The organism is Pantoea sp. SGAir0184 (genome assembly GCF_043544755.1).
In genome coordinates, this window is record NZ_CP028050.1 from 1205290 (window position 1) to 1262552 (window position 57263).

Annotated in this window: 55 protein-coding genes (2 of these 55 only partly in view); 30 read left to right on the forward strand and 25 right to left on the reverse strand. The window is 59.5% G+C overall.

Annotated features, from left to right (window positions below):
* From mgtE to ppk1, 5 genes are all read right to left on the reverse strand, one after another.
* Positions 1 to 232, reverse strand: the beginning of a protein-coding gene (gene mgtE / locus C1N60_RS05455) for a magnesium transporter (RefSeq protein ID WP_021506579.1). It extends 1205 nt beyond the left edge of the window; 232 of the gene's 1437 nt are visible here — the first part of the coding sequence; the start codon lies at positions 230 to 232; its stop codon lies beyond the left edge, outside the window.
* 124 nt (positions 233 to 356) lie between these two features.
* On the reverse strand, positions 357 to 542 hold the full coding sequence (locus C1N60_RS05460; RefSeq protein ID WP_021506580.1) for a YfgG family protein: 186 nt from the start codon (positions 540 to 542) through the stop codon (positions 357 to 359).
* Between the two features lie 259 nt (positions 543 to 801).
* Positions 802 to 1401, reverse strand: coding sequence for a tellurite resistance methyltransferase TehB (tehB, locus tag C1N60_RS05465; RefSeq protein ID WP_021506581.1), 600 nt, complete (start codon positions 1399 to 1401; stop codon positions 802 to 804).
* Positions 1402 to 1428: 27 nt separating this feature from the next.
* Positions 1429 to 2952: an exopolyphosphatase gene (gene ppx, locus C1N60_RS05470; RefSeq protein ID WP_021506582.1), complete on the reverse strand. Its 1524-nt coding sequence runs from the start codon at positions 2950 to 2952 to the stop codon at positions 1429 to 1431.
* Between the two features lie 5 nt (positions 2953 to 2957).
* On the reverse strand, positions 2958 to 5018 hold the full coding sequence (gene ppk1, locus C1N60_RS05475; protein WP_021506583.1) for a polyphosphate kinase 1: 2061 nt from the start codon (positions 5016 to 5018) through the stop codon (positions 2958 to 2960).
* Between the two features lie 183 nt (positions 5019 to 5201).
* On the opposite strand from ppk1, the gene C1N60_RS05480 reads away from it, so the two are divergent.
* The 3 genes from C1N60_RS05480 to pstB are packed head-to-tail and all read left to right on the forward strand — an operon-like array spanning position 5202 to position 9670.
* Positions 5202 to 7295: an ABC transporter permease subunit gene (locus C1N60_RS05480; RefSeq protein ID WP_394521484.1), complete on the forward strand. Its 2094-nt coding sequence runs from the start codon at positions 5202 to 5204 to the stop codon at positions 7293 to 7295.
* The gene (gene pstA, locus C1N60_RS05485) at positions 7292 to 8890 is read left to right on the forward strand and encodes a phosphate ABC transporter permease PstA (RefSeq protein ID WP_058758318.1); all 1599 of its coding nucleotides are present in this window, start codon (positions 7292 to 7294) and stop codon (positions 8888 to 8890) included. The genes C1N60_RS05480 and pstA overlap by 4 nt, the downstream gene beginning before the upstream one ends.
* A 12-nt stretch (positions 8891 to 8902) precedes the next feature.
* A complete protein-coding gene (gene pstB, locus C1N60_RS05490; protein ID WP_021506586.1) occupies positions 8903 to 9670 on the forward strand; it encodes a phosphate ABC transporter ATP-binding protein PstB in 768 nt (255 codons plus the stop codon).
* Between the two features lie 135 nt (positions 9671 to 9805).
* Here the strand turns inward: pstB and purN are convergent, their stop codons facing one another.
* Positions 9806 to 10444: a phosphoribosylglycinamide formyltransferase gene (gene purN / locus C1N60_RS05495; protein WP_394521485.1), complete on the reverse strand. Its 639-nt coding sequence runs from the start codon at positions 10442 to 10444 to the stop codon at positions 9806 to 9808.
* The gene (gene purM, locus C1N60_RS05500; RefSeq protein WP_021506588.1) at positions 10441 to 11481 is read right to left on the reverse strand and encodes a phosphoribosylformylglycinamidine cyclo-ligase; all 1041 of its coding nucleotides are present in this window, start codon (positions 11479 to 11481) and stop codon (positions 10441 to 10443) included. Before purM ends, purN begins: the two co-directional genes overlap by 4 nt.
* Positions 11482 to 11721: 240 nt before the next feature.
* On the opposite strand from purM, the gene upp reads away from it, so the two are divergent.
* The 3 genes from upp (at position 11722) to hda (ending at position 14644) form a co-directional block, all read left to right on the forward strand.
* Positions 11722 to 12348: a uracil phosphoribosyltransferase gene (gene upp, locus C1N60_RS05505; protein ID WP_010617600.1), complete on the forward strand. Its 627-nt coding sequence runs from the start codon at positions 11722 to 11724 to the stop codon at positions 12346 to 12348.
* 218 nt (positions 12349 to 12566) lie between these two features.
* Positions 12567 to 13850: a uracil permease gene (uraA, locus tag C1N60_RS05510; protein WP_058781750.1), complete on the forward strand. Its 1284-nt coding sequence runs from the start codon at positions 12567 to 12569 to the stop codon at positions 13848 to 13850.
* 92 nt (positions 13851 to 13942) lie between these two features.
* On the forward strand, positions 13943 to 14644 hold the full coding sequence (hda, locus tag C1N60_RS05515) for a DnaA inactivator Hda (RefSeq protein WP_031279417.1): 702 nt from the start codon (positions 13943 to 13945) through the stop codon (positions 14642 to 14644).
* Here the strand turns inward: hda and arsC are convergent.
* Together arsC and C1N60_RS05525 are read right to left on the reverse strand one after the other, a co-directional pair.
* The gene (gene arsC, locus C1N60_RS05520) at positions 14641 to 14988 is read right to left on the reverse strand and encodes an arsenate reductase (glutaredoxin) (RefSeq protein ID WP_278708716.1); all 348 of its coding nucleotides are present in this window, start codon (positions 14986 to 14988) and stop codon (positions 14641 to 14643) included. The two genes, hda and arsC, sit on opposite strands and share 4 nt — an antisense overlap.
* A gap of 148 nt (positions 14989 to 15136) precedes the next feature.
* The gene (locus C1N60_RS05525) at positions 15137 to 16600 is read right to left on the reverse strand and encodes a beta-barrel assembly-enhancing protease (RefSeq protein ID WP_394521486.1); all 1464 of its coding nucleotides are present in this window, start codon (positions 16598 to 16600) and stop codon (positions 15137 to 15139) included.
* A gap of 697 nt (positions 16601 to 17297) precedes the next feature.
* On the opposite strand from C1N60_RS05525, the gene C1N60_RS05530 reads away from it, so the two are divergent.
* The 9 genes from C1N60_RS05530 to C1N60_RS05570 all read left to right on the forward strand — a co-directional run bounded on the left by C1N60_RS05530 (position 17298) and on the right by C1N60_RS05570 (position 25949).
* A complete protein-coding gene (locus C1N60_RS05530; protein ID WP_021506593.1) occupies positions 17298 to 17903 on the forward strand; it encodes a DsrE family protein in 606 nt (201 codons plus the stop codon).
* A gap of 27 nt (positions 17904 to 17930) precedes the next feature.
* Entirely contained in the window at positions 17931 to 18539 is a 609-nt protein-coding gene (locus C1N60_RS05535; RefSeq protein ID WP_021506594.1) for a DsrE family protein, read from the forward strand.
* A gap of 124 nt (positions 18540 to 18663) precedes the next feature.
* Positions 18664 to 19686, forward strand: coding sequence for a substrate-binding domain-containing protein (locus tag C1N60_RS05540; protein WP_394521487.1), 1023 nt, complete (start codon positions 18664 to 18666; stop codon positions 19684 to 19686).
* Positions 19673 to 20695: an ABC transporter substrate-binding protein gene (locus C1N60_RS05545; RefSeq protein ID WP_058758325.1), complete on the forward strand. Its 1023-nt coding sequence runs from the start codon at positions 19673 to 19675 to the stop codon at positions 20693 to 20695. The genes C1N60_RS05540 and C1N60_RS05545 overlap by 14 nt, the downstream gene beginning before the upstream one ends.
* Positions 20695 to 21552: an ABC transporter permease gene (locus C1N60_RS05550; protein WP_021506597.1), complete on the forward strand. Its 858-nt coding sequence runs from the start codon at positions 20695 to 20697 to the stop codon at positions 21550 to 21552. Before C1N60_RS05545 ends, C1N60_RS05550 begins: the two co-directional genes overlap by 1 nt.
* Positions 21549 to 22361, forward strand: coding sequence for an ABC transporter permease (locus C1N60_RS05555; protein WP_132464777.1), 813 nt, complete (start codon positions 21549 to 21551; stop codon positions 22359 to 22361). Before C1N60_RS05550 ends, C1N60_RS05555 begins: the two co-directional genes overlap by 4 nt.
* The gene (locus tag C1N60_RS05560; RefSeq protein ID WP_394521488.1) at positions 22358 to 23344 is read left to right on the forward strand and encodes an ABC transporter ATP-binding protein; all 987 of its coding nucleotides are present in this window, start codon (positions 22358 to 22360) and stop codon (positions 23342 to 23344) included. The genes C1N60_RS05555 and C1N60_RS05560 overlap by 4 nt, the downstream gene beginning before the upstream one ends.
* A 24-nt stretch (positions 23345 to 23368) precedes the next feature.
* A complete protein-coding gene (locus C1N60_RS05565) occupies positions 23369 to 24187 on the forward strand; it encodes a phosphodiesterase (protein WP_372773982.1) in 819 nt (272 codons plus the stop codon).
* Positions 24188 to 24353: 166 nt separating this feature from the next.
* A complete protein-coding gene (locus tag C1N60_RS05570; RefSeq protein WP_021506601.1) occupies positions 24354 to 25949 on the forward strand; it encodes a sensor domain-containing diguanylate cyclase in 1596 nt (531 codons plus the stop codon).
* A 57-nt stretch (positions 25950 to 26006) separates the two neighbouring features.
* Here C1N60_RS05570 and bcp read toward each other — a convergent pair whose 3' ends face one another.
* Both bcp and C1N60_RS05580 read right to left on the reverse strand, forming a co-directional pair.
* The gene (gene bcp, locus C1N60_RS05575; RefSeq protein ID WP_021506602.1) at positions 26007 to 26474 is read right to left on the reverse strand and encodes a thioredoxin-dependent thiol peroxidase; all 468 of its coding nucleotides are present in this window, start codon (positions 26472 to 26474) and stop codon (positions 26007 to 26009) included.
* 142 nt (positions 26475 to 26616) lie between these two features.
* Positions 26617 to 27183 (reverse strand): glycine cleavage system transcriptional repressor, encoded by a 567-nt coding sequence (locus tag C1N60_RS05580; RefSeq protein WP_081049393.1) that lies wholly within the window; start codon positions 27181 to 27183, stop codon positions 26617 to 26619.
* A 143-nt stretch (positions 27184 to 27326) separates the two neighbouring features.
* On the opposite strand from C1N60_RS05580, the gene dapA reads away from it, so the two are divergent.
* From dapA to ypfH, 6 genes are all read left to right on the forward strand, one after another.
* A complete protein-coding gene (gene dapA / locus C1N60_RS05585; protein WP_021506604.1) occupies positions 27327 to 28205 on the forward strand; it encodes a 4-hydroxy-tetrahydrodipicolinate synthase in 879 nt (292 codons plus the stop codon).
* Positions 28206 to 28219: 14 nt separating this feature from the next.
* Positions 28220 to 29251: an outer membrane protein assembly factor BamC gene (gene bamC, locus C1N60_RS05590; protein ID WP_394521489.1), complete on the forward strand. Its 1032-nt coding sequence runs from the start codon at positions 28220 to 28222 to the stop codon at positions 29249 to 29251.
* A 144-nt stretch (positions 29252 to 29395) separates the two neighbouring features.
* On the forward strand, positions 29396 to 30109 hold the full coding sequence (purC, locus tag C1N60_RS05595) for a phosphoribosylaminoimidazolesuccinocarboxamide synthase (protein ID WP_031279423.1): 714 nt from the start codon (positions 29396 to 29398) through the stop codon (positions 30107 to 30109).
* A 186-nt stretch (positions 30110 to 30295) separates the two neighbouring features.
* Complete coding sequence (locus C1N60_RS05600; protein WP_021506607.1) at positions 30296 to 31159, forward strand: KPN_02809 family neutral zinc metallopeptidase; 864 nt, start codon at positions 30296 to 30298, stop codon at positions 31157 to 31159.
* Positions 31159 to 33135: a tRNA(Met) cytidine acetyltransferase TmcA gene (locus C1N60_RS05605; RefSeq protein WP_394521490.1), complete on the forward strand. Its 1977-nt coding sequence runs from the start codon at positions 31159 to 31161 to the stop codon at positions 33133 to 33135. Before C1N60_RS05600 ends, C1N60_RS05605 begins: the two co-directional genes overlap by 1 nt.
* Before the next feature lie 73 nt (positions 33136 to 33208).
* A complete protein-coding gene (gene ypfH, locus C1N60_RS05610; protein ID WP_021508041.1) occupies positions 33209 to 33904 on the forward strand; it encodes an esterase in 696 nt (231 codons plus the stop codon).
* A 67-nt stretch (positions 33905 to 33971) separates the two neighbouring features.
* Here the strand turns inward: ypfH and C1N60_RS05615 are convergent, their stop codons facing one another.
* The 3 genes from C1N60_RS05615 to C1N60_RS05625 are packed head-to-tail and all read right to left on the reverse strand — an operon-like array spanning position 33972 to position 35681.
* Entirely contained in the window at positions 33972 to 34160 is a 189-nt protein-coding gene (locus C1N60_RS05615) for a YpfN family protein (protein ID WP_021508042.1), read from the reverse strand.
* Between the two features lie 23 nt (positions 34161 to 34183).
* Entirely contained in the window at positions 34184 to 35311 is a 1128-nt protein-coding gene (dapE, locus tag C1N60_RS05620; RefSeq protein ID WP_125309151.1) for a succinyl-diaminopimelate desuccinylase, read from the reverse strand.
* Between the two features lies 1 nt (position 35312).
* A complete protein-coding gene (locus C1N60_RS05625) occupies positions 35313 to 35681 on the reverse strand; it encodes an ArsC family reductase (RefSeq protein ID WP_394521491.1) in 369 nt (122 codons plus the stop codon).
* Between the two features lie 394 nt (positions 35682 to 36075).
* Here C1N60_RS05625 and ypfM point away from each other — a divergent pair, with 394 nt between their 5' ends.
* Positions 36076 to 36135, forward strand: a complete 60-nt coding sequence (ypfM, locus tag C1N60_RS05630; protein WP_104085366.1) for a protein YpfM — start codon at positions 36076 to 36078, stop codon at positions 36133 to 36135.
* Positions 36136 to 36243: 108 nt separating this feature from the next.
* Here the strand turns inward: ypfM and acrD are convergent, their stop codons facing one another.
* The 3 genes from acrD to narQ form a co-directional block, all read right to left on the reverse strand.
* Positions 36244 to 39360 (reverse strand): multidrug efflux RND transporter permease AcrD, encoded by a 3117-nt coding sequence (acrD, locus tag C1N60_RS05635; protein ID WP_021508044.1) that lies wholly within the window; start codon positions 39358 to 39360, stop codon positions 36244 to 36246.
* Between the two features lie 195 nt (positions 39361 to 39555).
* On the reverse strand, positions 39556 to 40188 hold the full coding sequence (locus tag C1N60_RS05640) for a response regulator (protein WP_058758331.1): 633 nt from the start codon (positions 40186 to 40188) through the stop codon (positions 39556 to 39558).
* Between the two features lie 41 nt (positions 40189 to 40229).
* The gene (narQ, locus tag C1N60_RS05645) at positions 40230 to 41918 is read right to left on the reverse strand and encodes a nitrate/nitrite two-component system sensor histidine kinase NarQ (RefSeq protein ID WP_211725277.1); all 1689 of its coding nucleotides are present in this window, start codon (positions 41916 to 41918) and stop codon (positions 40230 to 40232) included.
* Positions 41919 to 42156: 238 nt separating this feature from the next.
* On the opposite strand from narQ, the gene C1N60_RS05650 reads away from it, so the two are divergent.
* The 8 genes from C1N60_RS05650 (at position 42157) to nudK (ending at position 50035) form a co-directional block, all read left to right on the forward strand.
* Positions 42157 to 42429 (forward strand): YdgH/BhsA/McbA family protein, encoded by a 273-nt coding sequence (locus tag C1N60_RS05650; RefSeq protein ID WP_275028249.1) that lies wholly within the window; start codon positions 42157 to 42159, stop codon positions 42427 to 42429.
* Between the two features lie 290 nt (positions 42430 to 42719).
* On the forward strand, positions 42720 to 44222 hold the full coding sequence (gene ansP, locus C1N60_RS05655) for an L-asparagine permease (RefSeq protein WP_031279802.1): 1503 nt from the start codon (positions 42720 to 42722) through the stop codon (positions 44220 to 44222).
* A 163-nt stretch (positions 44223 to 44385) separates the two neighbouring features.
* Positions 44386 to 44856 carry a ferredoxin-type protein NapF gene (gene napF / locus C1N60_RS05660; protein ID WP_021508050.1) on the forward strand — a complete coding sequence of 157 codons (471 nt, stop codon included), beginning with the start codon at positions 44386 to 44388 and terminating at the stop codon, positions 44854 to 44856.
* The gene (locus C1N60_RS05665) at positions 44846 to 45124 is read left to right on the forward strand and encodes a chaperone NapD (RefSeq protein WP_021508051.1); all 279 of its coding nucleotides are present in this window, start codon (positions 44846 to 44848) and stop codon (positions 45122 to 45124) included. The genes napF and C1N60_RS05665 overlap by 11 nt, the downstream gene beginning before the upstream one ends.
* Entirely contained in the window at positions 45121 to 47607 is a 2487-nt protein-coding gene (gene napA / locus C1N60_RS05670; protein ID WP_394521492.1) for a nitrate reductase catalytic subunit NapA, read from the forward strand. Before C1N60_RS05665 ends, napA begins: the two co-directional genes overlap by 4 nt.
* 11 nt (positions 47608 to 47618) lie before the next feature.
* Positions 47619 to 48050, forward strand: coding sequence for a nitrate reductase cytochrome c-type subunit (gene napB, locus C1N60_RS05675; RefSeq protein ID WP_058758336.1), 432 nt, complete (start codon positions 47619 to 47621; stop codon positions 48048 to 48050).
* A 7-nt stretch (positions 48051 to 48057) separates the two neighbouring features.
* The gene (gene napC, locus C1N60_RS05680) at positions 48058 to 48642 is read left to right on the forward strand and encodes a cytochrome c-type protein NapC (protein ID WP_058758337.1); all 585 of its coding nucleotides are present in this window, start codon (positions 48058 to 48060) and stop codon (positions 48640 to 48642) included.
* 814 nt (positions 48643 to 49456) lie between these two features.
* Positions 49457 to 50035 (forward strand): GDP-mannose pyrophosphatase NudK, encoded by a 579-nt coding sequence (gene nudK / locus C1N60_RS05685; protein WP_058781763.1) that lies wholly within the window; start codon positions 49457 to 49459, stop codon positions 50033 to 50035.
* A 70-nt stretch (positions 50036 to 50105) separates the two neighbouring features.
* On the opposite strand, the gene rbsK is transcribed toward nudK, so the two are convergent.
* The 8 genes in view from rbsK to C1N60_RS05725 are tightly spaced (at most 17 nt apart) and all read right to left on the reverse strand, a layout consistent with a single transcriptional unit that may run on beyond the window.
* A complete protein-coding gene (gene rbsK, locus C1N60_RS05690) occupies positions 50106 to 51080 on the reverse strand; it encodes a ribokinase (RefSeq protein WP_059011563.1) in 975 nt (324 codons plus the stop codon).
* Positions 51077 to 51973, reverse strand: a complete 897-nt coding sequence (gene alsK, locus C1N60_RS05695) for an allose kinase (protein ID WP_021508057.1) — start codon at positions 51971 to 51973, stop codon at positions 51077 to 51079. Before alsK ends, rbsK begins: the two co-directional genes overlap by 4 nt.
* Entirely contained in the window at positions 51970 to 52662 is a 693-nt protein-coding gene (gene alsE / locus C1N60_RS05700; protein WP_058758340.1) for a D-allulose 6-phosphate 3-epimerase, read from the reverse strand. Before alsE ends, alsK begins: the two co-directional genes overlap by 4 nt.
* Positions 52662 to 53711, reverse strand: a complete 1050-nt coding sequence (locus tag C1N60_RS05705; RefSeq protein WP_394521493.1) for an ABC transporter permease — start codon at positions 53709 to 53711, stop codon at positions 52662 to 52664. Before C1N60_RS05705 ends, alsE begins: the two co-directional genes overlap by 1 nt.
* Before the next feature lie 17 nt (positions 53712 to 53728).
* Entirely contained in the window at positions 53729 to 54718 is a 990-nt protein-coding gene (locus tag C1N60_RS05710) for an ABC transporter permease (protein WP_021508060.1), read from the reverse strand.
* A complete protein-coding gene (locus C1N60_RS05715) occupies positions 54711 to 56216 on the reverse strand; it encodes a sugar ABC transporter ATP-binding protein (RefSeq protein WP_021508061.1) in 1506 nt (501 codons plus the stop codon). The genes C1N60_RS05710 and C1N60_RS05715 overlap by 8 nt, the downstream gene beginning before the upstream one ends.
* 1 nt (position 56217) lies before the next feature.
* The gene (locus C1N60_RS05720; RefSeq protein WP_058758342.1) at positions 56218 to 57201 is read right to left on the reverse strand and encodes a substrate-binding domain-containing protein; all 984 of its coding nucleotides are present in this window, start codon (positions 57199 to 57201) and stop codon (positions 56218 to 56220) included.
* Between the two features lie 12 nt (positions 57202 to 57213).
* Positions 57214 to 57263, reverse strand: the final stretch of a protein-coding gene (locus C1N60_RS05725) for a DeoR/GlpR family DNA-binding transcription regulator (RefSeq protein ID WP_021508063.1). Its footprint extends 781 nt past the window's final position; only the last 50 of its 831 coding nucleotides appear in the window; the start codon falls outside the window, past its right edge; its stop codon occupies positions 57214 to 57216.

Below are 57263 nucleotides of genomic sequence, written 5' to 3' on the forward strand. Positions count from 1 at the left end.
CCAGACGCTCCTCTTCCGGCAGCGCTTCGAGAATGTCCGCGAGGTCGGCGGCGTGCAGCTGCGGCAGTTCATGCTCCAGCTGCTGACGCCAGCCGGTGATTTTGCGCAGTTCGGCGGCATTGAGGTCGACGGATTTATCCAGCAGCACATCGACTAAATCGTGCTCGCTGAGCAGAAGGTGCAGAATTCGCTGGCGGGTTTCTGATAGTTGTTGTGCGTGCGAAGCAGACATAACGCGTCCTTTGTGTCTGTAAAGTCAGGTCAAAGTGTAGCGCGTTGCGGGTAAAGTGGACGTAACAAGCAGCATTGCCGCGGCGGACAATGTGATGGCAGAGCGACGATGACCCGCAAATTCCTTAGCGCGTCTCGCTGGTGCTCAGTGTGACCGGTTCAGGTGCGGCTTTCTTTTGCTGATGATGCTCGATGGCACCGGGAATAATGAAAATCAGACGGCCAACCAAAATAAAGAAACTGATCAGCAAAACGATGCGGGTCATGGTACCGGTTTTGGGACGTCTTCGTGCAGAGATGGCGTTATTCACGCGGGGTGGTTCCTGTCAAAGCCCGGCTGGGCGGTGGCAACATTTAGTCACAACCCGACCGGGAGGTCAACCGCTGCGTGAAAAATGAGCAGAAAAGGTTAAGATTGCCTTGATCGATATCAGCCGCCGGGCGAAGCGTGCGTCATCGACTCTGCAGGGGCGTCATTGATGGCGACCGAAAGCCGCATACTTTCACCAACCGCACTAATCCGTTGTAGGGTCGCCATTGATGGCGACCGGACCATCTTGTTGCCAGACATCAGTAGCTGGCTTTCTGCGCCAGCAGGGTAGCGAAGCGATACTTAATGCGCTGACCGTGTTCATCGCGGCGATGCAGTTCACCGACCTCTTCGTTGTACTTCACGATGTGCCAGTTACGGTAATAATGGCTCAGCTCGCCCGATTTAAAGGTAAACGGGAAGTTTTGCGTGTTGGGATAATCGTCGGTGCTCATCGCCGCCACAATCAGGTTGTAACCGTACTTGCGCGTGCTGGCCTGCATATCGGCGATCAGCTGCGGAATGGTCGCCGGCTGCAGGAACATCATCACCACGGTGGAAAACACAAACTGATAATCACCGTTGAAACGCACCTGATTCAGGTCGCACTGTTCGGTATGTATCTGCTGTAGCTGCTCTTCCGCGATGATGCTGTTAAGGCGCTCCAGGCTCTGCGGATTGTTGTCCCAGGCGGTCACCGTAAAACCGTGCTGATTAAGCAGCAGGCTGTTGCGGCCCTGGCCGCAGCCGAGGTCCAGCGCGTTACCCACTGCCAGTTTTGGCAGCGCGGCCAGCACTTCGGAGTGGGGTGGCGTCAGGCCGTATTTCTCCGCAAAATAGTTATCGGGGCGTGTTGTCATAGTGCTATTGCGGGCCTGAAGCCCGCGTTACTCCTCTTCCAGCATCAGTTTCCAGCCGGTGACGTCATTCCAGTAAGCCTGCTCCCGCTCCAGATCCAGCTGAACCAGCGTGTTCTGGCTGAGGAAACCGGCCGGGAAGGTCAGCGTCCAGTGACCATCGTCGGTGCTCAGCTTCAGCGTGTCGGGGCGCGTGGTGGCCTGACGCTGATTGTTCAGCAGGGTGCCGAGCCGCAGCAGGAAGATCATCGGCAGGAACTGTTTCTTTTTAAATAAGGTGAAACGCGGCATCTCATCCTGCTTCACCGCTTTACGGTGGAAGCGTACCAGCGTGGCCAGCAGCATCTGTTGATCCTGATTAAAGCCCGGCATATTGGAGTTCTGCAGGATGTAGGCCGAATGGCGCTGCATACCGCTGTGGTTGATGGTCAGCCCGACTTCATGCAGCAGCGCTGCCCACTTCATCAGCGCCGTCAGCTGGGGATTGGCCAGCTTCGGGTTCTGCTCCAGCCACTGGCTGTACAGCTGTTCGGTGGTTTCCAGCACGCGGCGTGCCTGGTCGCTGTCGATGGCGTAATGATTTGCCAGGCTCTGCGCGGTGCGGCTGCGGATATCCTGATGGCGGAAGCGGCCCTCCATCTCATACAGCACGCCCTCACGCAGCGCGCCATCCGACAGGCGCAGCTCGCGAATGGCCAGCGCGTCAAACACGCCACACAGAATCGCCAGCCCCGGCACAAACACCGCCTTGCGCTCATCCGACAGGCCCGGCAGGCTCAGGGCAGCAAAGGATTTGTGCTTCAGCACTTCGCTAACCAGCATGTCGAGGTTTTCCGGCGTCACGCGCTTCTCTTTCTCGCCCATCGCCAGCAGCACTTCACAGGCCGCTTTGATACTGCCGGACGCGCCCAGCGCATACTGCCAGCCCTGCAGACGGTACTGCCACGCCAGCGTTTCCAGCTTTTGCGCGGCGGCCAGCCGGGCGCGGCGGAAATTCTCCTGGCTGATTTCGCCTTTCGGGAAGTAGAGGTTGGCGAAGCTGACGCAACCCATGCGGCGACTCTCCACCAGCTGCGGCTCAAAATCTTCGCCGATCACCAACTCGGTTGAACCGCCGCCGATATCAATCACCAGCTTGCGGCCTTTCTCCGGCTGCGTGTGCTCAACGCCCATAAAGATCAGGCGCGCCTCTTCATTGCCGGAGATCACCTCGATCGGATACGGGATGACTTCCGCGGCGCGCTGCAGAAACTCTTCCGCGTTGGACGCGATGCGCAGCGTGTGCGTACCGACGATGGTGACGTTAGCGGCACTGAACCCCTGCAGGCGCTCGGCAAATAGCGCCAGGCAGCTCAGCCCGCGCTCCATCGCCTCTTCGCTCAGGCGATTTTGCGCATCCAGCCCGTCGGCGAGGTGCACGCGCTGTTTCAGGCGTCCCAGCACCTGCATGGCGCCATCCACCACACGGGCAATCACCATGTGGAAGCTGTTCGAGCCGAGATCGATGGCGGCGAATTCCTGCGGTTTCGGCGTACTTTTATGGGAGATTGGCATAGGCGTTATTCGGGTTGTTCCAGTTTCTTGATGTAATCGTAAATCGCCAGCTGCGAGCGCACCTTCTTGCGATTGCCGCGCGGAACATAACGGTTACTCAATTCTTTGTCTACGATGCGGGCTTTTACCGTATCACTTAACAGAATGGCAATGATATCCAGTATGCGCTGTTTCAGGCGCGGATCGAGCACCGACACCGCCACTTCGATACGATAATCGATGTTGCGCGTCATCCAGTCCGCCGACGACAGGAATACTTTTTTATCGCCGCCGCTTTCAAAAATATAGACGCGGTCGTGCTCAAGGTAGCGGTCAACGATACTGGTGATGCGAATATTTTCACTGATGCCCGGCAAATCGGGGATCAGCGAGCACATGCCGCGCACCAGCAGGTTGATCTTCACGCCGGCCGATGAGGCGGCATACAGCCGATCCACCAGACCATTGTCCACCAGGTTGTTGATTTTCAGCGTAATGCCGGAAGGATTGCCCTGCTGCGCGTTGGCAATCTCGTTATCAATCAGCTGATACAGCATGGCGCGCGAGTTTTGCGGCGACACCATCAGGTGTTCGAACGTTACCGGGCGATACGGGTTTTCGATAAAGTTAAATACGCGCCGGACTTCGTTGGTGATGCGCGCATCGGCGGTCAGCAGCGAATAGTCGGTGTAAATACGCGCGGTTTTTTCGTTGAAGTTGCCGGTACCGATGTGGGCGTAACGCACCACTTCTTCGCCCTCGCGGCGGGAGATCAGGAACAGCTTGGCGTGAATCTTCAGGCCGGGCGCCGAGAAGATCACGTGCACGCCCGCTTCGGTCAGCCGCTTCGCCCAGCGAATGTTGGCTTCTTCATCAAAGCGCGCCTGCAGCTCGACCACCACCGTGACCTTTTTACCGTTGTAGGCGGCGTGGATCATCGCATCCATAATGCGCGAATTCTTGGCCACGCGGTAAATGTTGATCTTGATGGCCAGTACGTTCGGGTCAAACGACGCCTGACGCAGCAGCTCCAGCACGTGTTCAAAGGTGTGGTACGGATAATAAAGCAGCACATCGCGATTGCGGATGGCATCAAAGCCGTTGCGGAAGCCATCAAAACCGATATGACGAATCTGCGGCAGCGGACGATTTTCCAGATTGGCTTTGCCCACGTTCGGGAAGCCGATGAAATCTTTGAAGTTATGATAACGGCCGCCCGGCACAATCGAGTCGTAGCTGGAGATCGATAGCTTATGGCGCAGCATTTCCACCATCGCATCGGGCATATCGCGCTGATAGACAAAGCGCACCGGTTCGGCGGTCAGGCGCTGTTTCAGGCTGGAGGACATCAGCTCCAGCAGGCTGGATTCCATCTCCGTGACCAGGTCGTACTCGGCGTCGCGCGTCATTTTCATTGAGTAGGCGTTCAGCGCGTCGTAATCAAAGAAGCCTTTAAAAATCTCATCAAGGCAGTAGCGCAGAATGTTATCGAGCAGAATCATTGGCTTGCGACGGCGCGGCGATTCTGCCGGCAGATTCACAAAGCGCGGCACTTTATCGGACGGGATCTCCAGCAGGGCGTAACGGATTTCTTCGCCGCGGATAATCTCTACCGCCAGATAGGTGTAGTCGTCTTTCAGGAACTCAATCAGGTCGGTGTCGTGGTTGATCAGAATGGGCGTGACGTGCTGGCGCAGTTGATGCTTGAAGTAGTAGCGCAGCCACTCCTGCTGATTGGGTGACAGCTGGCGCTCGTTGATCAGGAAAATCTGGTTGCGTGCCATTTCCAGCAGCAGGTCGTTATACAGCGCATCGAACTCCTGATCCGATTTCTGTACCCGCAGCTGAATCTTTTTCAGCAAATGGCGCAGGGTGGTGGGCGTCCCCTGTTCTTCACCAATCAGAATGCGGCGCTTGAGATCGGCAAAGCGCACTTTGTAAAACTCTTCCAGGTTATTGGAATAGATGCCGAGAAAACGCATGCGCTCAATGAGCGGATTGCTTTTATCAGCGGCTTCCTGCAGCACGCGTTCGTTAAAGGTTAACCAGCTTAGTTCTTTTTCTATATACAGCTTTTCCTGACCCATTCTGACTCCGTGATGCTGTTGCTGGACGGAATGTCCGGCGGAATAAACGCAAAATTGCGGTTCCGCTCAGTGTCCTCCACCATTATGGCGAGAGTATGGCAGCCTTGTCCAACCTCAACAGTTGTCTTATCAATCAGCTACGGGCAACATAGCGGCATAACTTCAAGGGTAACTCTGGCCTGCATGAGCATAAATCGTATTCCTGTCCACTTTAGTGACCGTCGTCGACGCGCCATCGATCAGTTCGTGCGCCGCATCGTCACGGCCTGCGGTGTGGGAATTTTACTGCTGATGCTGCTGCTGTTCTTCTGGCTGATTTGGGTGGTGATGCCGCTGTTCAGCGCGCCGGGCATGCAGCCGACGCTCAGTCAGCAGCTGTGGGACAAAGCCCCGGCGCTGGCGCTGGGCAGCGAAGGCCAGCTCGGCTGGCGCATCAGCCGCAACGAAGCGCGCTTTATTCCGCTCGACGGCCAGCCAGCGGGCGACGCGCTGGCGCTGAACGGCCAGCCGCAGGCGGCGGTGACCAGCAGTGACGGCAGCAGCGTATTGCTCAATATGCAGGGCGATCTGTTGCTGATGCAACCGCTCATCCACGGCCAGCACGGTGAATGGTATTTCCCGCTGGGCGATCGGCCGCTGCATCTGCCGCAGGGCGCGGTCAGCCAGATGGCGCTGGCAGTGCCGGGCGATCACCAGTGGCGCATCGCCGCACAAACGCCGGCCGGTATCAGTCTGCTGACCTTTGCCGGCCAGAAACGCGTCGACCAGATTGTATTGCCCGGTGAGCAGGCCGACCTGATGCGGTTGTCGCCGGACGGCACGCTGCTGTACACCAGTACCGGACGGCTGTTGCGGGTGTGGCAGATTACGCCGCAGGGTGCGCAGCTGCGGGAAACCCAGACGCTGTCTCAGCAACCGCGCAGCCTGCAACTGCTGGCGGGCGGGCGCAGCTTACTGATTCAGGATGCGCGTGGCATTCAGCAATGGTTTGCCATCACCGGTGACCACGGGCCACGGCTGCAGCAGATTCACACCTTCACGCACAGCGCGGGTGTGCTCGGCATCGTGCCTGAGGCGCAGCGGCGCGTTTTTGCCAGCTTTGACGCGCAGGGCGTGGTGCGCCTGTTCGCCAGCAAGCAGGCAGGCCCGATTGTCACGCGCCAGCTGGCCGCGGGCATCAGCGCGCTGGCGCTGTCTCCGCGCGGCGATAGCCTGATCGTCGAACGTGCCGGACAGTGGCAGCAGTTCGCGCTGGATAATCCGTGGCCCGATTTCAGCTGGCGCAATCTGTGGCAGAAAATCTGGTATGAAAACTATCCGCAGCCGGACTGGGTATGGCAGTCCACCGCCGCCGGCGACAGCTATCAGGCCAAATTCAGCCTGATGCCGCTGGTGATCGGCACGCTGAAAGCGGCGTCGCTGGCGCTGCTGTTTGCCACGCCGCTGGCGCTGGCGGCGGCAATGTATACCGCATGGTTTATGTCGCCGGGCCTGCGCCGCTGGGTCAAGCCGGGCATTGAAATGATGGGCGCGCTGCCGAGCGTGGTAATTGGCCTGATCGCTGGCGTGTGGCTGGCGCCGCACATCAGCCGCGCGCTGCCCGGCGTGATGCTGCTGCCGCTGGTGCTGGCCGCCACGCTGCTGGTGTGCGGCGTGCTCAGTCCGCGTTTGCCGGCGCGCTGGCGGCGGCCCGGGTTTGAAGTGCTGCTGCTGATGCCGCTGCTGTTACTGGTGACGTTACTGACGCTGTGGCTGCCGACACTGTGGTGGCCGCAGATGGGCGAACAGCTGGCGCACTATGAGCAGCGTAACCTGCTGGTAGCGGCGCTGGCGATGGGCTTTGCGCTGGTGCCGCTAATCTTCACCCTGGCGGAAGATGCGCTGTTTAGCGTGCCGGTGGCGCTGGGGCAGGGCTCGCTGGCGCTGGGTGCGACACCGTGGCAAACCCTGACGCGCGTGGTGCTGCCGGGCGCGTCGGCAGGCATTTTTGCCGCGCTGATGATCGGCTTTGGTCGTGCGGTGGGCGAAACCATGATTGTGCTGATGGCCACCGGCAACACGCCGGTGAGCGAAGGCGGACTGTTTGCCGGGCTGCGCGCGCTGTCGGCCAATATCGCCATTGAAATGCCGGAAGCCGCGGCGGGCAGCGCCCATTATCGCATCCTGTTTCTCAGTGCGTTGCTGCTGCTGATATTCACGCTGGCGATCAACACCGTGGCGGAACTGATTCGTCAGCGGCTGCGCCAGCGCTACAGTCAGCATGAGGGGCAGGCATGAGCGCGCTGCGTCAAAACGATCGCTGGCGCTGGCTGACTGCCGGTGCGGTCGCCGTCTGCCTGCTGGCATTTACCTTATTAATCGGCCTGCTGGGCTGGCAGGGCGTCAGGGCGTTCTGGCCGCAGCCGGTCGATCAGTATCAGTTCCAGCCGCCGCAGGGGGCACCGCTGATGGTGCTGGGTGAAACGCTGGATCGCCAGCAGCAGGGCGATCGCTGGCGCTACGTAGTGAAAACCGGCAACCGCGATTTTGCCGCGCCGGATTTCCGCGTCATCGTCAGTCAGGGCGAAGCGCAAACCCGACGCCCGGCAGAAGTGCTGGTGCTACAGCGACGCAGTGGCGGCAATGCCTACGGCTGGCTGGTGGAGCTGCGTGAAGACAACGAGGTGCTGACCGCGCGCGACCGCGATGCACTGCTGCAGCAGCGGCTGAAGCAGGTGCATGAGCAGCTGCGCCAGGCTAGCAACATCCGGCGTATCGAAATGGCGCGCCTTAACGCCCAGCTGGAGAGTCTGCAACAGCAGGCTGACGAGCAGCGGCGCGGTGGTCACTTCAGCCTGCAGGATCAGTCAGAACTGGATGCCAACAGCGCAGCGCTGCATAAACGCTTCGGCGCGCTGGCGCAGCAGCTGGCGCATCTGCAGCATGAAAGCCAGCGCGATACGCTGGTACTGCGCGACGTGCAGGGCGACGATCATCTGATTCCGCTGGCGCAGGTGGTGGCCGCCTGGTATCCAAACAGCCTGAGCCTCGGGCAGAAAATCGGGCATTTCCTCAGTCAGATCTGGCAGTTTGTCAGTGACTCGCCCACCTCGGGCGGCAGTGAAAATGGCGCGCTGCCGGCGATTTTCGGCACCGTTTTGATGGTGCTGCTGATGTCGGTGATTGTCATGCCGCTGGGCGTGGTGGCCGCCGTCTGGCTGCATGAATACGCCGGGCGTAACGCGCTCACCCGGCTGGTGCGCATTGCGGTGGTGAATCTGGCTGGCGTGCCGTCGATTGTGTATGGCGTGTTTGGCCTCGGCTTTTTTGTCTGGCTGATTGGCGGCACCCTCGATCAGCTGTTCTTCTCCCGCTCGCTGCCCAATCCTACCTTCGGCACGCCTGGCCTGCTGTGGGCGGCACTGACGCTGGCGCTGCTGACGCTGCCGGTAGTGATCGTCGCCACCGAAGAGGGGCTGTCGCGTATTCCGGACAATCTGCGTCAGGGCTCGCTGGCGCTGGGCGCGACTCAGGCAGAAACGCTGTGGCGCGTGGTGCTGCCGCTGGCGGTACCGGCGATGCTCACCGGCCTGATTCTGGCGGTGGCGCGCGCCGCCGGCGAAACCGCACCGCTGATGCTGGTGGGCGTGGTCAAAATGGTGCCTGAGCTGCCGGTCGATGCGGTGTTTCCTTACCTGCATCTTGACCGTAAATTTATGCATCTCGGTTTTCAGATTTACGATCTGGCCTTCCAGAGCCCGAACATCGACGCCGATCGACCGCTGGTGTATGCCACGGCACTGCTGCTGGTGGCGATCATTCTGTCGCTTAACCTGCTGGCGATGGTGCTGCGCCATCGGCTGCGCGAGCGCTACCGGCTTATGACGCACTAATAAGGTTTACACATGACGCCCGATTACGCTATTGCGCTTACCGTTAATCAGCTGTCGCTGTGGTACGGCGAACGCCAGGCGCTGAATAACATTGATTTGCAGATCCCGAAGCATCGCATCACGGCGCTGATTGGGCCCTCCGGCTGCGGTAAATCGACGCTGCTGCGCTGCTTCAATCGCATGAACGACGTCATTGATGGCTGCCGCATCGAAGGTGAGATTCTGCTCGATAGCCACGCGGTGATGCAGGCGAACCAGGATCTGCCGGCGCTGCGGCGGCGCATCGGCATGGTGTTCCAGCGCCCGAATCCGTTTCCCAAGTCGATCTATGAGAATGTGGTTTACGGTCTGCGCTTGCAGGGCGTGCGCGATCGTCGCGTGCTGAATGAGGCCTGCGAACGCGCCCTGCGGGCGGCGGCGCTGTGGGGCGAAGTGAAAGATCAGCTGGGGCAGAATGCGCTGACGCTGTCGAGCGGTCAGCAGCAGCGGCTGGTGATTGCGCGCGCCATCGCCATCGAGCCGGAAGTGCTGCTGCTGGATGAACCCACCTCGGCGCTGGATCCGATCTCGACGCTGGTGATTGAAGAGTTGATGACCACGCTGAAGCAACATTTCACGCTGGTGCTGGTGACGCACAACATGCAGCAGGCAGCGCGCGTATCCGATTACACCGCGTTTATGCATAACGGGCAGCTGGTGGAGTTTGATGAAACCGACCGGATTTTCACCGCACCGCAGGCGCGGCGCACCGAGGATTATATTACCGGCCGGTTTGGGTAAGTATTGTTAGGTTAGCGCGAAGAATCGCGCCGCTACGAAATGCGCAAAGAAATCATGTAGTAATAAAACCCGGCACAGCCCCGTAGCGGCGCAATTTATTGCGCAATTCCTGCAAGCGCACGGCGTAAAGGTCAATCAATCGTGCGCATAACCTTCCGGCGGCAGCGGTTCGCCATCCAACCACGCTTTGCCCGCGCGCATCTGCAAGCGTCCTTCGACAAACCAGCTGATCACCAGCGGATAAATCGCGTGCTCCTGATGCTGCACGCGGGCGCTGATCTCAGCTTCGTCATCGTCAGTAAATACCGGCACACGCGCCTGCAGAATGATCGGTCCACCGTCCAGCTCGTCAGTCACAAAATGCACCGACGTACCGTGTTCCGCGTCACCGTTCGCCAGCGCCTGGCGATGCGTATGCAAACCGGGATATTTCGGCAGCAGCGACGGATGAATATTCAGCAGACGATCGTGATAATGCGCGACAAACGCCGGGCTCAGAATGCGCATATAACCGGCCAGCACCACCAGATCCGGCGCATAAGCGTCGATCTGCTGCATCAGCTGGCGGTCAAAGGCGTCGCGATCGGTGAAATCCTGCGCGGACAGCGCGTGAGCAGGCACGCTGGCCAGCTGCGCCCGCGTCAGACCATAGGCCGAGGCTTTATTACTGAAAACGGCAGCCACGCTGCCGTTGATACGCCCGCTCTCGCAGGCGTCGAGGATGGACTGAAGATTGCTGCCGTTGCCGGAGATCAGTACAACCAGTTTCTTCATGGGTTAATAACCACACGCTCTTCGGCATCTGACGCGTTAATCACGCCAATTTTCCACGCCTGCTCGCCAGCCGCGGTCATCAGCTGTACCGCTTTGTCGGCATCGGCCGGGCTCAGCGCAATCACCATGCCCACGCCGCAGTTAAAGGTGCGGTACATCTCGTGACGGCTGACGTTACCGGCCTGCTGCAGCCAGCTGAATACCGCCGGCCACTGCCAGCTTTTCTCGTCAATCACCGCCTGGGTGTTATCCGGCAGTACGCGCGGAATGTTTTCCCAGAAGCCGCCGCCGGTCAGGTGGGCAATGGCGTGCACGTCAACCTGCTCAATCAGGCTGAGGATATTTTTCACGTAGATGCGGGTCGGCGCCAGCAGGTGATCGGCCAGCGGTTTGCCTTCCAGCTGTTTGGTGGTGGGATCGGTCTGGCTGACTTCAAGAATTTTACGCACCAGCGAGTAGCCGTTAGAGTGCGGACCGCTGGAGCCCAGCGCGATCAGCACGTCGCCATCCTGCACTTTGCTGCCGTCGATGATCTCAGATTTTTCCACCACGCCGACGCAGAAACCGGCCACGTCGTAATCTTCGCCGTGATACATGCCCGGCATCTCAGCGGTTTCACCGCCGACCAGCGCACAGCCCGACTGCAGACAGCCTTCGGCGATACCGGTGATCACCGCGGAGGCGGTATCCACATCCAGCTTGCCGGTGGCGTAATAGTCGAGGAAGAACAGCGGCTCAGCGCCCTGTACCACCAGATCGTTCACGCACATCGCGACCAGATCGATGCCGATGCTGTCGTGGCGTTTGAGATCCATCGCCAGACGCAGCTTGGTGCCGACGCCATCAGTTCCGGAGACCAGCACCGGCTCGCGGTATTTCTGCGGCAGCGCACACAGCGCGCCAAAGCCACCCAGTCCACCCATCACTTCCGGGCGGCGGGTTTTCTTTACTACGCCTTTAATACGGTCAACCAGATCGTTACCAGCATCAATATCAACACCGGCGTCTTTGTAGCTGAGAGAGGTTTTGTCGGTCACTGCGGAATCCCCACGCGATTGCGGTTGGTGGCAAAAATTAAGCGCGGCAATTCTACCAGTGCAGGCAAACGTTTGCGAGTCCCATCTCAGGGCACCTTTGCAGCGTGCTGATTTTTCGCTAATCCTTATTCTCAGGCGATTTGTGCACGTTACCTGACCAATCACCGGTGGCGCGGCGGTAAAAAGGCGGTATAATCCGGCGATTTTTTTTTAGCTCAACTCAATTCCGGGAGAATAATCATGAAGATCGTGGAAGTCAGACACCCGCTGGTCAAACATAAACTGGGCCTGATGCGTGAGCATGATATCAGCACCAAGCGCTTCCGCGAGCTGGCTTCGGAAGTGGGCAGCTTACTGACCTATGAAGCCACCGCCGATCTCGAAACCGAGCGCGTGACCATTGAAGGCTGGAACGGTCCGGTCGACGTCGATCAAATCAAAGGCAAAAAAATTACCGTCGTCCCGATTCTGCGTGCTGGCCTTGGCATGATGGAAGGTGTGCTGGAACACGTACCGAGCGCGCGCATCAGCGTGGTGGGCGTTTACCGTGACGAAGAGACGCTGGAGCCGGTGCCTTACTTCCAGAAGCTGGTGTCAAACATCGAAGAGCGTATGGCGCTGGTGGTTGACCCGATGCTGGCGACCGGCGGCTCGATGATCGCCACCATAGATCTGCTGAAGAAAGCCGGCTGCAACAGTATTAAAGTGCTGGTGCTGGTGGCCGCGCCGGAAGGCATTGCCGCGCTGGAGAAAGCGCATCCGGACGTTGAGCTGTACACCGCGTCAATTGATCAGGGCCTGAACGAGAAGGGGTACATTATCCCGGGCCTCGGCGACGCCGGCGACAAGATTTTCGGAACCAAATAAATAAACCAGCCGGCCAGAGAGTCGGCTTTTTTTTGGCAAAAATACCGTTCAGTCAGACACTGTATCTAAAGGATGCACATTTTGTAGCGGCGCGATTTATCGCGCTGATGCCGGGCAAGCTATGGTGCCCATCCGGACAAGGCGCAATGAATTGCGCCACTACGATAAGGTGCGGCGTTGACGAACGAGCATAAAAATAAACGTATAGGGGATAAATGATGACTCGCAGAGCCATTGGCGTTAGTGAACGCCCGCCACTGTTGCAAACCATTCCGCTCAGCCTGCAGCACCTGTTCGCCATGTTCGGCGCTACCGTGCTGGTGCCGATTCTGTTCCACATCAACCCGGCGACCGTGCTGCTGTTCAACGGCGTCGGCACGCTGCTGTATCTATTTATCTGTAAAGGCAAAATTCCGGCCTATCTTGGCTCCAGCTTTGCCTTTATCTCGCCGGTGCTGCTGCTGCTGCCGCTCGGTTATGAAGTGGCGCTCGGCGGCTTTATCCTGTGCGGCGCGCTGTTCTGCATCGTGGCGCTGATTGTGAAGAAGGCCGGCACCGGCTGGCTTGATGTCATGTTCCCACCGGCGGCGATGGGTGCCATCGTGGCGGTTATCGGTCTCGAACTGGCTGGCGTGGCGGCGAATATGGCCGGGCTGCTGCCCGCTGACGGCACCACAGCGGACAGTAAAACCATCATTATTTCGCTGGTGACGCTGGCGGTGACGGTGTTTGGCTCGGTGCTGTTCCGTGGTTTCTTCGCCATTATCCCAATCCTGATTGGCGTGCTGGTCGGCTACGCGCTGTCGTCGGCAATGGGTATCGTTGACTGGAGCGCAGTGGAAAACGCGCCGTGGTTTGCGCTGCCGACCTTCTATACGCCGCGCTTTGAATGGGCCGCGATGCTGACCATCCTGCCCGCAGCGCTGGTGGTAATTGCCGAGCACGTGGGCCATTTGGTGGTGACCGCCAACATCGTGAAGAAGGACCTGATTCGCGATCCGGGTCTGCATCGCTCGATGTTCGCCAACGGCCTGTCGACCATGATCTCCGGCTTCTTTGGTTCCACGCCGAATACCACCTATGGTGAAAACATTGGCGTCATGGCGATCACCCGCGTTTATAGCACCTGGGTGATCGGCGGTGCGGCGATCTTCGCCATTCTGCTCTCCTGCGTCGGTAAACTGGCGGCCGCGATTCAGGCGATCCCGGTACCGGTGATGGGCGGGGTGTCGCTGCTGCTGTATGGCGTGATTGGCGCTTCCGGTATTCGCGTGCTGATTGAATCCAAAGTTGACTACAACAAAGCGCAGAATCTGATCCTTACCTCGGTGATCCTGATCATTGGCGTCAGTGGCGCGAAGGTGCACGTGGGCGCCGCCGAGCTGAAGGGCATGGCGCTGGCCACCATCGTCGGCGTTGGCCTGGCGCTGATTTTCCGGGTAATCAGTCTGTTACATCCGGAAGAAGTGGTGCTGGACGCGGAAGAAAAACGCGAGCTTTAAAGGATCCTGCGGGCAGGGAAGCCCGGTTCATCTCTGCGGAGGATCGTGATAAACTTGCCCGGTTTTCTGCCCGCTCATCCGTTGAGGTACTTCTGAACACGCCGGCACAGCTTTCACTGCCACTCTATCTACCCGATGATGAAACCTTTGCCAGTTTCTGGCCGGGGGAAAATCCGTCACTGCTGGCGGCGCTGCAGGGCGCGCTGGCGCAACAGCACGGCAGCTATCTCTACTTCTGGTCGCGCGAAGGCGGCGGCCGCAGCCATTTGCTGCACGCAGCCTGCGCCGAAATGTCCGCGCGCGGCGAAGCGGTGGGTTACGTGCCGCTCGATAAGCGCACCTGGTTCGTGCCGGAAGTGCTGGAAGGCATGGAGAATCTGGCGCTGGTGTGCATTGATAATATTGAGTGCATCGCCGGCGAAGCCGAGTGGGAGATGGCGATCTTCGATCTCTACAACCGCATTCTGGAAACCGGCAAAACCCGCCTGCTGATCACCGGCGATCGTCCCCCGCGTCAGCTCAATCTGGGCCTGCCGGATCTGGCGTCACGTCTCGACTGGGGACAAATTTACCGCTTACAGCCGCTGTCCGACGAGGACAAACTGCAGGCGATGCAGCTGCGTGCCGGCCTGCGCGGCTTTGAGCTGCCGGAAGACGTTGGGCGTTTCCTGCTGAAACGCCTCGACCGCGAAATGCGCACGCTGTTTGACACGCTTGATCGTCTTGATCGCGCCTCGATCAGCGCACAGCGCAAGCTGACCATTCCCTTCGTGAAAGAGGCGCTGGGGCTTTAGAGAATCTCCAGCACCGCTTCCGGCGGACGACCAATGCGGGCGCGGTCGCCCTGAATCACAATCGGCCGCTCGATTAGTTTTGGATGCTCCGCCATCGCCTGTAACAGCTGTTTTTCGCTGAGATCGTTACTGGCCAACCCCAGCGTTTTATAGATTTCCTCGCCGCGGCGCATCAGCTCGCGCGCGCTGTGCATGCCCAGCTGTTGCAGCAGCGTTTTTAGCGTATCGATGTCCGGCGGCGTGTCGAGATACAGCACCACCTGCGGTTCAATGCCCTGTTGCTGCAGTAGCGCGAGGGTTTCGCGGCTCTTGCTGCAGCGCGGATTGTGATAAATACGGACCATGTTTTTTATCCTGGGTAATCCATTGTTGCCAGGTGCGCATGAATGCGCACCCTACGAATAACTGCTGGTGCGCATCAATATGCACCCTACGAATAACCATTGGTGCGCACCTAAATCCTGCCGGCCATCCACCCGCGTAACCGGCTATTTACCCTTTTGCATACTGCTTAAAACGCCGCTGTAACTCGCGGAACTGGTCGATACGCGCATCGTAACGCGCCTGCTTCAGGCTGCCGAGCGGTACCTGGGCGCTGGCGCTACTCAGAGTGGTGATGGCCTGATCGAGCTGGCCGTTCAGCGCCAGACTTTCAGCCCGTGCCGAAAGCTCCTCATCGCGCAGCCCCTGCGCGGCTGAGGCCTGCGCCAGTAAATCCCATGCGTTGAGATCGTCAGGATGCGCAAAGGTGTAGCGGTTCAGGATGCGGCTGGCGTTGGCTGGCTGCTTCGCCTCGACGTAGGCGTTCGCCAGGTTAAGCTGCAGCACCGGGCTGGTCTGGCTGCCGCGGGCGGCGTTCAGCATGCTGATGGCCTGCTGCGGCTGGTTCAGACCGATGTCGATATCGGTCATGATATCAAGGAACCACAGGTTATCCGGCTGCTTCGCCAGCAGCGGCGCGATGATCTTTTTCGCGTTGGCAAAATCTTTCGCCTGCAGGAACTGCACCGCTTTGCCGTACTGCGCCGCCTGCTGTTCCCGCGTGTTGCCTTTGGCGTACTCATTCAGTAAATCGTCAGTCAGCTGATTGCGGCCGGTGGAGTACATACCCAGCGCGCGCACCTTCGCCATATAGAAATCCTGGGACGACTGCACCACCACCGGGCGCATCTGGTTGGCGCGGTTACGCGCGTCGGCCAGGCGGCTATCGGGCAGCGGGTGCGTCAGCAGTATTTCCGGTGGTTTTGACGAGAAGCGGCTTTGATCGGCCAGCTTTTGCAGAAACGCGGGCATCGCCTGCGGATCGAAACCGGCGCGCTGCAGCACCTGAATGCCGATGCGATCCGCTTCCTGTTCGTTGCCCTGGGTGAAACTGATGATGCCCTGTTGTGTACCGGCCAGCGTACCGGTCAGTGCCGCCATCCCGGCCTGCGGGCTGGCCAGCGCCAGCAGAATCGAACCCAGCGCGCCGACCCAGGTGAGCGGGGCGCTGCGCTTTTGCTCTTCCATGGCGCGCGCCAGATGGCGCTGCGTCACGTGCGAAATTTCGTGCGCCATCACCGACGCCAGCTGGCTTTCGTTATCGGTATAGCGGAACAGTGACGAGTGCAGCACCACATTGCCGCCAAAGAAGGCGAAAGCGTTGAGCTCGTCATTCTGAATCAGGAAAAAGTGAAACGGCGTGCGCACCGAATGGGCGTGTGCCACCAGCCGCTGGCCGAGTTCATTGATGTACTGATTGAGCAGCGGATCGTTAATCAGTGGCGCGCTGGCGCGCAGCTGGCGCACGTAGAAGTCGCCAATCTGCAACTCCTGATTAATGGAGAGCGTGGATCCTGCCGTGGTGCCCATGTCGGGCAAATTGTCGCTCAGATCGGCGCGGACACCGACCGCAGGCGTGAGCAGCAGCGCAGGAATAAGGGCCGCCAGCACTGATTTTTTCAACCGGTTAAACATGCCTTGATCCTGTAAAAGTCTCCTGCCATTGGACAGGAAAGTCATGCCAATGTTCTGTGGCGGCGTTTCCTTTTCTGCCGCGGCTCTATCTTAACCACAGTGAGGATACAAGCAAATGCCGCCGTCACATTGACGTGATGGCAAAGAATGGCTGACTGACGCGAAATTTGTAGCAAAAAATTGAATAGCGAAAAGGCAAAAGAAAACGGCGCAGCGCCCTGATGAAATTAAAGTTACGTAAAGTTGCTCAAAATAATTGAAGCTGGCATGGTTTTTTCCAGGTTTACTCTGAAAAACACGCCTGAAATCCCACGGTTGGCCCGCTTTATCCATCAGTGATTTTTATCGTGCTGCTCTGGCCGTGCATCACCAGCCCAGAAATGAATGGTCAGGTTTTGCTCACTGGTCAACTGGCGGCGCGCGATGACAGCATTAGCCCGCACGATGAGGCGCTGTCATCTGCTGTGCATCCCTTTCCCTGGTGACTGCTGGTTTTTCCGGCCAGCTATTTTTCAACTCGCCCGCACAGCTCAATTAACAGCCTTATTCAATCCGCTGGCGCGATGATTTCTGCTGGCAGCCAAACGCCGGACAGCCCGCCAGTACAGGCGTTTTGCCCGCCGCGCGCTGTGGTATAGATAAAGCACTTTTTCAAACGGACTGTGAATTAACGCGCAGTGCATGCCGGAGAGTTTCTATGCGTTCTGTTGTTTCCTATGCCCTGATTGCCATCGTGGGTGGGATGGTTGGTGCCGCCGTAATCAAAAGCGATGACCTGTATCAGCGTATCGCGGGCCATTTTTCCGCTGAACCTGCCGATCCGGACGGGTTCTGGAGCACGCCGGCGGTCGCGGGCTACGGCAAAATTCATTATGAAGCCGACGCCGCGTTTAAACCGGCGGTGGGGCTGAGCAACAAAGTGGTATTTCAGCTGACCCGCAATGAAGGCGATATCAAACGGCCTAACCTCGGGCTGGAGCGTGTGGCGCGCGTGGTCAATCTGTACATCGCCGCTGGCGTACCGGCCGAACAGCTGCAGTTTGTGGTGTCGATGACCGGCGATGCCACGCCCGCCACGCTGGATAACGCGCATTTTAAGCAGTTTTACGGCGTCGATAACCCCAACCTCGCGCTGATTGGCGCGCTGAACAAGCTGGGCGTCAAAGTCTCGGTGTGTGATCAGTCGGTGGCGTTCCATCACTATCCGCGCGACTGGATCGACCGGTCGGTGATTCATGCATTATCCAGCCCGACCACGGTGTCGACGCTGGAAAATCAGGGCTATGCCTTTTTACAGATGTAATCGCGTCTTTGGTTAAGGAGAAGTGTCATGCGTCCAGCATCCTATATTGTTATCGCCGCGCTGGCGGGCTTTGTCGGCGGAAATGTGCTGCAGCTGCCGGAACTGGTGGATAAAGTCAGCGGTAAATTCGCTGACCAGAAAACCGAACCGGCGGATTTCTGGAGCACGCCGGCGATTGCCGGTTACGGTAAAATTCACTTTGTTAACACGCCGGATTACAACCCGGCCAACACGCCCGGGCTGAGCAATAAGATTGTGTTTCAGATCAACCGCAGCGAAGGGGATATCCATCAGCCAAACCTCGGCCTTGAGCGCGTGGCACGCGTCACCAACCTCTATTACGCGGCTGGCGTGCCGCTGAATCAGCTCAACTTTGTGGTGTCGATTAACAGCGATGCGGTGCCGGCCGCGCTCAATAACGATCAGTTCCGTAAAGCGTACGGCAGCGATAACCCTAACCTGAAGCTGATTGATGAGCTGAAGAAAGCCGGGGTGAAAGTGACCATTTGCGACCAGTCGGTGGCCTTCCATCAGCTGGAGCGCGACTGGATCGACACCCGCGTCACGCATACGCTCTCCAGCGGCACCACCGTCGCGTCGCTGCAAAATGAAGGGTACGCCTTCCTGATGCTGTAATCCTGCCGACAGCAGTGCAGGCTGCTGTCATCTTTTCGTCATCCCTTCGCGATGTCACTGTCACAGTTCGCCGTTAGTTTAGGCGCCAATGAGATCGATCTCATCGGCACTTTACGAGGCGAACATGTCCGATTTACTCACGGTGGCAAAGCTGGCAGGCGTTTCACGCGCCACGGCCGCGCGCGCCTTTTCCGATCCCCATCTGCTGCGGCGCGACACGCTGGAGAGAGTACTGGCGGCGTCGGAGCAGCTCGGCTTTCGTCCTAACCACATCGCGCGCCAGCTGCGCACGCAGCACTCCACCACCTTCGGCGTGCTGCTGCCCTCGCTGCTTAACCCGATCTTCTCCTGCCAGTTACAGGCGATGGAACGCCAGGCGCGCGACGCCGGCTATGGCCTGCTGGTGGCCACCAGCGATTACCAGCCCGAGCGCGAAGCCGCCATCGTGGAACATATGCTGCGCCAGCGCGTGGCGGGCCTGGTCCTGACGGTGGCCGACGCGGATAACAGCGCGGTGCTCAGCACGCTGCAGGCGGCTGGCCTGCCGTTTGTGCTGGCGCATAACGTGCCGCAGCACAGCCACTGGCCGGCGGTGTGCGTGGATAACCGCCAGGCGATGCGCGAAGCCACCGCACAGCTGCTGGCGCTTGGTCATCGCCGCATTGCCATGGTCGCCGGACCGATGCTGCAGTCAGATCGTGCGCGCCTGCGCTATCAGGGCTATTGCGACGCCATGCAGCACGCGGGCCTGACGGCGCTGCCGGTGATTGAGATGGCCAGCCACACCCAATCCGACTTTACGCTGCTGGCCCCGATGCTCAGCGGTGCCAGCCCGCTCAGCGCCGTGATCTGCACCAACGACCTGCTGGCCATCAGCCTGATTGGCGCGGCGGCGCGCGCGGGCGTACCTGTGCCACAGCAGCTGGCGGTGATGGGCTTTGACGGGATTGCGATGGGGGCACAAATGGCCCCGTCGCTGGCCAGCGTAGCGCAGCCCGCCGAACGGCTCGGCGCCTGCGCCATCGATATGTTGTTGCATAACGTCAGCCGCGGCACCCGCGTGCTGCCACATCAGTTGCGGAGCGGTGAGAGTGTTGCTGCCCCCGCGTTTATTGCCACCACCAGGGAACCTCATGATGCTGCATAAAAAAGTAAAAATTTACGCCGGCGCCATCGCGCTCAGCGCCAGCGCGTTGTTTACCAGCCTGACGCAGGCGGCGGAAACCGCCATCTGTTACAACTGTCCGCCCGAGTGGGCCGACTGGGGCACTCAGCTCAAAGCGATTGCCAGAGACACCGGCATTCAGGTGCCGCAGGACAACAAAAACTCCGGCCAGGCGCTGGCGCAGCTGGTGGCGGAGCAGGGCAATCCGGTGGCCGACGTGGTCTATTACGGCGTCAGCTTCGGCATTCAGGCCGACAGCGCCGGCGTGGTCGCCAGTTACAAACCGGCGCACTGGGATGACATTCCTGCCGGCATGAAAGACAGCAACGGCAAATGGGTGGCGCTGCACTCGGGCACCATGGGCTTTATGGTCAATGTCGATGCGCTGGGCGGCGCGCCGGTGCCGCAATCGTGGGACGACCTGCTGAAGCCGGAATACAAAGGCATGATTGGCTATCTCGACCCGGCCAGCGCCTTTGTCGGTTACGTGGCGGCGGTGGCAGTCAACCAGGCGAAGGGCGGCAACATGCAGGACTTCACGCCGGCGCTGAACTGGTTCAAAAAGCTGCAGGCGAATCAGCCTATCGTGCCTAAGCAGACCGCGTATGCGCGCCTGATTTCCGGCGAGATTCCGATTCTGCTCGACTATGACTTCAATGCTTACCGCGCCCGCTACAAAGATCACGCTAACGTCGCCTTTGTTATTCCCAAAGAGGGCACGGTAACGGTGCCGTACGTCATCAGCCTGGTGAAGAATGCACCGCACGCGGCAAACGGCAAAAAAGTGATCGACTATGTGCTGTCGGACAAAGGGCAGGCCATCTGGGCCAGCGCGTTCCTGCGCCCGGTGCGCACCGGCGCCATGAGCGCAGAAGCGAAGAAATATTTCCTGCCGGACAGCGACTATGCGCGTGCGCACACCGTTGACTATCAGCAGATGGCGGCAGCGCAGAAAGCCTTCTCGGCGCGCTATCTGAGTGAGATTCGCTGATGGCGATGACCGACACCCTGGCGGCTTCGTGCCGCCGGACACCGCGCCTGGCCGGCAGCCGCTGGCTATGGCTGACGCTGCCAGCGCTGCTGTTCTTCTGCGCCTTCTGGCTGCTGCCGTTTGTCCGGCTGCTGCAGATGGCAATGCAGGACGACCGCAGCACCCGGCACAGCGGCTACTGGACGGTACTGACGCAGCCACACTACCTGCTCAGCCTGCTGAACACCGTGCTGCTGTCGCTCGCCGTCACGCTGGTGACGCTGGCCATCGCCGCGACAGTCGGCTGCTTTCTGGCGCGCCAGCGCTTCAGCGGACGCAGCACGCTGCTGGCGCTGCTGACGTTTCCGCTGGCCTTTCCGGGCGTGGTGGTGGGATTTCTGGTAGTGATGCTGGCGGGCCGTCAGGGACTGCTGGCGCAAATCAGCCTGGCGCTGTTCCACGAGCGCTGGATGCTGGCCTATTCGTTTACCGGCCTGTTTATTGGCTATCTCTATTTTTCACTGCCGCGCGCCATCATCACGCTGGTGGCGGCGAGTGAAAAACTCGACCGCTCTCTTGAAGAGGCGGCGCGTTCGCTGGGTGCCAGTCAGTGGCGCATCACCTGGGATGTGATTGTGCCGGGGCTGCAGCCGGCGCTGCTCTCCACCGGCGCGCTCTGTTTTGCCACCAGCATGGGTGCGTTCGGTACCGCTTTTACCCTGGGCACCGATCTGGCGGTGCTGCCGCTGACCATTTATGGCGAATTCACCAACTACGCCAATTTCGCCACCGCCGCCGCGCTGTCGGTGGTGATGGGCGGCGTCGCCTGGCTGGCACTGATGCTGGCGCGCCGACTGGCCCATCAGGAGGTGACATGAGACGTCGCGGCCTGTTCAGCCTGCAACTGCTGGTCACCCTACTCACCGCCCTGTTCATGATCGTGCCGGTGGTGCTGTCGATGCTGGCCGGCGTGACTAACAACTATTTTACCGGCCTGCGCAGCGGCCTGACGCTGAAGTGGGTGACGCAGGTATGGCAGCTTTACGCCGACACCTTCTGGCTGTCGCTGCTGATTGCGCTGGCCTGCCTGCTGATCACGCTGCTGATCGGCGTGCCGGCAGCGTGGGGATTGCTAAAAGCGCCGCGGCGCTGGGCGGCGCGCATCGAAGAGTGCCTGATGCTGCCGGTCGCGCTGCCGGGCCTCGCCACCGCGCTGGGCATCATCCTGCTGTACGGTCAGTTCTCCGGCCTGCGCGATAGCTGGCTGTTCATTCTCATCGGTCACGTGCTGTTTACCTTGCCGTTTATGCTGCGCCCGGTGCTGGCGGTAATGCAGGCGGTGGAGATGCCGCGGCTGGAAGAGGCGGCGGCCAGTCTCGGTGCCAGCCTGTGGCAGCGCTTTTTTACCGTGGTGGTGCCCAACTGTCGCAACGGCATTCTCGCCGGGGCGTTTATGGTGATCACCCTGTCGGTGGGTGAGTTCAACATCACCTGGATGCTGCATACGCCGCTGACAAAAACGCTGCCGGTGGGGCTGGCAGACAGCTATGCCTCAATGCGACTGGAAGTGGGATCGGCCTACACGCTGATCTTTATTCTGCTGATTCTGCCGCTGCTGCTGATGCTCAACGCGGTCAATCACTGGCTCAACCGTACGCTCACGCGTGCTAATAAGGAGGCGGCATGAACCCTGCGGCCGTAACCGTTACGCTGCGCCACTGTGCGCGGCACTTTAATCACCAGCTGGCGCTGCAGCCGCTCGATCTGACGGTGCAGCCTGGCGAAACCCTGGTGCTGCTCGGTCCGTCCGGCTGTGGCAAAACCACCACGCTGCGCATCATCAGTGGCCTGGAGCGCTGTGACGACGGCGGCGAAGTGTGGTTCGACGATCGTAACGTGACCGACCTGCCGATCGAGAAACGCAACGTGGGCATGGTGTTCCAGAACTACGCGCTGTTTCCCCATCTCAACGTGGCGCAGAACGTCGCCTACGGCCTGAAAGTGCAGGGCGTGGGGCGCGCCGAACGCGACGCGCGCGTGCAGGAGATGCTGGCCCTGGTGGATCTCAGCGCGCTGGCGCAGCGCAGTATCGACAAGCTGTCGGGCGGTCAAAAGCAGCGCGTAGCGCTGGCGCGTGCGCTGGCGGCGCGTCCGAAGGTGCTGCTGTTTGATGAGCCGCTGGCGGCGCTGGATGCGCGCCTGCGCGACCGGCTGCGGCTGGAGATTGGCGCGCTGCTGAAACAGCTGGCGATTACCGCCGTGTACGTCACGCACGATCAGCAGGAAGCGATGGCGCTGGGCGATCGCATTGCGGTGATGGAGCAGGGACGTCTGGTGCAGATCGATACGCCGCAAAATATTTACCAGCGCCCGGCGTCACAGTTTGTCGCGGATTTTGTCGGCGCGATTAACTGTGTCGGGGTCGATGCGCGTGGCAATCCGCAGCATTTCTGCCGCCCGGAGGATGTGCTGCTGGCGGCGGACCAGCGCTACGCACGCCCTGGTTTTATCCTCGGCACCACCTTTCTCGGCGCTGCGCAGCGGCTGAGTATTGATATCGGGCTGGCGGCGCCGATCCAGGTTGATCGCCATGCGCGCGAAGCCTGGCACGCCGGCCAGCCGGTAAGCTGGACGCTGGCGCAGGATGCCGCGCTGCACTTTTCTGCCTGATAAGGAGCTGTTGTGACTGACGCAATGACGCTGATTGCGCAAATCAGCGATTTACACATCAAGGCCCATGGTCGTCTCTCCTATAAAAAAGTGGATACGCACGCTGCGCTGCTGCGGGTGATCGACACGCTGAATCAGCTGGTGCCGCGACCGGATACGGTGGTGATTACCGGCGACCTGGTGGATTTTGGCACTGCGGAAGAGTACCAGACGCTGCGCGAGGCGCTGCGCCATCTGCAACTGCCGTTCCTGCTGATGCCGGGCAATCACGACGATCGCCAGCAGCTGCGCGCCGCGTTTCCGGAGCATCACTACCTGCAGCACGGCGAAACGCTCAACTGGCAGATGCGTGTGAATCATCTGCAGCTGCTGGCGCTCGACTCCAGCGTACCGCATCAGCCGTGGGGCTACGTCGATGACGCACAGCTGCAATGGCTGGCAGAGCAGCTGGCGCGTGAGCCTGATTTGCCGACGCTGGTGCTGCTGCATCATCCGCCGTTCCTGAGCGGCATTGGCCATATGGATCGGCAGCCGCTGCGCAATCCGGCGGCACTGGCTGCCATCGTTGGTCAGCATCCCCAGGTGGAACGGGTGCTGAGCGGCCACCTGCACCGCTCGGTGCAGGCGCGTTTTGCCGGCACGCTGGCCTGCGTGGCGCCCGGTGTGTCGCATCAGGTGGCACTGGATTTGCGTGACCACGGTCCGGCGAACTTTGTGCTGGAGCCGCCCGGTTTTCTGCTGCATCGCTGGCAGCCGCAGCAGGGAATGAGTACGCATCTGTGCGCGATCGGCGATTATCCAGGACCGTGGCCGTTTTACGATGCGCAGGGTTTAATTGATTAGCACCAGTAATAGCACAATAAAAAAGCGTTCCTGAGGGTCTGCGTCGTAGTCAATTTGGCTCAGAGGTGTACAATTGTCTGTTACCTCACCAGGGTAAACACCTCCAATTATAACAAGATAGTCAGGCACGCTAACTTATGAAGCTACTCACCAGGGCGGTTGCGCCATGTTAACGCGCATCCGGCCAAAAACTGATCTGCGCACGCTGATTGCGCTGCTGGCGATCACCAGTATCGTCATCACACTGGCTAATACGCTGTACGCCACCTGGCGCGTACAGCGCATGGTGCTGATCGAAAGCACCCTTGAAGCCAATCGCGCTTACGCCACCAAGCTGGCAGCCACCACCGAAGTGTTTTTCCAGCTGGCGCAGTCGCAGCTGCACTACAGCGCCAATCAGCTGGGTAAAGATTTCGATAATCCCGAACTGCTGCAGCAGGAAGTGAACCGACTGCGCGAACAGACCAGCAGTTTTAACTCGGTGGCAATTGTCGATAGCAACGGCGTGATTAAAGCCATTTCGCCGGAATCGCTGATGCTGAAAGGCATGCAGCTCACCAGCCAGTCTTCGCGCGAAGCATTGGCGCAGCGCCAGCCGATGGTCAGCCGGCCCACCATTTCTGCCACCAATAACCTGCTGGTGTTTGTTTCCTGGCCGGTGTGGAGTACCGATGGGCGCTATCTTGGCTACGTCGGCGGCACTATTTATCTGAAGAAAAAAAGCATTCTCAACGTGCTGCTCGGCGAGCAGTACTATCGTGACGGCACCCATGTTTATGTGCTGGATCGCGAAAACCGCGTGCTGTATCACCAGAACAATCAGCTGATTGGCAAAAACGTGCCGGGCATCGTCAGCGATCGTCAGCGCCAGGAGCACAGCAATGGCGAAGTTCAGCTGACGGAAGAGGGTACGGCGAAGCTGGCGGGCTACGCTGTGGTGCCCACCACCGGCTGGATGGTGGTGGCGCTCAAGCCGACAAACGTCACGCTGGCGCCGCTCTCCGGGCTGCTGCTACAGGTGCTGAAGAATTCGGTGCCGTTTGCGCTGCTGACACTGCTGGTGGCGGTGATTCTGGCCCGGCTGATTGCCTTGCCACTGTGGCAGCTGGCGCGTAAAGCCAGCCAGATGGATACCCAGGGCGTTTCCGGTGAAATTGGCGTGATCCGCGCCTGGTACTTTGAAGCGGCACAGGTGAAGCGCGCGCTGCTCACCGGCATTGGTCTGGTGCAGGATAAAATCGGCCGGCTCAAGTCAGAGGTGCAGAGCGACCCCATGACCAGCCTGCTCAATCGCCGCGGCCTGAGCGCGGTGCTCGACTATTTCGATACCATGCAGCAGCCGTTTGCCGTGCTGGCGCTGGATATTGACCACTTCAAACGGGTGAATGATAACTTCGGGCATGATGTTGGCGACGAGGTGATCAAACAGGTGGCGCGCACGCTGCGCCAGAGCGCGCGTCAGACCGACGTGGTGTGCCGCAACGGCGGCGAAGAGTTTCTGATGCTGCTGCCCGCCACCGCCCCTGATGAAGCGCGGGTGATTGCGGAGCGCGTGCGTACCAGCATTGCCGGCGGCTGGATTGATCCGGTCGGGCAGATCACGATTTCGATTGGTATCGCCAGCTGGCAGCCGACGCACGGCAGTCAGGAGCAGATTCTGAAGCAGGCCGATGATGCGCTGTATCAGGCGAAAAACGCCGGACGTAACTGCGTGGTGATCGCCGGGCAGGAAGCGCTGGCCAGCACGGTTTCGCGCTATTAACCGGGCAGCGTCACAGCAGGATAAAAAAACGGGTGCCTGGCGGGCACCCGCGGGTAATCAGGCTGATTTCAGGTAATCGAGCACGATATCGTGGTGGTTCGAGGTTTTAAAATCGTCGAACACCTTCTCCACTTTGCCATCGCCGCCAATCAGGAAGCTGATGCGGTGAATGCCGTCGTAGGTTTTCCCCATAAAGGTTTTCTCACCCCAGACGCCAAACTGCTCGCAAACCTGATGATCTTCATCCGACAGCAGGGTGAAGTTGAGCAACTCTTTCTCGACAAAGCGAGACAGTTTTTCCGGCTTGTCGGTGCTGATGCCCAGCACTTCCACGCCCGCCTTCTTTAAATCATCCATGTTATCGCGCAGACCACAGGCCTGCGTGGTGCAGCCCGGCGTCATGGCTTTCGGGTAGAAATAGACCAGAACGCGCTGTCCCTGGAAGTCGGCCAAATTTACTTGTTCGCCATCCTGATCGGGCAAGCTAAATTTCGGTGCGGTGTCACCGGCTTTCAGTGGATTCATCACAACTCTCCATTTTTTTCTTCATGCTGTGGGTAATACACCATCAGCGGCAAAAGCGCCAGGTGGAGTTTACCTCAGGGTTATTTCACTACACGGTATGCCAGCGCGGCAGAGTGTGTGGCGGAATAACCCGGAGCCTGATTCAGACGGCGCTGTGCGCGTCGTCGGTGACACTATAGAGGCGAATTGAACCTTGTGCATGCAGTTCTTCGCACAGCCGATGGAAAGCCTGCTCAAACGGTGCGCTGGCATGATTCGCCGGGCTGTGCGCGGTCATCTGAATATAGAGCACCGGCGGCTCGTCGTCCTGGGCGGGCGTGATGCGCGACACCAGCTCGGCGATGTTCATCTGATGTTTATCGAACAGATCGGTGAAGCGTTCGATGATATGCGGTGAGTCCGGCACTTCCACCTGTACCCAGACGGTGGCGGGCATCGGCGGCGTGACGCGCGCGTTGGTGCGCTTCATCACGATCAGTAGTTCCAGTTCGGCACCCTTCATCGGCAGGGTCGACTCAATCAGGGTAATGGCGTTCCAGCTGCCGGAGAGCAGCATAATAAAGGTGAACTCGTCGCCCAGCATCGCCAGGCGGCTGTCTTCAATATTGCAACCGCAGCTGCTGACGTGGCGGGTAATGGTATTGACGATACCCGGACGATCAACGCCCAGAGCGGTGATCACCAGATGGTGCGGCTGTGACTGCGGCAAAATGGCGTTTCCTGTACGTTCGCTAATAACCATAAGGTAAACATAAAAAAAACTGCTGACAAGCGCGGTAATGGCGTGGCTCGCTTGCTTTTCTTTCGGCGGAAAACGTAACATGAGGCACTTGTTTGTCGAGGGGATAGCCCATGTTCACCGGAAGTATTGTTGCGCTCATTACGCCTTTGAATGAAAAAGGTGATGTCTGCCGCGCAAGTCTGAAAAAACTGATTGATTATCATGTCGCCAGCGGTACGGCGGCGATTGTTTCTGTTGGCACCACCGGCGAATCCGCGACCCTCAGCCATGAAGAGCATGGCGATGTGGTGATGCAAACCCTGGAGCTGGCCGATGGCCGCATTCCCGTGATTGCCGGGACCGGCGCAAACGCCACCGCCGAAGGGATCTCTCTGACAAAACGCTTCACCGGCACCGGCGTAGTCGGCTGCCTCACCGTAACCCCATACTACAACCGTCCGACGCAGGAAGGTCTGTACCAGCACTTCAAAGCGATCGCCGAAAGCACCGATCTGCCCCAGATGCTGTATAACGTCCCGTCACGCACCGGCTGTGACATGCTGCCGGAAACCGTTGCCCGCCTGGCTGAAATCAAAAATATTATCGGAATCAAAGAGGCCACCGGGAACTTATCGCGTATTTCGCAGATCCAACAGCTGGTTGGAGATGAGTTCATTATTGTCAGCGGTGATGACGCGACAGCGCTGGACTCCATGCAACTGGGCGGCAAAGGCGTTATTTCGGTCACGGCTAACATTGCAGCACGTGAAATGGTTGAACTCTGTGCGCTGGCACAAGAGGGCAAATTCGCCGAAGCGCGTCGCCTGAATCAGCGTCTGATGCACCTGCACCAGACGCTTTTCTGTGAACCGAATCCTATCCCGGTGAAATGGGCCGCGAAACAGCTAGGATTAATCGCCGATGACACGCTGCGCTTGCCGATGACGCCGCTGACCGAAGCCGGTCAGGCGAAAACCGCGCAGGCGCTGATCCAGGCGGGTCTGCGATAATTTAGGGAGAATCAATGAGTTATTCAGTTAAGCGCTCGACGCTGGCAACCGTGGTGGGCCTGTCCACCCTGATGCTGCTAACAGCTTGTTCCAGCGATCAGCGTTATAAGCGCCAGGTCAGCGGTGATGAATCTTACCTGCAGGCGCCTGAACTGCATGATTTAAAAGCCCCGGCGGGCATGATTCTGCCGCTGCAGAATGGTGATTACGATGTGCCGCACAGCGTGGCGAAAGGCGCGCTGGGTAAAGAGCTCGACATCCGTCCACCGGCGCAGCCGCTGGCGCTGATGAACGGCACCCGCGCGCAGTTCACCGGTAACACCGGCGTGCTGGCGGTTGACAGCAGCCGTGGCTCCATCTGGTCGCAGGTGGTGAACGTGGTGCAGTCATACAAATTCCCGGTTGCCCAGCGTGATGATGCGGCGCAGCAGCTCACCACCGACTGGGTGCAGTGGAACCGTGCTGACGAAGATAACCAGTATCGCGGCCGTTACCAGATCAGCGTGCAGAACCAGGGCTATCAGCAGGTGCTGACCGTACGTCTGCTGGAACTGCAGCAGCAGGGCCAGACGGTTACCACGCCGGTCCAGGTTCAGCGCTATACCGGTCAGATGCTGAATGACATCAGCACCGGTCTGGATAAGATCGATACCGCCAGCCAGGATGCGGCTGCCGGACGTGCCAGCGGACAGATTGATGTCCAGAGCGGCGCGGACGACACCGGCCTGCCACTGCTGGTGCTGCGCTCACCGTTTAACGTCACCTGGCAGCGTCTGCCGGCGGCTCTAAAGCGTATGGGCATGGAAGTCACCGATGACAACCGCTCGCAGGGCAGTCTGAAAGTGACCTACAAGCAGCCGGGCAGCAGCGCGTTTGACGCCATCGGCGCGAAAGATCCGGAACTGCCAAACGGCGACTACAAGTTGCAGGTGGGCGATCTCGATAACCGCAGCAGCCTGCAGATCATCGATCCGAAAGGACACGTACTCACCCAGGCGCAGAATGATGCGCTGGTGGCGGTCCTGCAGGGCGCGCTGAACAAATAAATGCAATAAAGGCCGGAGATTCTCCGGCCTTTTTGTTTTGGTTTTGGCATAATAGCGCCCGGCGAGGTAAACGATTGCGTCAGGCAGTCATCGCGCGGTGAAACACCGCTGAACACGGGTTCTTTCATGTTTGGAGTTAACAAGATGCAAAAGCGAGCTGAGTTGTATCGCGGTAAAGCGAAAACCGTATACAGCACCGACAATCCGGATCTGCTGGTACTTGAATTCCGCAACGATACGTCAGCAGGAGACGGTGCACGAATCGAGCAGTTTGATCGTAAAGGCATGGTGAACAACAAGTTCAACCATTTCATCATGACCAAACTGCAGGAAGCGGGCATTCCGACCCAGATGGAAGCGCTACTTTCTGATAACGAAGCGCTGGTGAAAAAGCTGGAGATGGTGCCGGTAGAGTGCGTGGTGCGCAACCGGGCGGCCGGATCGCTGGTGAAACGTCTGGGCGTGGAAGAGGGCATGCTGCTCAATCCACCGCTGTTTGATCTCTTCCTGAAAGATGACGCCAAACACGACCCGATGGTCAACGAATCGTACTGCGAAACCTTTGGCTGGGTGAGCAAGGCTAACCTGGCGCGCATGCAGGAGCTGACCTTCAAAGCCAACGAAGTGCTGAGCAAACTGTTTGATGATGCCGGTCTGATTCTGGTGGACTTCAAGCTGGAGTTTGGTCTGTTCAAAGGTGAAGTGACGCTGGGCGACGAATTCTCGCCAGACGGCGCGCGTCTGTGGGACAAAGAGACCATGGACAAGATGGACAAAGACCGTTTCCGTCAGAGCCTCGGCGGCCTGATCGAAGCCTACGAAGAAGTCGCACACCGTCTCGGTGTGAAGCTGGACTAAGTTTCAGTCTGCGCCGCGGTCGGTAACCGCAGAGTTCCCGCTCTGCTTCCGGCATCGCGGCGCAATTCATTTCCGCCCGTCACCTCATCTTCCTCTCAATATCGCGCCCGCTGCATCGGCAACGCTGGTGATTAACCGTGCCGCCAACTAAAATCATGCAAAAGTCATTGATAACAGGAGCAGGCCATGCGCTGGCAAGGGCGTCGTGAAAGCGACAATGTGGAAGATCGTCGCGGCGATTCGCCGGGTTTTAGTTCTGGCGGACGCCAGATTCGTCTGCCGCGCGGCAAGGGCGGCATTATTCTGCTGATTGTGGTCGCGGTCGCTGGCTATTACGGCTACGACCTCACCGCGCTGCTTGAAGGCGGCGCGCCGGTGTCGCAACAGCAGCAGCGTCAGGTTAATTCGGCGCAGGATAACGAGGCGGCCAAATTCACCTCGGTGATCCTCGCCACCACTGAAGATACCTGGGGCAAACTGTTCCAGCAGATGGGCAAACAATACGCGCCGCCAAAGCTGGTGATGTATCGCGGTGCGACGCGCACTAACTGCGGTACCGGCCAGTCGGCAATGGGGCCGTTCTACTGCCCGGCCGATCAGACGGTATATATCGATCTCTCCTTCTATGACGACATGAAAACCAAACTCGGAGCCGGGGGGGATTTTGCCCAGGGTTACGTCATCGCCCACGAAGTGGGGCATCACGTGCAGAAACTGCTGGGTATCGAACCGAAAGTGCGCCAGATGCAGCAGGGCGCCACGCAGGCGCAGGTGAACCAGCTGTCGGTGAAGATGGAGCTGCAGGCGGACTGCTTTGCTGGCGTCTGGGGGCACTATATGCAGCAGGAGAACATTCTTGAGGTGGGCGATTTGCAGGAAGCGCTGAACGCCGCCGAGGCGATTGGCGACGATCGTCTGCAGCAGCAAAGTCAGGGGCGCGTAGTGCCGGACAGCTTCACACACGGCACCTCACAGCAGCGCTATACCTGGTTCAAACGCGGTTTTGACAGCGGCAATCCAGGCCAGTGCAACACCTTCGCCAGTAACTGATGTTGCACGCTGAACTGACGGCAGCGATGCAGCAAGCCGGTATCCGCCGTCTGTGCGTGATAGCCGGTGAAGCTGGCTGGGCGCGCCAGGAGGCGGCCACATGGCAGGCCGCACTGCCCGGTGACTGGTTAACGGTCAGCGACAGCGATGACTTCCCGCAGCGCGTCGCGCCTGCAGCGCTGCGTAACCTGCTGGGCCGGGAATTCCGGCATTCCATTTTCGATGCGCGCCACGGCTTTCATGCGGAAGCGTTCGCCGCGCTGGCCGGGACGCTACGGGCCGGCAGCTGGCTGCTGTTACTGACGCCAGACTGGAACGCCTGGCCGGCGCAGCCCGATCGCGACAGCCTGCGCTGGGCCGATGTCGACCAGCCCATCGCCACGCCGCATTTCATCCACCATCTGCAACAGCATATCCTGCAGGATGCGCAGGTGATGCTGCTGCGTCAGCACCAGACGCCGCGCCTGCCGGCACCGCAGTCCTTCGCGCCGTGGCAGTGTCGCGCCCCCGAGCAGCAGGCGCAGATTGTCCGTCAGCTGTGCGCCATGCCGCCCGGTGTCGCGGTGATCATTGCCCCGCGCGGTCGCGGCAAATCGGCACTGGCGGGGATGCTGGCGCGCCAGACGCAAAGCGCGCTGGTGACGGCGCCGGCCAAAGCCGCGACGGAGGTGCTGGCACAGTTCGCCGCTGAGCAGTTTAGCTTTATGGCGCCGGATGCGATTCTCGCTCAGCCGCAGGAGGCTCAGCCGCTGGCGGAATGGCTGATTGTGGATGAGGCCGCGGCCATCCCCGCGCCGCTGTTACAGCAGCTGGTGCAGCGTTTTCCGCGCGTTTTGCTGACCACCACGGTGCAGGGCTACGAAGGTACCGGGCGCGGTTTCATGCTGCGTTTCTGCGCCACGCTGCCGCAGGTGCGCTACTTCCAGCTGGATGAGCCGCTGCGCTGGTCGGCGCAGGATCCGCTGGAGCAGTGGCTGAGCGCGGCGCTGCTGTTTGCTGAGGCCGAAGCCTGCGACGCACCCGTGCAGACAGCAATTTTTGCCGCTACGCCCGCGCAGCACGCCGACGCCTTACAGGCTGGCTATCGTCTGCTGGCGAGCGCCCACTATCGCACCTCGCCGCTCGACCTGCGACGTATGCTGGATGCACACGGCATGCATTTCTGGCTGGCCGGGCAGCCACAGCAGGTCACCGGCGCGCTGTGGCTGGTGGAAGAGGGCGGACTGGATGCTGCGCTGGCGCAGGCGGTATGGGCTGGCTTACGTCGTCCGCGCGGCAATCTGGTGGCGCAGTCATTAGCGGCACATGCCGGTTTTACTGAAGCGGCGACGTTACGTTCGCTGCGCATCAGCCGCATCGCCGTGCAGGCCGCGCAGCGCCAGCGCGGCATCGGTCGCGCGCTGGTGGCGACGGCGCGGCAGCAGGCACAGGGCGCGGATTATCTGTCGGTGAGCTTTGGCTACACCGCAGCGCTGTGGCAGTTCTGGCGCGCCTGCGGCTTTACGCTGGTGCGTATCGGTTCACAGCGCGAAGCCAGTAGCGGTTGCTATGCGGCGATGGCGATTTGTGCGCTGACGCCAGCCGGTGAAGCCCTGCAGCAGCGTGCCGCGCAGCGTCTGGCGCGCGACTGGCCGTGGCTGCAAAAGCTGATCGCGGTGCCGCTGACCCTGTCGTCCGCCGACCATCAATCCCTCAGCGCCGACGACTGGCCGCTGCTGGCCGCGTTTGCCTGGGCGCAGCGGCCCTATGAAGCCAGCTATCCGGTGCTGCAGCGGCTGGCTGGTGTCGCATCGCCACCGTTGCTGTGTGCCATACTGCAACAAAAACAAACGCTGAGTGAAGCGGCACGGCTGGCCGGCGTGAGCGGGCGTAAAGCGCTGATGCTCAGGCTGCGCGCGGAGGCGGCTGACGCACTCATCATGCTGGATGCCGCTGCCGCGCAGCACTGGCAGCAGCGCCTCGGCACATTGCAATAAATCCATTATCTCGTTCAAATTTTCCCAATATCACTTTGCCGTCAGCGGCGTATAGTGATTTGAGGAGGACGTTATGGCACTACGATATGTAATTGTTCAGCAACCGGATAACGCCGCGCAGCTGTTTTTGCTGTATCACGGCGTGAACGACAACCCCGATTCGATGGCGCAGATTGGCAGCTGGTTCGCGCAGGCGTTTCCGCAGGCGCAGGTGGTGTCGGTGGGCGCACCTTATCCGGCCAGCGCGCCGCAGGGCCGCCAGTGGTATGCCGAGATACCGGAACACGACCGCTCGCAGCAGCAGGGCGTGGATGCGGTGATGCCGTCCTTTGTCGAGTCGGTGCGTCACTGGCAGCAGCAGAGCGGCGTGCGGCCGGAAGCCACCGCGCTGGTCGGTTTTTCGCAGGGCGGCACCATGGTGCTGGAAGGCGTAAAAGCCCAGCCGGATCTGGCGGGACGCGTGGTGGCCTTTAGCGGCCGCTACGTCACGCTGCCGGAGCAGGCCAGCACGCGCAACACTATCCATCTGATTCACGGCGATTATGACGAGCAGGTGCCGATGCAGCATGCGGAAGCGGCGATGCAGCGCTTAACTGCGCTGGGCGGCGATGTGACGCTGGATATCGTTGACGATCTGCCGCACGCAATTGATGAACGCAGCATGCAGCTGGCACTGAATCACCTGCGCTATACCGTGCCGCGTCGCTATTTCGATGAGGCGCTGAGCGGGGCGAAGCCGGGTGACGACGATGTGGTCATGATGGTGTGAGACATGCGCGCCATAAAACAAAGGTCGCCGTGCGGGGCGACCTTGTACTTTAAACGATCAGCGGCGACTACTTCTTTTTCGGCCAGTCGTCGTCATCGTCCCACTTATCGTTGAAATCGCGATGCGGTGGCAGATCCGGTTTGTTATCCATATATTTTTTATGATCGATGCGCTTCAGGTCTTTATAGACGTTCATCAGCACGCCCACCATCAGCAGAATCACAATCACCCACCAGTACTCTTTTAACCATTCCATGAGGTTTCTCCTTCAAGGTGTCATCAGGCGATCAGCTGTTCCATAATGCGCTGATACATCCGGCTCAGCAGCTGCAAATCCGAGGCTTTCACGCACTCATTGATCTTATGAATAGTGGCATTCACCGGGCCGAGCTCCACCACCTGTGCGCCCATGCGGGCAATAAAGCGCCCGTCAGAGGTGCCGCCGGTGGTTAACAGCTGCGGCTTGATCTCATTATAGTGCGCCACGGCGTTGACGACCGCATCCACCAGCTTGCCGCGTGAAGTCAGGAATGGCTGACCGGACACATTCCACTCCAGCGTATAGCGCAGCTGGTGGCGATCGAGCAGCGCCGCCACGCGATCTTTGATCATCTGATCGGTCAGTTCGGTGCTGAAGCGGAAGTTAAACTGCACGAAAAACTCGCCGGGAATCACATTGTTACTGCCGGTGCCGGCCTGCACGTTGGCGATCTGCATGCTGGTCGGCGGGAAGAACTCATTGCCCTGATCCCATTCGGTCGCCACCAGCTCGTTGAGCGCTGGCATTGCACGATGTACCGGGTTATCAGCCAGATGCGGATAAGCCACGTGGCCCTGCACACCGTGAAGGGTCAGATTGGCAGTCATGGAGCCGCGACGGCCGTTCTTCACCACATCGCCAACCACTTCGGTGCTCGACGGTTCGCCGACGAGGCAGTAATCCATACGTTCGTTACGCGCCATCAGGCGCTCAACCACTTTTACCGTGCCGTTAACGGCGCTGGCTTCTTCATCGGAAGTGATGAGAAACGCCAGCCGGCCTGCATGATTGGGATGAGCAGCAACGAAGCGCTCGGCCGCCACCACCATCGCCGCCAGCGAGCCTTTCATGTCCGCTGCGCCACGACCAAACAGCATGCCGTCGCGAATCGAAGGTTCAAACGGTGGGCTGATCCAGCGATTGGCATCGCCCGGCGGCACCACATCGGTGTGCCCGGCAAAAGCCAGCGTTTCACCCTGGCCGCGCGTGGCCCAGAAGTTAAGCGTATCGCCAATGTGCATCGGCTCGACGTGAAAACCAATCGCCTCCAGGCGCGCAATTAACATGGCCTGGCAACCGGCGTCATCCGGACTAAGCGAGGGGCGACGAATAAGCTGCTGAGCCAGCTCAATGACCGGACAGAACATGTTATGACTTCTCCTGGATAAAGGCGTGATAAACGGGTTCTTTGAAACCCACCAGCAATGTACCGTCTGGCGCCGCCAGCACCGGACGTTTGATCAGCGCCGGGTGCGCCAGCATCAGCGCTTTGGCGCTGGCCGCATCGCGGATGGCATCGCGTTCCGCTTCCGGCAGCTGACGCCAGGTGGTACCGCGCGTGTTCAGCAGCACGTCATACCCCAGCTGGTCGATAAAGGATTGCAGCAGCGCCGCATCCAGCCCGTCAGCGCGATAATCATGAAAATGAAAGTCGATGCCGGAAGTGGTCAAATAGTTGCGTGCTTTTTTTATGGTGTCGCAATTCTTAATTCCGTACATCACCCACTGCGCTGTCATCGCGTATTCCCGTCCTGTGTTAAATAAAGCGCGAGTTTACCATAGCGCGCCGTGGGCTGTGAGGTCAGACGCGCGGCAGCGCTGTTTTTCATCTCTCCACGATGCCAATAAACGATGCTAATCAGGACCAGTAAACGCTTTCACTTGCCTGCGAAATTGTCGCCTGCGGCACCATTAGCGATCTAAGAATTATCTCAGGCGACGAAAACGGGCCTGACGGGTTAAGTCCGCACTTTTGTGAGTCGCATTAACAGGTTGCTGAAATGTGCGTCAGTCCGCAGTTTCGGCAAATTCAAGCTTTCTGCGGTAGTTGCCGATAGTGATGAGAGGTGGAAACGTATTCACCTGTAGAAAAAAACGGCGTAAAATCGCCACTACAAGAAGAGAGGGTATTATGGTTGAACACGAACTGGGGAACTGGAAAGAATTTATCGAAGCGATGTTACGTAAGTAATTCGTGAAGAGAAAAGCAGGGCACTTCCCAACTTGCTGTTATTCTTACCGCACACATCAATAAAGCCGCCATTCATCATGGCGGCTTTTTATTTGCCCGGAGTTAGCCTCAGTCGTGCGGCTTTGCCCGCAGCGGGAAGCGGCGGCGCACCAGCACAAAGAACAGCGGCACAAAGAAGATCGCCAGCACCGTGGCGGAGATCATGCCGCCCATCACGCCAGTACCGACCGCATGCTGGCTGCCGGAACCGGCACCGCTGCTGATCGCCATCGGCAGCACGCCGAAAATAAAGGCCAGCGACGTCATCAGAATCGGCCGCAGGCGCTGCCGCGATGCCTCCAGCGTCGACTCCAGCAGTTCACGCCCTTTGCTGTTGATCTCATTGGCGAACTCGACGATCAGGATCGCATTCTTCGCCGACAGGCCAATCACCGTCAGCAGGCCGACCTGAAAGTAGACGTCATTCTCCAGTCCGCGCAGCCAGGTGGCGACCAGCGCGCCCACCACGCCCAGCGGCACCACCAGCATCACCGAGAACGGAATCGACCAGCTCTCGTACAGCGCCGCGAGGCACAGGAACACTACCAGCAGCGAAATCGCATACAGCGCCGGCGCCTGCGAGCCGGAGAGACGTTCCTGATAGGAGGCACCAGTCCACTGGAAGCCAACGCCGAGCGGCAGCTGCGCCACCAGCTTCTCCATCTCATCCATCGCCGTGCCGCTGCTGACGCCGTTAGCCGCCTCGCCGACAATCTCCAGCGACGAATAGCCGTTATAGCGTTCAAGACGCGGTGAACCGGTCTCCCAGTGGCTGGTGGCGAAGGCGGAGAACGGCACCATGCCGCCGCTGTTGTTGCGCACATACCATTTGTTGATGTCGCCCGGCAGCATGCGGAATTCCGGTGCCGCCTGGACGTAGACTTTCTTCACGCGGCCGCGGTCGAGAAAATCATTCACGTAGGTTGAGCCCCAGGCGGTGGTCAGGGTGTCGTTGATGGTATCCAGCGACACGCCGAGCGCCTGCGCTTTGCGCTGGTCGACATCAATCTGCAGTTGCGGGCTGTCGTCGAGCCCGTTGTGGCGCACGCGCGACAGCGCCGGATTGTTGTCGGCCAGCGCCAGCAGCCGATCGCGCATCGCCATCAGCTCGGTGTGCCCGATGCCGCCGTGATCCTGCAACTCCATGTCAAAGCCGGAGGAGCTGCCCATGCCGGTGATCGCCGGTGGACTGCTGGCGATGACGCGTGCCTCTTTGATCTTTTTAAAGGCTGCGGTGGCGCGATCGATGATGGCAAACGAGGTGCGATCGCGACCTGGCCGCTGCTCCCAGTCCTTCAGGCGCACAAACAGGCGCGCCACGTTTTGCCCGTTGCCGCCCGGACCGGCACCGATGGTGGAGAACACCGACAGCACATTGTCCTTTTCGGCAGTCAGGTAATAATCCTCAACCTTTGCCACCACCTGCGAGGTTTGCTGCAGCGTCGAGCCCGGCGGCAGTTGTACCTGAGTAAGAAATACGCCGCGATCTTCCAGCGGCAGGAAGGAGGTAGGCAGACGAATAAACAGGAATGCCATCACGCCGATAATCGCCAGGTAGAGCAGCAGCCAGCGGCCGCTCTTCAGCAGAATGCGCGCCACGCCGCGCTCGTAGCGTTCGGCGCTGGCATTGAAGTGACGGTTAAACCAGCCGAAAAAGCCGCGCCGGCCATGGTGCTGGCCCTGCGCCAGCGGTTTGAGCAGCGTGGAGCACAGCGCGGGCGTCAGAATCATCGCCACCAGCACCGACAGCACCATCGCCGAGACAATGGTGATGGAGAACTGGCGATAGATAGCGCCCACGGTGCCGCCAAAGAACGCCATCGGCACAAACACCGCGGACAGCACCAGCGCGATGCCCACCAGCGCACCCTGAATCTGCCCCATCGATTTACGCGTGGCGGCCCGCGGCGATAATCCCTCTTCGCTCATGATGCGCTCAACGTTTTCCACCACCACGATAGCATCATCCACCAGCAGCCCGATGGCCAGCACCATGGCGAACATGGTCAGGGTGTTAATACTGAAGCCGCAGGCGTACAGCACCGCAAAGGTACCGAGCAGCACCACCGGCACAGCAATGGTGGGGATCAGCGTGGCGCGGAAGTTTTGCAGGAACAGGTACATCACCAGAAACACCAGCAGGATCGCTTCCAGCAGCGTTTTCACCACGTCCTTAATTGAGGCTTTGACGAACGGCGTGGTTTCAAACGCCACTTTGGCTTCCAGCCCGTGCGGGAAGTATTGCGCCAGTTCGGCAACACGGGCGCGCACCAGCTTGTCTGTGTTCATCTCGTTAGCGCCGGAGGCCAGCTTGATGCCGAGACCGGAGGCCGGCTGGCCGTTATAGCGGCTCAGAAAGTCATACTTTTCGGCGCCCATGGCAATGGTGGCCACGTCGCCGAGCGTCACCACTGAACCGTCGGTGTTGGTTTTCAGCGTAATGGCGCGAAACTGCGCGGGCGTCTGTAGCATTGACTGGGCGTTAACCGTAGCGTTCAGCGCCTGTTTGTCCACCGACGGCAACCCGCCGACCTGGCCGACCGCCACTTGGGTGTTCTGCGATTCGATGGCGCTGACCACATCGTCGGTGGTTAGCGCGTAGTTAATCAGCTTGTTGGGATCGAGCCAGATGCGCATGGCGTATTGCGAGCCGTAGGCATCGACCTGGCCGACGCCGTCGATGCGGCTGAGCGGATCCTGAATGTTACTGGCGACGTAATCGGCAATATCCTGTTTATCCATGCTGCCGTCGGTGGAGACAAAGGCGATCATCAGAATGTTGCTGTCGCCGGTTTTGTTTACCGTGACGCCCTGCGACTGCACCGCCGCTGGCAATTTGCGCAGCGCGCTCTGCAGCTGATTCTGTACCTGTTGCCGCGCTTCATCCGGGTTAGTGCCGGCGGTAAAGGTGAGGGTGATCTGCGCCTGGCCGGTGTTGCTGCTGTTCGAGGACATGTACATCAGGTTATCGATTCCCGTCATATTCTGCTCGATAACCTGGGTGACGGTGTTTTCCAGCGTCTGCGCGGATGCGCCGGGATAGTTGGCGGTGATGCGCACGTTGGGCGGCGCGAGATCCGGATACTGTTCCACCGGCAGCGAGATAATGGCCAGCGTGCCACACAGGCACAGCAAAATAGCCAGCACCCAGGCAAAAATGGGGCGGTCGATAAAAAAGTTCGACATGAAACCGACACTCCTCAGCTGCGTACTTTGTACTTGTTATTAGTAAAAGCGTGCCGCACGCTGCGCTTCACGCTGGCGGAGTGCAAGGGCGATCCTGAAAACTCCGGCTGCTGCTTACTGTACGCGGGGCAAATTAGGGAATCGTGGATAAATTATGGAGAAAGTGTAAAAGTCGCAGCAGCTTTATGTGCGCAATCACACATTGCGGCTCTCCAGCCACAGCACCGTTGCCGCAACGCGGGAACGGACGTCGAGCTTACGCAGCAGGTTGCGGATATGCACCTTTACCGTTTCTTCGGAAATGTGCAGCGTGGCGGCAATCTCTTTGTTGGATAAGCCGCGTGCTACTTCCTGCAACACATCCAGCTCGCGCTCGGTCAGCTGTCTGAACGGATTGGCGCTGGGCTGGCGGGTCGCCAGATATTCTGCCACCACCTCGCTGAACACGTTCTCGCCCTGTGCGCCGCGCATTACCTGCGCCAGCAGCAGCTCCGGTTCGCTGTCTTTGAGCAGATAGCCATCGGCACCGGCATCCACCATGGCGTAAATATCGCTGCGCGCGTCGGACACTGTCAGCACCAGAATGCGTGCCGCGACGCCCTCGTGGCGCAGCGCCTTCAGCGTATCCAGCCCGGACATGCCCTTCATATTCAGATCGAGCAGAATCACATCCGGTGCCAGACGGCGCGCTTCGGCCAGCGCTTCGGTACCGTTATTCGCCTCAGCCACCACTTCCAGACGCGGTTCCAGCGCCAGCAACTGGCGGATACCGCGACGCATCAGCGGATGATCGTCAACGATCATAATAGACAGGGAAGGGTGAGCCATAGGTTCTCCAGAGTTTCAATCCATTTGCTAAGTGTAATGCGTTAAGCCAGCCGGTGCGCGGGGCGGGCGGGAAAACGCAGCGTGACGCAGGTGCCCTGCGCCTGCGGGGTAATCAGTAAGCTGCCGGCGAGACGCGCCGCGCGCTCGGCCATGATGGTTAGCCCGTAGTGGCCCGGCGGCTCTTCTACGCTATTGATACCGCAGCCGTCATCTTCGATGGTCAGCAGGTGCTCATCATCAGCGACACGCTGATAGCGAATCTGAATCTGCTGCGCCTGCGCGTGACGAATTGCATTGAGCAGCGCCTCGCGTGCAATCTGCAGCACGTGCACCTGCTGCTGGGCATCCAGCGTTTGCAGGCCAGGCTGATAGTCAAAGGTAATCGCCGCCTGCGACTGCTCCTGCAGCGGGGCGATCATCGCCTGCATCGCCTGCACTAAATCGGCCTGTTCAATGCTCAGGCGGAAGGTGGTGAGCAGTTCGCGCAGCTGCTGATACGCCTCGGCCAGCGCGCGATCGAAATCGGCGATGATCGCCTGTGCCTGCGGCTGGCTGCTATCAACTGTGCGCCGCAGCAACGTCAGCTGGATACGCAGAAAAGAGAGCGACTGCGCCAGCGAATCGTGCAGCTCGCGCGCAATGGTGGCGCGCTCTTCAATCAGCAGCATCTGCTGATACTGCTTCTGCGTCTGCCAGATCCACAGTGCACGCGCCAGCATGTTGGCCAGACTGTGCATCAGCTCATCGGCCGGCGGCGCGCGGCGGGTTTGCCAGCACAGTTCGCCGAGGCGCTGCTCTTCCTGCTGCAGCGGCAGCCGCTGCCAGCTGAGATCGTCGGCGGGCACGCCGGCCTGGAAAGCGATATCTTCGCTGGCGATTTGCAGCACCTCCAGCGCTTCCCGCCGCTGCACCAGCCGCAGCAGGCCCTGAAACAGCTCGGGATTGAGCGGGCTGCCGGTGAGAATCTGCGAGCTTTCATACAGCAGCGACAGCGTGCGGTTGGCCTGGGTTAAATCTTCGGTTTTATTGCGTACCGCGCACTCCAGCAGGCGATAGTGCGAATGCAGCCGCTCCGCCATAGTGGTAAACGCCTGCGCCAGCACGCCCAGCTCGTTGGGCTGATGCACGGAAAGCGGCGGAAAACTGAAATTGGCCTGCTCGACGTATTGACTGGCGGTGACCAGCGAATCAAGCGGACGCACCACGTTGCGGCGAATAAAGCCAATGCTCCACAGCGCCAGCGCGACAATCGCCAGAAAGCCGAACAGGCTGCTGGCGGCCACCAGATGCATTTTCAGCTCGGCATAGTGCTGCACCGCCAGCACGAAGCGGTCAATCTCACTGACGTAGCCCGCCACGCGCTGCTGGTACACCTGCGCCCGCGCCGGCTGCAGCGTCTCCTGCAGTACCGGCCAGCTGTCGCGCAGATAGCGGTAGCGGCTGCTGACTTCAATCGGCACCCACGGACGCTCCAGATGTTGCAGCGCCGGTGACTCCAGCGTCTGCTGATATTGCTGCATATGGTGCGCCAGCTGCTGCGGATCGCGCGTGCTGTCCCACGCCAGCCGGTAGATTTGCATGCGCAGCGAGCCGGCGACATTCACCGCTTCGGCATCGCGCAAACTGCTGGAGAGCGTCATCAGCGCCAGGCCGGTGGTTAACAGCGACAGCAGCACAATCGCGCTGAGCGCGCGGGCAATGGTGCGGGTAACGGGACGTTTCACTATCACAATAATAACCCTTACAAGAGCGGGGGATTATAAGTCAGCCGCAGCGCGGGTGCGAGCGCGAAATTGACACATCTGGTTACTTTTACCAGAGAAACTCACTGCGGTTTACGTTTCCCTGGATTACTGGCGTTTGGCTGGCGAAATATTGAACGCCTTTACCGCCCGCGCAGCCTGGTTTGCACTGGCTCGCCGATACTTTGACGCGTAACCCTTTCCCGCACGACAACAGGAGCACCTCATGAAGACACGTTATGCCGTAATGACTGCTGCACTGCTTGCCAGCGCATCGTTTACTACCCTTGCCGCCTCGCCGTTGAGCGAGGCACAAACCCAGGACCTGCAAAGCAGCGGCACCGTTTCGGTGAGCGGCGTGCGCGGTTCGCTGGATGACGCCGCCCGTCAGCTGTCGCAAAAAGCGGAAGAGATGGGCGCCAGCCACTATCGCGTCATTGGCATGCAGAATCCAGGCGATTCCAGCATGTGGAGCGGCAGCGCCGAGATTTACCGTTAATGCCCTTAATTATTCCCCTCTGGTAGTTTTTTCCTGTAGCCACCGATTACCGGCCACCCCGTTGGCCGGTTTTTTTGTGCGTCGCGACGGATTATTACAAATCAACCCGTGCAGTCAGCCAGTAAATTTTGCTTCGTTCATGCAGAACGGGTAGGATTCATCGCCGTAATTTCCCGGCTCGCCGCGCGGCATCGTTCCGCCGCTCAGGGGCCGGTTTTACCCCATTTCGCACTGCCCGGCGCAATCGATTGGTTACGCGGTGATTGATGGACAGGACAAACAGGAAAGCTATGAAATCTACTAAAAAAACGCCAGCCGAACAGCGTGCTGCGAGAAGGCGCTGGCTTAACTCTCACGACACGGGTTACCACAAAGCGATGGGTAACCGTCAGGTACAAATGATCGCCATTGGCGGCGCTATCGGTACCGGTCTGTTCCTCGGTGCCGGCGCGCGTCTGCAGATGGCCGGTCCGGCACTGGCACTGGTGTATCTGGTGTGCGGTATCTTCTCCTTCTTTATTCTCCGTGCGTTGGGCGAGCTGGTGTTGCATCGCCCTTCCAGCGGCAGCTTTGTTTCGTACGCGCGTGAATTCCTCGGGGAAAAAGCGTCCTACGTCGCGGGCTGGATGTATTTCGTTAACTGGGCGATGACCGGTATCGTCGATATCACCGCGGTAGCGCTTTACATGCATTACTGGGGCGCGTTTGGTGATGTGCCGCAGTGGGTATTTGCGCTGGGCGCGCTGGCGATTGTCGGCACCATGAACATGATCGGCGTGAAGTGGTTCGCCGAGATGGAATTCTGGTTCGCGCTGGTGAAAGTGCTGGCCATCGTGGTGTTCCTGATTGTCGGCGTGGTGTTCCTCGGCAGCGGTAAACCGCTGGACGGCAACACCACCGGCTTCCACCTGATCACCGACAACGGCGGGCTGTTCCCACACGGTCTGCTGCCGGCGCTGGTGCTGGTACAGGGCGTGGTGTTTGCCTTCGCCTCGATTGAGCTGGTGGGCACGGCGGCGGGCGAGTGTAAAGACCCGAAAACCATGCTGCCGAAAGCCATCAACAGCGTGATCTGGCGTATCGGCCTGTTCTATGTGGGTTCCGTGGTGCTGCTGGTACTGCTGCTGCCGTGGAACGCCTATCAGGCCGGACAAAGCCCGTTCGTCACCTTCTTCTCCAAACTGGGCGTGCCTTACATTGGCAGCGTGATGAATATCGTGGTGCTGAGCGCGGCGCTGTCGAGCCTGAACTCGGGCCTGTACTCTACCGGACGTATTCTGCGTTCAATGTCGATGGGCGGCTCGGCGCCGCAGTTCATGTCGAAGATGAGTAAGCAGCAGGTGCCGTACGCCGGTATCCTGGTGACCATCGGCGTGTACGTGATCGGCGTAGTGCTCAACTACTACGTTCCGTCGCAGGTGTTTGAGATCGTCCTGAACGTGGCGTCGCTGGGGATTATCTCCTCGTGGGCGTTCATCGTGGTGTGCCAGATGCGTCTGCGCAAAGCCATCAAAGAGGGCAAAGCGGAAGATGTCAGCTTCAAGCTGCCGTGGGCGCCGGTTACCTCGTGGCTGACGCTGCTGTTCCTGGTGAGCGTGCTGGTGCTGATGGCGTTTGACTACCCGAACGGCACTTACACCATTGCTTCAATTCCGCTGATTGCCGTGCTGCTGGTGCTCGGCTGGTTTGGCGTGCGTAAGCGCGTGCAGGCGGAAGCGATGAAAGAGCACGAGCATCATCATGATGATCAGGATGATGCGGCGCCTAAACTGGCGGAAGACAACGCGCGTTAATCGCAGCGATGCTCACCTGCGGGGGCCAGTCGGCCCCCGTTTTTATTGCAATTCTCCTTCTCTTGATCCCGCATCGGGAATTACACCTTTCGGGTGATATAGCCCTTCATAACCTCAGGTTATTTTACGCACCATCTCTACATCCCCGCATTGAGGTGAGCCGATGGCGCTGTCGCGACGTGAACTCTTTACCGGGCAGCGCGTCATGCCTGCCGGCGGTATCGCGTTGCCGTGGTGGCGGGGAGAGAGCGGCTGTGACGGCTGCGCCCGCTGCGTACAAGCCTGCGAGAGCGGCATTATCCGCATCGCCGCTGGCGAAGCGCCGCAGCTCGACTTTCTGCAGGGGGAATGCACCTTTTGCGCCGCCTGTGCCGATGTCTGCCCGCAGCCGCTGTTTCAGCCGCGCGACACTGAACCTTTTAGCCGGCGCATCCGCATCGACAGCCGCTGTATCGCTTTTCTCGGCGTTAACTGTCGCAGCTGCCAGGAGAGTTGTGAGCAGCAGGCGATCCGTTTTCGCCTGATGCCCAACGGCATCGGCCAGCCGGAAATCCTTCCGCAACACTGCACCGGCTGTGGCGCCTGTATCGCGCCGTGTCCGGTCTCAGCCACAGGACTGCATCATGACGAATAACGACAGCTGGCACGTATGTGGCCTGGTGATTCAGGCACGTCCGACCGCGATCGCGGCGGTGCGGCAGGCGCTACTGAACTTTGCCGATAGCGACATCGCGGCGGAAGATGCCGCACGCGGCACGCTGGCGCTAACGCTGGGCGCGGCCGACAGCGCCACGCTGCTGAGCAACATAGAAGCCACCCGCAACATCCCGGATGTGCTGGCGGTATCGCTGGTTTATCACCAGCAAGACGAAATTGAAGAACCCTGTAAGGAAGCATCATGAACCTGAGTCGTCGTGATTTTATGAAGGCCAATGCGGCGGCTGCTGCTGCAACGGCTGCTGGTCTCACCATTCCGACCGTGACCAAAGCGGCCACCAGCCTGGCTGAGCCGATTCGCTGGGAAAAAGCGCCGTGCCGGTTTTGCGGCACCGGCTGTGGCGTGCTGGTCGGCACGCAGAATGGCCGCGTGGTCGCCTCGCAGGGCGATCCGCAGGCGGAGGTTAATCGCGGTCTGAACTGCATAAAAGGCTACTTCCTGCCGAAGATCATGTACGGCAAAGATCGTCTGACCCAGCCGCTGCTGCGCATGACCGACGGCAAATTTGATAAGAACGGCGAGTTCACCCCGGTAAGCTGGGATCAGGCGTTCGACATCATGGAAGCGAAGTTTAAGGCTGCGCTGAAAGCCAACGGCCCGGAATCGGTCGGCATGTTTGGCTCCGGCCAGTGGACCGTATGGGAAGGTTACGCCGCATCAAAGCTGATGAAAGCCGGCTTCCGCACCAACAACCTCGATCCGAACGCACGCCACTGCATGGCGTCTGCGGTGGTGGGCTTTATGCGCACCTTCGGCATGGACGAACCGATGGGCTGCTACGATGACATCGAGCAGGCCGATGCGTTTGTGCTGTGGGGATCGAACATGGCCGAGATGCACCCGATTCTCTGGTCACGCCTGACCGCGCGGCGTCTCAGCAATGACAAGGTCAAAGTGGCGGTGCTGTCGACCTATCGCCACCGCAGTTTCGAGCTGGCCGATAACGCCATCGTCTTCACGCCGCAGAGCGATCTGGCGATCCTCAACTTCATCGCTAACTACATCATTCAGAACAATAAAGTCGATAAAACCTTCCTGCAGAATCACGTCACGCTGCGTAAAGGCGTGACGGATATCGGCTACGGTTTGCGCCCGACCAATCCGCTGCAGGCGGCGGCGAAAAATCCGGACAACGGCGAGTCGACGCCGATCAGCTTCGATGAATATGCGAAATTTGTCGCGGAATACACGGTGGAAAAAGCCAGCGCCATGAGCGGCGTAGAGCAGGATCAGCTGATCGCGCTGGCGGAGCTGTACGCCGATCCGAACGTCAAGGTGGTCTCTTACTGGACCATGGGCTTCAACCAGCATACGCGCGGCGTGTGGGCGAACAACCTGTGCTACAACATCCACCTGCTGACCGGCAAAATTTCCCGTCCGGGCACCGGACCGTTCTCGCTCACCGGCCAGCCATCGGCTTGTGGCACCGCGCGTGAAGTGGGCACGTTTGCGCACCGTCTGCCAGCCGATATGGTGGTGAACAATGACAAACACCGCGCTTTAGCTGAAAAACTGTGGAAGCTGCCGCAGGGCACGGTGCCAGCCAAAGTCGGTCTGCACGCCGTGGCGCAGGATCGCGCGCTGAAAGATGGCAAGCTGAATGCCTATTGGGTGATGTGTAACAACAACATGCAGGCCGGGCCGAACCTGACGCAGGAGCGCATGCCGGGCTGGCGCGATGCGCGCAACTTTGTGGTGGTATCCGACCCGTATCCGACCGTCAGCGCCCTGTCTGCCGACCTGATTCTGCCGACGGCGATGTGGGTAGAGAAAGAGGGCGCCTACGGCAACGCCGAGCGCCGTACCCAGTTCTGGCATCAGCAGGTGAAAGCGCCGGGCGAGGCGAAATCGGATCTGTGGCAGCTGGTGACCTTTGCCAAACGCTTCCGCGTTGAGGACGTGTGGCCAGAGGCGCTGATTGCTCAGCAGCCTGAGCTGAAAGGCAAAACCCTCTACGACGTGCTGTATGCCAACGGCCAGGTGAATCAGTTCCCGCTGAGCGAAGTGGCCGACGACCGCCTTAACGATGAAGCGCGTGAGTTTGGCTTCTATATCCAGAAAGGCCTGTTCGAGGAGTATGCCAGTTTTGGGCGCGGCCACGGTCACGATCTCGCACCGTTTGATACTTATCACGAGGCGCGCGGTCTGCGCTGGCCGGTAGTGGACGGCAAAGAGACGCGCTGGCGCTATCGTGAAGGTTTCGACAGCTATGTGAAAGCCGGTGAGGGCGTACGTTTTTACGGTAAGCCGGACGGCAAAGCCACCATTTTTGCCCTGCCGTACGAGCCGCCAGCGGAAGCGCCGGATGCCGAATATGACCTGTGGTTCTGCACCGGTCGCGTGCTGGAGCACTGGCACACCGGCACCATGACGCGCCGCGTGCCGGAACTGCACCGCGCGGTGCCGCAGGCGCTGCTGTATATCCATCCGCTGGACGCCAAAGATCGCGGTTTCCGTCGCGGTGAGAAGGTGCGCGTGGTATCGCGTCGTGGCGAAACCCTCGCCACCGTGGAAACGCGCGGGCGTAATCAGCCGCCGCAGGGGCTGGTATTTATGCCGTTCTTTGATGCCGGCGTGCTGGCCAACAACATCACGCTGGACGCCACCGATCCGCTGTCGAAGCAGACCGATTACAAAAAATGCGCCGTTAAGCTGGTGAAAATCTGAGGCAGGATGCAATGAAACCTTTTATCACTCTTGTAACCGTTGCCGCCCTGATGCTGGGCGGCGTGGTGTACGCTAATAACGGCGTCGATCTCAATCAGTCACCGGAAGTGACGGCAACGCAGCAGGGCACCATTCATCAGCCCAAAGAGCAGAGCCGCAAGCCGCTGAACTATGTTAATCAGCCGCCGGTGATCCCGCACAGCGTGGAGGGCTACCAGGTGACGAAGAACGTGAACCGCTGCCTGCAGTGTCACGGCACCCAGAGCTATCTGACCACCGGCGCGCCGCGCGTCAGTCCGACGCACTTTACCGACCGCGACGGCGTGGTGAGCAGCACGGTATCGCCGCGTCGCTACTTCTGCCTGCAGTGTCACGTGCCGCAGACCGATGCCAAACCGGTGGTGGAAAACACCTTTAAGCCGGCTGACGGCTTTGGGCAGTGAGGTGGCGATGAAACAGAAACTTTTACGTATCTGGCGCTGGTGGCGACGCCCCAGCCGTCTGGCGCTCGGCACGCTGCTGATTCTTGGCTTTGCTGGCGGCATCATCTTTTGGGGTGGTTTTAACACCGCGATGGAGATGACCAACCGCGAGCAGTTCTGTATTGGCTGTCACGAAATGCGCAACAACGTCTATCAGGAATATATGCAGACGGTGCACTACAACAACCGCAGCGGCGTGCGCGCCACCTGCCCGGATTGTCACGTGCCGCACGAGTGGGGGCCGAAGATGATTCGTAAGATCCAGGCGAGTAAAGAGGTGTACGCCAAGATCTTTGGCCTGATTGATACGCCGCAGAAGTTTGAAGAGACGCGTATCGAGCTGGCGCAGAACGAATGGCGCCGGATGAAGAATAACAATTCGCAGGAGTGTCGTAACTGTCACAACTTCGATTATATGGACTTCACCGCGCAGAAAACGGTCGCCGCCAAAATGCACAGCAAAGCGGTGCAGGACGGACAGACCTGTATCGACTGCCACAAAGGCATTGCCCACCATCTGCCGGATATGAAAGACCAGCCAAACGGTTTTTAATCGCGACCCTGGCCGCGCCTGCCGGTGCGGTATCAGGGTTTTCGTGCCGACCGGTTGAGGCAGCCGCAAACCACACAACATTCTAGCGGCGCGATTTATCGCGCTAAGTTAATCACTACACCGCTGCCCGGATGCGCAATAAATTGCGCCGCTAAAATTCGTGCGGCATTTTATTTCTTCACCATCATCCTGCACACATCGTAGCAGCGCGATTTATCGCGCCAAGTTAATCACTGCACAGCTGCCCGGATGCGCAATGAATGGCGCCGCTACGATTCGTGTGGCATTTTATTTCTGCACCATCATCCTGCACACATTGTAGCGGCGCGATTTATCGCGCTAAGTCAATCATTACACATCTGCCCGGATGCGCAATAAATTGCGCCGCTACGATTCGTACGGCATTTTATTTCTTCACCCTCATCCTGCACACATCGTAGCGGCGCGATTTATCGCGCTAAGTTAATCACTGCACAGCTGCCCGGATACGCAATGAATTGCGCCGCTACGATTCGTGCGGCATTTTATTTCTGCACCTTCATCCTGCACACATCGTAGCGGCATTTTATTTCTGCACCTTCATCCTGCACACATTGTAGCGGCGCGATTTATCGCGCTAAGTTAATCCCTGCACAGCTGCCCGGATGCGCACTGAATGGCGCCGCTACGATACGAGCCATGAAGGTTGAAGGGGAGTTAATGCTGAGCTGACAGCCTTACGCCATCGCAGGCAACCTGCTCCACAATTCAGATAGTTTTCCCTGCGGCTTCGGCCTATTATCTCAGGCTCCCTCAGCTACGCAGTGGAGCGGCTATGTCGTTAAAGATCAACATCATCAAAGATAAGTTGTTGTCTGATAATTATTTCATTCTGCGCAACTACACCTACGAACTCACCCGCAGCAACGGCGACGTGGTACGTCACAAACGTGAAGTCTACGATCGCGGCAACGGCGCCACCATCCTGCTCTACAACCGTGAAAAAAACAGCGTGGTGCTGATTCGCCAGTTCCGCATCGCGACCTATGTTAATGACAATACCAGCGGTGAGCTGATTGAAACCTGCGCCGGGCTGCTGGATAACGACACGCCGGAAGATTGCATCCGTAAAGAAGCGGTGGAAGAGACCGGCTATCAGGTTGGTAAGGTCGAAAAGCTGTTTGAGGCCTACATGTCGCCGGGCGGCGTGACCGAATTGCTGCACTTTTTCGCCGCTGAATACAGCGATGCGCAGCGCGCTAACGACGGCGGCGGCGTTGAAGATGAAGAGATCACCGTACTCGAGCTGCCGTTTCCTCAGGCGCTGGCGATGGTGAAAGAGGGCCGCATTCGCGACGGCAAAACCATTATGTTACTGCACTATGCGCAGCTGATGGGCTGGTTGCAGGCATAACCGCGGCGGTAATTCGCAGGGCCGGCACGAATGCCGACTCTGCCGATGCCGGGCGCAATGCATTGCGCCACTACGCCATGTGCGTGATTTCCGGAGCATTTAACGGCGTTACTTCACACTCTGGATGGGCCTGGATGCGTGCCAGCGCTTCGGCGTAGGAGGGCATGGAATTGGCCGCGCCGGAACGCTCTACGCACAGCGAGGCAAACGCCGCTGCAAACAGCGCCGCCTGCGGTAACGCATCGCCGGACGCCAGGCGCGCCGCCAGTGCGCCGTTGAAGGCATCGCCGGCACCGGTGGTGTCGAGCGGCTGGGCAGGAAACAGCGGAATACGTAGCTGCTGCTCCGCGCTGGAAAGCAGTGCGCCCGCGGTGCCAAGCGTAATAATCACCTGACGCGCGCCCTTACGGTGCAGCACTTCGGCGGCGCGCTGCGCGCTGGCGAAATCGGTCACTTTTATCCCGCTCAGCTGCATCGCTTCGGTGCTGTTGGGCGTTAGCAGATCAACCTTAGCCAGCAGCGCATCGCTGACTTTCTGCCACGGTGCCGGATTCAGAATGACAAACGTGCCGCCGGCACGCGCGTTGTCGATCATGCGCTGAATGGCGCTGAGGTTGTTCTCCAGCTGCACCAGCAGAATATCGGCGGCAGCCACGGTGGGCTGACAGCGCGCCACTTCGGCCGCGGTCACGGTGGTATTTGCGCCGGGATAGACCGATATCATGTTCTCGGCATCATCGCCTGCCACGTAAATCAGCGCGTTGCCGGTGGGTTTCTCTTTACAGGTGAACAGCGTAATGGCATCGAAACCGGTCTTCTCCAGATGGCGGCGGGCAAACGTGCCAAAATCGTCATTACCTACCTTACCGATATAGTGCACGCGCGCCCCGGCGCGCAGCGCGGCGGTGGCCTGGTTGGCCCCTTTGCCGCCGGGCCCCATCATGCTGTTGTGCGCCGTGAGCGATTCGCCCGGCAGGGGGAAACGGTTCATCACCGCAACCACGTCGAGGTTGAACGAGCCAAACACACACACTTTTCCTTTCATTGCGCGCTCCTGAACAGCCGTTCTGCGGCGAGGCAGGCGCCGCGACAGCCGGTGTGATCGGTGGATTGACTGAAGATGATTTTCAAACCATCCCGCGTGGCCGGCGGCCGTAAATGCTGCTGGATCTGACTGCGCAGCTGCGCCAGCGGGAAATCTGCCATCGCCAGCACGCCGCCGCCCAGAATCAGGTACTCCGGATCGAGAATGTTCATCTCGGTGGCGATCAGCTGCGCCAGACGCTGCACAAACGCCTGCAGCGCCGGGTCAGAACCGTGATGGGTAAACAGCGCCGACATCGGCGTTTGCGCCGCATTGGCCTGCGCCCAGTGGCTTAACCAGTGGCCGGAGGTCACGGTTTCCGCGCAGCCGTGGTTGCCGCACGGGCAGGGCAGCGCGTTACCGGCCACCGGCACGTGGCCGAGTTCACCGGCTCCGCCATGCTGACCATGGTAGAAGCGGCCGTTGATCCACAGGCTGTTGCCCATGCCGGTGCCAGGATACAGACCTACCGCATTTTCCGGCAGCTGTTCCAGCTGCATTAAATCCCACAGCATCAGATGGTTAACGTCTTTATCCATCGCCACCGGCACGCCCAGTCGTTCACTCAGCAGCGCCGCTACCGGCTGGTGATCGAGCGCCTGAATGAACGGCAGTGAAATTACCTGCTGGCGATCGCGGCTGAGAATGCCCGGCAGGCCGAGCATCACACCGCTGACCGGCTGCTGCTCCAGCGTTTCCGCAATCAGCTGCCCCAGTGCGGCCAGCGCATCGGGCTGTTGCGCCCAGCTGGCGGTGGGCACTTTACGAAAGCTGCTCCAGATGCGGCCCGCCTCCATCAACTGCAGACGGGTGCCGGTGCCGCCAATGTCGATACCGAGCCAGCGTGTTGTCATGCCGACACCTGCGCCAGGCCCTGCGCTTCATCAATGCTCTCACGCATCATGTTCCACGCGGTGGCGAGGTCTTCGTGAATGTTAAACAGGCCGGAGGTGCCGACAATCAGCACTTCGGCACCGGCACCGACCAGCGTGTTGTAGGTGCGCGTATTACAGGAACCGTCAATCTCAATCAGGTAGCGGTGGCCGTGCGCCTGTTTCAGCGCCTTCAGCTCCTGCACCTTCTGCACCATCTCCGGAATAAACGGCTGACCGGCATAGCCCGGGTCCACCGTCATCACGGTGATTTTATCCAGCAGATGAATGTAATGATGGATAAAGGAGACCGGCGTGGCCGGGTTGAGCACCACGCCCACTTTTTTGCCGTAGCTGCGAATCAGGTTAATCACGCGGAACGCATCACGATTGATAGTTTCAGCGTGCGGACAAATGTAATCGGCGCCGGCATTGGCCACCGCTTCAATAAAGTCGGTCGGCTCTTCCACCATCAGATGCACATCGATCGCCACTTTGGTATGCGGGCGGATCTGCTCAATAAAGAACGGCGACAGGGTGATGTTTTTAACGTAGTGACCGTCCATGATGTCGATGTGCAGGAAGTCAGCGCGGGAGTCCAGCACGGCCAGCTGGTGCTTGATCTCCATCAGATTCATACACATCAACGACGGGGAGACTTGAATACGCATCATACTTCCTTTTTTTCGGTCAGAGGATTAAGCGCCGCGGCCAGCTTGCTGAGCCTGACGGCACGGTGATCGTTAAAGCGCGCTTTGAGTTGTTTGAAGGCCAGTACCACCACCAGCACGGCACCCCACATCGCCAGGCTGACATGCTGGCTGATGTTCATCAGGTTGAAGCCGGTGGAGAGCACCTGCAGCGCAATCAGCGCCAGCACCACGCCGGTCACGCGGCCAAAACCGCCGTTGGGATCGGTGCCGCCGAGAATAATGGCCAGTACGGTCAGCAGCAGGTAGGCATCGCCGTAACCCATGCGCGCCGAGTTAAAGCGCGCCATCATGATCAGACCGGCCAGCACGCACAGCAGGCTGGAGATGACATACACCAGCATCACCATACGGTGGGTATTGATGCCGCTGAACCAGGTGGCGTTGATGTTGCTGCCGCCCATGTAGATGCATTTACCGGCGCGGGTTTTGCCGAGGAACAGCGCCAGCAGCGTGGCGGCAACCAGGAATACCCACAGCGGCAGCGGCATGCCCAGCAGCGTGTCTGAGCCGAGCGACTGCACCACCGGCGGCATACCGCTCACCGCCGCACCTTTGGTCAGCCAGATGCCGATGCCGTTGAGCGTCATCATGGTGGCCAGCGTCACCAGAATCGGGTGCGCGCCGATGCGCGTTACCATCACGCCGGTGATCACGCCAATCACGGCGGCAATCACCATCGCGCCGACGATGGCGATAAACAGCCACAGCAGCTGCTGACCGGTACCGGCATCAGCGGGCAGGGCGCTCATCAGGGTCCAGGCGATGAACAGCGCCGTCAGGTTGGCGGTGGCGATGATGGCGAGGTTCAGGCCGCCGCTGAGGATGGCGATAAACATCGCCAGCGTTAACAGGCCCAGCTCCGGCAGCTGAAACGCCATGCTCATGAAGGTCGAGTCGGTGAGAAAGCGGTCCGGCAGCATGACGGTGAACGTGGCCAGCGCCAGCGCAATCAACAGCATCAGGCCGATGTTGGTGCCGTCCGGCCGCAGCGCAGAGAGTGATTTCATGGTGATTGCTCCTTCCGTCAGACGAAACTGACGTCGGTTTCTTTACGTTTTTTGTAATGGGTGACGGCAATCGCCACCATAATCGTGCCGCCGACCACAATGTTCATGAAGTAGTTGGAGACGCCGATCAGATTGAGGCCGTTTTTCAGGATGGCGATCAGGAATACGCCCATCAGCGTGCCGCTGACCGTGCCTTTGCCGCCCATCAGGCTGGCACCGCCCAGCACCGTCGCGGCCAGCACATCCAGCTCACCGCCTACCAGCGCGTTGGGCACCACTTCGCCCATGCGGTATACCTGCACCAGTCCGCCAATCGCCGCCATCGCTCCGAGCCAGCCGTAGGCAAACACGTGAATCAATCCCACGCGGATGCCAATACGCCGCGCCGATTCCGCATCGCCGCCCACCGCATACAGCTGACGGCCCAGATTGGTTTTGTTGAGCAGCAGCGCGGTGAGGGCGGCAATCACCAGCATGATCGCCAGCGGTAAGCCAATCTGGAAACTGTTGCCCTGTACGCTAAACGGCAGCACGCTGCGCAGGGTGATCCACCAGTCCGGCAGCGAGTAGAGGCTTTTGCCGCCGGTAACCCACATCAGCAGACCAAACAGCAGCGACTGCATGCTGATGGTGATGATGATCGACACCACGCGCAGCGAGGTGATCAGCAGGGCGTTGATCACGCCAAACAGCGTGCCACAGACGATAGCCAGCAGAATGCTGAGCAGCGCGTTATCAAACTGGAACTGCACAAACAGCGAGGCGATCAGGTATTGCACCACCGACGCGACGGCGGCGAAGGAGATATCGATACCGCCGGTCACCAGCACTACAAACAGGCCGAGGGCGAAAATGCCGGTAACGGCGTAGCTTTCCGCCAGATCCAGCAGGTTCTGCACTGTCAGGAACTGATCGCTGGCCAGCGAGAAGAACACCATGAAAGCCAGCAGCACCCAGGCGAGCCAGCCCTGGCTGGAGTGCGGACGTAAACGAGAGAAATCAGGCATTAATCACCTCCGCCAGCTGTTCCTGCGCCACGGTATCGGGTTGGTATTCGGCATGGATGGTGCCGTCGCGGAAGTGCAGGATGCGGTCGCAGTTGTACCAGACCTCCGGCACTTCGTCGGAAATCAGGATGATCGACAGTCCCTCTTTCGCCAGCTCGTGGATCAGCTGATAGATGCTGGCCTTGGCACCGACATCCACGCCGACGGTCGGCGAGTCGAGGATCAGAATGCGCGGCTGGGTCAGCACCCATTTCGCCAGCACGATTTTTTGCTGGTTGCCGCCGGACAGGGTGGAGATCGCCAGGTTAGGATCGGCCACGCGCACGCCGAGCTGCTGAATCCACTGCAGGATCAGCTTGTTCTTGCGGTATTCGTCGATCAGGTGGAAACGGTTTTGCAGCTTATCGAGGATCGGCAGCACCATGTTGTCGGCCACCGACTGCTGCTGCACCAGGCCGAGCGTCAGGCGATCTTCCGAAACGTAGCCGATGCCGGCTTTGATGGCGTCTTCATGCCCGCGAAAACGCACCGGCTTGCTGTCGAGCCAGATTTTGCCGCTGTCCGGTTTGGTCATGCCAAACAGCGACAGCGCCAGTTCGGTGCGGCCGGATCCGAGCAGGCCGCACAGGCCCAGCACTTCACCGGCGTAGAGTTTGAAATTGACGTCATGATACTGACCGGCGCGTGTCAGCTTCTCCACTTCGAGAATCGCCCGGTCGGCGTTGCGCGTTGGCGCTTTTAACTGGTAGTCGAGCTTGAGGCCGGTCATCAGTTCGGTCAGGTGATGCGGCGTCATCTCTCTGGCTGGCCAGCAGCCCATCTTGCGGCCGTCGCGGATCACCGTCACGCGATCCGAAATCTCCAGCACTTCATCCAGCCGGTGACTGACAAACACCACGCAGATGTTTTTGTCTTTCAGATAGCGCACGGTGCGCAGCAGCTGATTGACCTCGGTACGCGTCAGCGACGCGGTGGGTTCATCCATAATCACCAGTCGTGCATCGGCCACCAGCGCGCGGCAAATCGCCACCTGCTGGCGCTGGGCAATCGACAGCGCGGCGACTTTCTCATTCAGATCGAGATCGAATTTCAGCTCATCAATAATGCCGCGCGCGGTGTCGCGCAGCCGGGCCTGACGGTGCCAGCCGAGCAACCCGTTGAGGTTATGCTCAAAAGCGATGTTCTCCGCCACGCTCAAATTGGGGAACAGCGACAGATCCTGGTAAATCACCTGGATACCGAAGTCGCGCGCCTGACGGGTGGTCAGACGCGGGAAACTCTGGCCGTCGCCGAGGGTGATGCGGCTGCCACTGTCCGGGGCGTGCACCCCGGAAATGACTTTAATTAAGGTGCTCTTGCCACAGCCGTTGGTGCCAGCGAGACAGTGCACTTCGCCGGCCAGCAGGGTCAGCGAGATATCGCTCAGTGCGCGGTTGCCACCAAATGTTTTCGACAGGTTGTCGAGCGCAATCAGCGTCTGTGGAGTGACCTCTTGCATGTTACAGCCCCATTTTCACCAGTTTTGGCAGGTTCTCTTTATCGAGACTTTCGGTGTTGTTACCGAGAATGGTGTGCGTCGCCTCGTCCACCTTCACTTTGCCCAGCCCTTCAATGGTCATGCCGTCGGTGATCGGCTCTTTTTTCTCCATCATGTCGGCGATACGCACAAATACTTCACCGGCGGTCTGCGGATTCCAGATATAGCCGCCCTTGATAGCACCGCGCTGTACCAGCGACGCGCCCTGGCCCGGGCTGAAGGCGCCGATGACGCACACCTGATCGATCTTGTTGCGGTTCATGACCGCGCGGCCGGCGCCAATCGGTCCCTGAGAACCAAAGGCCATAATGCCTTTCAGATCCGGGTACTTAGACATCAGCTCGTTGGTGGTGCGGATGGAGTCATCCAGCGATTCGCCGACGCCGAATTTGTCGGTCACCAGCTGCATCTTCGGATAGTGCTGTTTCTGGTAGTTGAGCGCGGCGTCGGTCCACTCCTGATGCAGTGGCACCGTCAGGCTGCCGACATACATGGCGTACTTGCCTTCTTCATGCATGCATTTCGCCAGCGCTTTCATATGGTTGATGCCGTGGGTCGGCGCATCGACCAGCTCGAAATCCCAGTTGGCGTCTTTCTGGCCGGGCGATTCGTGAGTAATCACCATGATCCCGGCTTCACGCGCGCGCTTCAGCACCGGCTCAAGCACTTTCGGGTCGTTTGGCACCACGCCGATGATATCGACCTTCTGCGCAATCAAATCTTCAATGGCGCGCACCTGCAGCGCCGGGTCAGCGGCGGTTGGCCCGACCATCCACGCGTCGATGCCGCGTTTTGCCGCTTCACTTTTGATGCCCGCTTCCATGGCGTTGAACCACGGAATACCGCCAATTTTTACCACGATGCCCATGCGTATTTTGTCAGCGGCCTGCGCGCCAGCGGCGGCAAACAGGGCAAGCAGAGAACAGGCGATAAGATGTTTTTTCATAAAGACTCCGGATTAATTTTTTATTAGCTGCATCGAATGGCTGCGTTGCGAGCAATCAATAA

Coding starts and splice junctions, on each gene's coding strand:
- tehB (WP_021506581.1), bottom strand. CDS start 1,401: ATGACAACACGCCCCGATAACTATTTTGCGGAGAAATACGGCCTGACG.
- ppx (WP_021506582.1), bottom strand. CDS start 2,952: ATGCCAATCTCCCATAAAAGTACGCCGAAACCGCAGGAATTCGCCGCC.
- ppk1 (WP_021506583.1), bottom strand. CDS start 5,018: ATGGGTCAGGAAAAGCTGTATATAGAAAAAGAACTAAGCTGGTTAACC.
- C1N60_RS05480 (WP_394521484.1), top strand. CDS start 5,202: ATGAGCATAAATCGTATTCCTGTCCACTTTAGTGACCGTCGTCGACGC.
- pstA (WP_058758318.1), top strand. CDS start 7,292: ATGAGCGCGCTGCGTCAAAACGATCGCTGGCGCTGGCTGACTGCCGGT.
- pstB (WP_021506586.1), top strand. CDS start 8,903: ATGACGCCCGATTACGCTATTGCGCTTACCGTTAATCAGCTGTCGCTG.
- purN (WP_394521485.1), bottom strand. CDS start 10,444: ATGAAGAAACTGGTTGTACTGATCTCCGGCAACGGCAGCAATCTTCAG.
- upp (WP_010617600.1), top strand. CDS start 11,722: ATGAAGATCGTGGAAGTCAGACACCCGCTGGTCAAACATAAACTGGGC.
- uraA (WP_058781750.1), top strand. CDS start 12,567: ATGACTCGCAGAGCCATTGGCGTTAGTGAACGCCCGCCACTGTTGCAA.
- arsC (WP_278708716.1), bottom strand. CDS start 14,988: ATGGTCCGTATTTATCACAATCCGCGCTGCAGCAAGAGCCGCGAAACC.
- C1N60_RS05525 (WP_394521486.1), bottom strand. CDS start 16,600: ATGTTTAACCGGTTGAAAAAATCAGTGCTGGCGGCCCTTATTCCTGCG.
- C1N60_RS05530 (WP_021506593.1), top strand. CDS start 17,298: ATGCGTTCTGTTGTTTCCTATGCCCTGATTGCCATCGTGGGTGGGATG.
- C1N60_RS05535 (WP_021506594.1), top strand. CDS start 17,931: ATGCGTCCAGCATCCTATATTGTTATCGCCGCGCTGGCGGGCTTTGTC.
- C1N60_RS05540 (WP_394521487.1), top strand. CDS start 18,664: ATGTCCGATTTACTCACGGTGGCAAAGCTGGCAGGCGTTTCACGCGCC.
- C1N60_RS05545 (WP_058758325.1), top strand. CDS start 19,673: ATGATGCTGCATAAAAAAGTAAAAATTTACGCCGGCGCCATCGCGCTC.
- C1N60_RS05550 (WP_021506597.1), top strand. CDS start 20,695: ATGGCGATGACCGACACCCTGGCGGCTTCGTGCCGCCGGACACCGCGC.
- C1N60_RS05555 (WP_132464777.1), top strand. CDS start 21,549: ATGAGACGTCGCGGCCTGTTCAGCCTGCAACTGCTGGTCACCCTACTC.
- C1N60_RS05560 (WP_394521488.1), top strand. CDS start 22,358: ATGAACCCTGCGGCCGTAACCGTTACGCTGCGCCACTGTGCGCGGCAC.
- C1N60_RS05565 (WP_372773982.1), top strand. CDS start 23,369: ATGACGCTGATTGCGCAAATCAGCGATTTACACATCAAGGCCCATGGT.
- C1N60_RS05570 (WP_021506601.1), top strand. CDS start 24,354: ATGTTAACGCGCATCCGGCCAAAAACTGATCTGCGCACGCTGATTGCG.
- bcp (WP_021506602.1), bottom strand. CDS start 26,474: ATGAATCCACTGAAAGCCGGTGACACCGCACCGAAATTTAGCTTGCCC.
- dapA (WP_021506604.1), top strand. CDS start 27,327: ATGTTCACCGGAAGTATTGTTGCGCTCATTACGCCTTTGAATGAAAAA.
- bamC (WP_394521489.1), top strand. CDS start 28,220: ATGAGTTATTCAGTTAAGCGCTCGACGCTGGCAACCGTGGTGGGCCTG.
- purC (WP_031279423.1), top strand. CDS start 29,396: ATGCAAAAGCGAGCTGAGTTGTATCGCGGTAAAGCGAAAACCGTATAC.
- C1N60_RS05600 (WP_021506607.1), top strand. CDS start 30,296: ATGCGCTGGCAAGGGCGTCGTGAAAGCGACAATGTGGAAGATCGTCGC.
- C1N60_RS05605 (WP_394521490.1), top strand. CDS start 31,159: ATGTTGCACGCTGAACTGACGGCAGCGATGCAGCAAGCCGGTATCCGC.
- ypfH (WP_021508041.1), top strand. CDS start 33,209: ATGGCACTACGATATGTAATTGTTCAGCAACCGGATAACGCCGCGCAG.
- C1N60_RS05615 (WP_021508042.1), bottom strand. CDS start 34,160: ATGGAATGGTTAAAAGAGTACTGGTGGGTGATTGTGATTCTGCTGATG.
- dapE (WP_125309151.1), bottom strand. CDS start 35,311: ATGTTCTGTCCGGTCATTGAGCTGGCTCAGCAGCTTATTCGTCGCCCC.
- C1N60_RS05625 (WP_394521491.1), bottom strand. CDS start 35,681: ATGACAGCGCAGTGGGTGATGTACGGAATTAAGAATTGCGACACCATA.
- acrD (WP_021508044.1), bottom strand. CDS start 39,360: ATGTCGAACTTTTTTATCGACCGCCCCATTTTTGCCTGGGTGCTGGCT.
- C1N60_RS05640 (WP_058758331.1), bottom strand. CDS start 40,188: ATGGCTCACCCTTCCCTGTCTATTATGATCGTTGACGATCATCCGCTG.
- C1N60_RS05650 (WP_275028249.1), top strand. CDS start 42,157: ATGAAGACACGTTATGCCGTAATGACTGCTGCACTGCTTGCCAGCGCA.
- ansP (WP_031279802.1), top strand. CDS start 42,720: ATGAAATCTACTAAAAAAACGCCAGCCGAACAGCGTGCTGCGAGAAGG.
- napF (WP_021508050.1), top strand. CDS start 44,386: ATGGCGCTGTCGCGACGTGAACTCTTTACCGGGCAGCGCGTCATGCCT.
- C1N60_RS05665 (WP_021508051.1), top strand. CDS start 44,846: ATGACGAATAACGACAGCTGGCACGTATGTGGCCTGGTGATTCAGGCA.
- napA (WP_394521492.1), top strand. CDS start 45,121: ATGAACCTGAGTCGTCGTGATTTTATGAAGGCCAATGCGGCGGCTGCT.
- napB (WP_058758336.1), top strand. CDS start 47,619: ATGAAACCTTTTATCACTCTTGTAACCGTTGCCGCCCTGATGCTGGGC.
- napC (WP_058758337.1), top strand. CDS start 48,058: ATGAAACAGAAACTTTTACGTATCTGGCGCTGGTGGCGACGCCCCAGC.
- nudK (WP_058781763.1), top strand. CDS start 49,457: ATGTCGTTAAAGATCAACATCATCAAAGATAAGTTGTTGTCTGATAAT.
- rbsK (WP_059011563.1), bottom strand. CDS start 51,080: ATGAAAGGAAAAGTGTGTGTGTTTGGCTCGTTCAACCTCGACGTGGTT.
- alsK (WP_021508057.1), bottom strand. CDS start 51,973: ATGACAACACGCTGGCTCGGTATCGACATTGGCGGCACCGGCACCCGT.
- alsE (WP_058758340.1), bottom strand. CDS start 52,662: ATGCGTATTCAAGTCTCCCCGTCGTTGATGTGTATGAATCTGATGGAG.
- C1N60_RS05705 (WP_394521493.1), bottom strand. CDS start 53,711: ATGAAATCACTCTCTGCGCTGCGGCCGGACGGCACCAACATCGGCCTG.
- C1N60_RS05710 (WP_021508060.1), bottom strand. CDS start 54,718: ATGCCTGATTTCTCTCGTTTACGTCCGCACTCCAGCCAGGGCTGGCTC.
- C1N60_RS05715 (WP_021508061.1), bottom strand. CDS start 56,216: ATGCAAGAGGTCACTCCACAGACGCTGATTGCGCTCGACAACCTGTCG.
- C1N60_RS05720 (WP_058758342.1), bottom strand. CDS start 57,201: ATGAAAAAACATCTTATCGCCTGTTCTCTGCTTGCCCTGTTTGCCGCC.